Source organism: Streptomyces sp. NPDC001401 (genome assembly GCF_042895385.1).
In the GTDB taxonomy this organism is placed as follows: Bacteria; Actinomycetota; Actinomycetes; order Streptomycetales; family Streptomycetaceae; genus Streptomyces.
Genome location: NZ_JBIAWI010000021.1, coordinates 1 through 57,671 on the forward strand (window position 1 = coordinate 1; position 57,671 = coordinate 57,671).

The 57,671-nt window shown below is 66.4% G+C and carries 54 protein-coding genes and 6 pseudogenes (1 of these 60 running past the window's edge); 35 read left to right on the plus strand and 25 right to left on the minus strand.

Annotated elements, in window-relative coordinates; all coding sequences use genetic code 11:
- Positions 1-115 precede the first annotated feature (115 nt).
- Positions 116-2,821, minus strand: a complete 2,706-nt coding sequence (locus ACFY10_RS45020; RefSeq protein ID WP_390671177.1) for an NACHT and WD repeat domain-containing protein — start codon at positions 2,819-2,821, stop codon at positions 116-118.
- A 213-nt stretch (positions 2,822-3,034) separates the two neighbouring features.
- Complete coding sequence (locus ACFY10_RS45025) at positions 3,035-3,208, minus strand: hypothetical protein (RefSeq protein WP_390671178.1); 174 nt, start codon at positions 3,206-3,208, stop codon at positions 3,035-3,037.
- Positions 3,209-3,286: 78 nt separating this feature from the next.
- On the opposite strand from ACFY10_RS45025, the gene ACFY10_RS45030 reads away from it, so the two are divergent.
- The 3 genes from ACFY10_RS45030 to ACFY10_RS45040 all read left to right on the plus strand — a co-directional run bounded on the left by ACFY10_RS45030 (position 3,287) and on the right by ACFY10_RS45040 (position 5,056).
- Positions 3,287-3,733, plus strand: coding sequence for a hypothetical protein (locus tag ACFY10_RS45030; RefSeq protein WP_390671179.1), 447 nt, complete (start codon positions 3,287-3,289; stop codon positions 3,731-3,733).
- 397 nt (positions 3,734-4,130) lie between these two features.
- On the plus strand, positions 4,131-4,793 hold the full coding sequence (locus ACFY10_RS45035) for a DUF1524 domain-containing protein (RefSeq protein WP_390671180.1): 663 nt from the start codon (positions 4,131-4,133) through the stop codon (positions 4,791-4,793).
- A 20-nt stretch (positions 4,794-4,813) separates the two neighbouring features.
- Complete coding sequence (locus tag ACFY10_RS45040) at positions 4,814-5,056, plus strand: hypothetical protein (protein WP_390671181.1); 243 nt, start codon at positions 4,814-4,816, stop codon at positions 5,054-5,056.
- A gap of 138 nt (positions 5,057-5,194) precedes the next feature.
- Here ACFY10_RS45040 and ACFY10_RS45045 read toward each other — a convergent pair whose 3' ends face one another.
- Entirely contained in the window at positions 5,195-5,521 is a 327-nt protein-coding gene (locus ACFY10_RS45045) for a rodlin (protein WP_390671182.1), read from the minus strand.
- 131 nt (positions 5,522-5,652) lie between these two features.
- On the minus strand, positions 5,653-6,252 hold the full coding sequence (locus tag ACFY10_RS45050) for a hypothetical protein (RefSeq protein WP_390671183.1): 600 nt from the start codon (positions 6,250-6,252) through the stop codon (positions 5,653-5,655).
- A 651-nt stretch (positions 6,253-6,903) separates the two neighbouring features.
- Here ACFY10_RS45050 and ACFY10_RS45055 point away from each other — a divergent pair.
- From ACFY10_RS45055 to ACFY10_RS45065, 3 genes are read left to right on the plus strand one after another with little or no spacing between them, the layout of a single operon-like run.
- The gene (locus ACFY10_RS45055) at positions 6,904-7,104 is read left to right on the plus strand and encodes a hypothetical protein (RefSeq protein WP_390671184.1); all 201 of its coding nucleotides are present in this window, start codon (positions 6,904-6,906) and stop codon (positions 7,102-7,104) included.
- A gap of 38 nt (positions 7,105-7,142) precedes the next feature.
- A complete protein-coding gene (locus tag ACFY10_RS45060) occupies positions 7,143-7,688 on the plus strand; it encodes an RNA polymerase sigma factor (RefSeq protein WP_390671185.1) in 546 nt (181 codons plus the stop codon).
- A 6-nt stretch (positions 7,689-7,694) separates the two neighbouring features.
- Complete coding sequence (locus ACFY10_RS45065) at positions 7,695-8,435, plus strand: hypothetical protein (protein ID WP_390671186.1); 741 nt, start codon at positions 7,695-7,697, stop codon at positions 8,433-8,435.
- Positions 8,436-8,702: 267 nt separating this feature from the next.
- Here the strand turns inward: ACFY10_RS45065 and ACFY10_RS45070 are convergent, their stop codons facing one another.
- Genes ACFY10_RS45070 through ACFY10_RS45080 form a run of 3 tightly spaced genes read right to left on the minus strand, consistent with a single transcriptional unit; the run spans position 8,703 to position 10,312 of the window.
- Positions 8,703-9,230 (minus strand): hypothetical protein, encoded by a 528-nt coding sequence (locus ACFY10_RS45070; protein WP_390671187.1) that lies wholly within the window; start codon positions 9,228-9,230, stop codon positions 8,703-8,705.
- 13 nt (positions 9,231-9,243) lie between these two features.
- Positions 9,244-9,402 (minus strand): hypothetical protein, encoded by a 159-nt coding sequence (locus ACFY10_RS45075; protein WP_390671188.1) that lies wholly within the window; start codon positions 9,400-9,402, stop codon positions 9,244-9,246.
- A 19-nt stretch (positions 9,403-9,421) separates the two neighbouring features.
- Positions 9,422-10,312 (minus strand): ISAs1 family transposase, encoded by an 891-nt coding sequence (locus ACFY10_RS45080; protein WP_390671189.1) that lies wholly within the window; start codon positions 10,310-10,312, stop codon positions 9,422-9,424.
- A 428-nt stretch (positions 10,313-10,740) separates the two neighbouring features.
- Between ACFY10_RS45080 and ACFY10_RS45085 the strand changes: the two genes are divergently transcribed.
- Positions 10,741-11,085, plus strand: a complete 345-nt coding sequence (locus tag ACFY10_RS45085) for a hypothetical protein (protein WP_390671190.1) — start codon at positions 10,741-10,743, stop codon at positions 11,083-11,085.
- A gap of 204 nt (positions 11,086-11,289) precedes the next feature.
- On the opposite strand, the gene ACFY10_RS45090 is transcribed toward ACFY10_RS45085, so the two are convergent.
- Both ACFY10_RS45090 and ACFY10_RS45095 read right to left on the minus strand, forming a co-directional pair.
- A complete protein-coding gene (locus tag ACFY10_RS45090) occupies positions 11,290-11,688 on the minus strand; it encodes a hypothetical protein (RefSeq protein ID WP_390671191.1) in 399 nt (132 codons plus the stop codon).
- Positions 11,685-12,300: pseudogene (locus ACFY10_RS45095) on the minus strand (transposase); the annotation flags it as partial. The gene ACFY10_RS45090 and the pseudogene ACFY10_RS45095, both read right to left, overlap by 4 nt.
- A gap of 374 nt (positions 12,301-12,674) precedes the next feature.
- Here ACFY10_RS45095 and ACFY10_RS45100 point away from each other — a divergent pair.
- Positions 12,675-13,112 (plus strand): hypothetical protein, encoded by a 438-nt coding sequence (locus tag ACFY10_RS45100; protein ID WP_390671366.1) that lies wholly within the window; start codon positions 12,675-12,677, stop codon positions 13,110-13,112.
- A gap of 24 nt (positions 13,113-13,136) precedes the next feature.
- Here ACFY10_RS45100 and ACFY10_RS45105 read toward each other — a convergent pair.
- A pseudogene (locus ACFY10_RS45105) lies at positions 13,137-13,388 on the minus strand (transposase); the annotation flags it as partial.
- Positions 13,389-14,472: 1,084 nt separating this feature from the next.
- Between ACFY10_RS45105 and ACFY10_RS45110 the strand changes: the two are divergent.
- From ACFY10_RS45110 to ACFY10_RS45150, 9 genes are all read left to right on the plus strand, one after another.
- On the plus strand, positions 14,473-15,861 hold the full coding sequence (locus ACFY10_RS45110) for a hypothetical protein (RefSeq protein WP_390671192.1): 1,389 nt from the start codon (positions 14,473-14,475) through the stop codon (positions 15,859-15,861).
- A gap of 102 nt (positions 15,862-15,963) precedes the next feature.
- Entirely contained in the window at positions 15,964-16,731 is a 768-nt protein-coding gene (locus tag ACFY10_RS45115; protein ID WP_390671193.1) for a hypothetical protein, read from the plus strand.
- Between the two features lie 167 nt (positions 16,732-16,898).
- On the plus strand, positions 16,899-17,357 hold the full coding sequence (locus ACFY10_RS45120; protein ID WP_390671194.1) for a hypothetical protein: 459 nt from the start codon (positions 16,899-16,901) through the stop codon (positions 17,355-17,357).
- Positions 17,358-18,614: 1,257 nt separating this feature from the next.
- On the plus strand, positions 18,615-18,836 hold the full coding sequence (locus tag ACFY10_RS45125; RefSeq protein WP_390671195.1) for a hypothetical protein: 222 nt from the start codon (positions 18,615-18,617) through the stop codon (positions 18,834-18,836).
- Between the two features lie 95 nt (positions 18,837-18,931).
- Positions 18,932-19,300 (plus strand): hypothetical protein, encoded by a 369-nt coding sequence (locus ACFY10_RS45130; RefSeq protein WP_390671196.1) that lies wholly within the window; start codon positions 18,932-18,934, stop codon positions 19,298-19,300.
- Positions 19,293-19,715 carry a DUF6093 family protein gene (locus ACFY10_RS45135; RefSeq protein ID WP_390671197.1) on the plus strand — a complete coding sequence of 141 codons (423 nt, stop codon included), beginning with the start codon at positions 19,293-19,295 and terminating at the stop codon, positions 19,713-19,715. The genes ACFY10_RS45130 and ACFY10_RS45135 overlap by 8 nt, the downstream gene beginning before the upstream one ends.
- Positions 19,712-20,113: an HK97 gp10 family phage protein gene (locus ACFY10_RS45140; RefSeq protein WP_390671198.1), complete on the plus strand. Its 402-nt coding sequence runs from the start codon at positions 19,712-19,714 to the stop codon at positions 20,111-20,113. The genes ACFY10_RS45135 and ACFY10_RS45140 overlap by 4 nt, the downstream gene beginning before the upstream one ends.
- 5 nt (positions 20,114-20,118) lie before the next feature.
- Positions 20,119-20,349, plus strand: coding sequence for a hypothetical protein (locus ACFY10_RS45145; protein ID WP_390671199.1), 231 nt, complete (start codon positions 20,119-20,121; stop codon positions 20,347-20,349).
- Positions 20,346-20,774 (plus strand): hypothetical protein, encoded by a 429-nt coding sequence (locus ACFY10_RS45150; protein WP_390671200.1) that lies wholly within the window; start codon positions 20,346-20,348, stop codon positions 20,772-20,774. The genes ACFY10_RS45145 and ACFY10_RS45150 overlap by 4 nt, the downstream gene beginning before the upstream one ends.
- Positions 20,775-20,897: 123 nt before the next feature.
- On the opposite strand, the gene ACFY10_RS45155 is transcribed toward ACFY10_RS45150, so the two are convergent.
- Positions 20,898-21,527: a hypothetical protein gene (locus ACFY10_RS45155; RefSeq protein ID WP_390671201.1), complete on the minus strand. Its 630-nt coding sequence runs from the start codon at positions 21,525-21,527 to the stop codon at positions 20,898-20,900.
- 403 nt (positions 21,528-21,930) lie between these two features.
- Here ACFY10_RS45155 and ACFY10_RS45160 point away from each other — a divergent pair, with 403 nt between their 5' ends.
- From ACFY10_RS45160 to ACFY10_RS45200, 9 genes are all read left to right on the plus strand, one after another.
- Positions 21,931-22,428, plus strand: a complete 498-nt coding sequence (locus ACFY10_RS45160) for a hypothetical protein (protein ID WP_200682388.1) — start codon at positions 21,931-21,933, stop codon at positions 22,426-22,428.
- 5 nt (positions 22,429-22,433) lie between these two features.
- Positions 22,434-23,021, plus strand: coding sequence for a hypothetical protein (locus ACFY10_RS45165; protein ID WP_390671202.1), 588 nt, complete (start codon positions 22,434-22,436; stop codon positions 23,019-23,021).
- Positions 23,022-23,047: 26 nt separating this feature from the next.
- On the plus strand, positions 23,048-23,353 hold the full coding sequence (locus ACFY10_RS45170) for a hypothetical protein (protein ID WP_390671203.1): 306 nt from the start codon (positions 23,048-23,050) through the stop codon (positions 23,351-23,353).
- Positions 23,354-23,416: 63 nt separating this feature from the next.
- A complete protein-coding gene (locus ACFY10_RS45175) occupies positions 23,417-28,381 on the plus strand; it encodes a phage tail tape measure protein (RefSeq protein WP_390671204.1) in 4,965 nt (1,654 codons plus the stop codon).
- A complete protein-coding gene (locus ACFY10_RS45180; RefSeq protein ID WP_390671205.1) occupies positions 28,378-29,268 on the plus strand; it encodes a hypothetical protein in 891 nt (296 codons plus the stop codon). Before ACFY10_RS45175 ends, ACFY10_RS45180 begins: the two co-directional genes overlap by 4 nt.
- A 21-nt stretch (positions 29,269-29,289) precedes the next feature.
- Entirely contained in the window at positions 29,290-30,222 is a 933-nt protein-coding gene (locus tag ACFY10_RS45185; RefSeq protein WP_390671206.1) for a hypothetical protein, read from the plus strand.
- On the plus strand, positions 30,219-31,310 hold the full coding sequence (locus tag ACFY10_RS45190; protein WP_390671207.1) for a hypothetical protein: 1,092 nt from the start codon (positions 30,219-30,221) through the stop codon (positions 31,308-31,310). The genes ACFY10_RS45185 and ACFY10_RS45190 overlap by 4 nt, the downstream gene beginning before the upstream one ends.
- 20 nt (positions 31,311-31,330) lie before the next feature.
- Positions 31,331-33,619, plus strand: coding sequence for a hypothetical protein (locus ACFY10_RS45195; RefSeq protein WP_390671208.1), 2,289 nt, complete (start codon positions 31,331-31,333; stop codon positions 33,617-33,619).
- An 18-nt stretch (positions 33,620-33,637) separates the two neighbouring features.
- Complete coding sequence (locus tag ACFY10_RS45200) at positions 33,638-34,969, plus strand: glycoside hydrolase family 6 protein (protein WP_390671209.1); 1,332 nt, start codon at positions 33,638-33,640, stop codon at positions 34,967-34,969.
- A 220-nt stretch (positions 34,970-35,189) separates the two neighbouring features.
- Here ACFY10_RS45200 and ACFY10_RS45205 read toward each other — a convergent pair whose 3' ends face one another.
- Entirely contained in the window at positions 35,190-35,450 is a 261-nt protein-coding gene (locus ACFY10_RS45205) for a ComEA family DNA-binding protein (RefSeq protein WP_390671357.1), read from the minus strand.
- A 31-nt stretch (positions 35,451-35,481) separates the two neighbouring features.
- Positions 35,482-35,799: a hypothetical protein gene (locus ACFY10_RS45210; protein WP_390671210.1), complete on the minus strand. Its 318-nt coding sequence runs from the start codon at positions 35,797-35,799 to the stop codon at positions 35,482-35,484.
- Between the two features lie 315 nt (positions 35,800-36,114).
- Between ACFY10_RS45210 and ACFY10_RS45215 the strand changes: the two genes are divergently transcribed.
- Positions 36,115-37,572, plus strand: coding sequence for an aldehyde dehydrogenase (locus ACFY10_RS45215; protein WP_390671358.1), 1,458 nt, complete (start codon positions 36,115-36,117; stop codon positions 37,570-37,572).
- A 13-nt stretch (positions 37,573-37,585) separates the two neighbouring features.
- Here the strand turns inward: ACFY10_RS45215 and ACFY10_RS45220 are convergent.
- The 3 genes and pseudogenes from ACFY10_RS45220 to ACFY10_RS45230 all read right to left on the minus strand — a co-directional run bounded on the left by ACFY10_RS45220 (position 37,586) and on the right by ACFY10_RS45230 (position 40,921).
- A pseudogene (locus ACFY10_RS45220) lies at positions 37,586-38,819 on the minus strand (IS110 family transposase).
- 493 nt (positions 38,820-39,312) lie between these two features.
- Entirely contained in the window at positions 39,313-40,434 is a 1,122-nt protein-coding gene (locus ACFY10_RS45225) for an IS630 family transposase (protein ID WP_390671211.1), read from the minus strand.
- A 199-nt stretch (positions 40,435-40,633) separates the two neighbouring features.
- Positions 40,634-40,921 (minus strand): hypothetical protein, encoded by a 288-nt coding sequence (locus ACFY10_RS45230; RefSeq protein ID WP_390671212.1) that lies wholly within the window; start codon positions 40,919-40,921, stop codon positions 40,634-40,636.
- Positions 40,922-41,283: 362 nt separating this feature from the next.
- On the opposite strand from ACFY10_RS45230, the gene ACFY10_RS45235 reads away from it, so the two are divergent.
- Complete coding sequence (locus ACFY10_RS45235; RefSeq protein ID WP_390671213.1) at positions 41,284-41,526, plus strand: PASTA domain-containing protein; 243 nt, start codon at positions 41,284-41,286, stop codon at positions 41,524-41,526.
- Positions 41,527-41,871: 345 nt separating this feature from the next.
- On the opposite strand, the pseudogene ACFY10_RS45240 reads toward ACFY10_RS45235, so the two are convergent.
- Positions 41,872-43,322, minus strand: a pseudogene (locus ACFY10_RS45240) (NF041680 family putative transposase).
- Positions 43,323-43,874: 552 nt separating this feature from the next.
- Here ACFY10_RS45240 and ACFY10_RS45245 point away from each other — a divergent pair.
- A complete protein-coding gene (locus ACFY10_RS45245; RefSeq protein WP_390671214.1) occupies positions 43,875-44,219 on the plus strand; it encodes a hypothetical protein in 345 nt (114 codons plus the stop codon).
- A gap of 780 nt (positions 44,220-44,999) precedes the next feature.
- Here ACFY10_RS45245 and ACFY10_RS45250 read toward each other — a convergent pair.
- The 3 genes and pseudogenes from ACFY10_RS45250 to ACFY10_RS45260 form a co-directional block, all read right to left on the minus strand.
- Positions 45,000-45,854 (minus strand): annotated as a pseudogene (locus ACFY10_RS45250) (IS5 family transposase).
- A 56-nt stretch (positions 45,855-45,910) separates the two neighbouring features.
- Positions 45,911-46,345 (minus strand): RacP protein, encoded by a 435-nt coding sequence (locus ACFY10_RS45255; protein ID WP_390671215.1) that lies wholly within the window; start codon positions 46,343-46,345, stop codon positions 45,911-45,913.
- Between the two features lie 3 nt (positions 46,346-46,348).
- Positions 46,349-46,684 (minus strand): annotated as a pseudogene (locus ACFY10_RS45260) (DUF6192 family protein); the annotation flags it as partial.
- A 98-nt stretch (positions 46,685-46,782) separates the two neighbouring features.
- Between ACFY10_RS45260 and ACFY10_RS45265 the strand changes: the two are divergent.
- Positions 46,783-47,409 carry a hypothetical protein gene (locus ACFY10_RS45265; RefSeq protein WP_390671216.1) on the plus strand — a complete coding sequence of 209 codons (627 nt, stop codon included), beginning with the start codon at positions 46,783-46,785 and terminating at the stop codon, positions 47,407-47,409.
- A 39-nt stretch (positions 47,410-47,448) separates the two neighbouring features.
- Here the strand turns inward: ACFY10_RS45265 and ACFY10_RS45270 are convergent, their stop codons facing one another.
- The 3 genes from ACFY10_RS45270 to ACFY10_RS45280 all read right to left on the minus strand — a co-directional run bounded on the left by ACFY10_RS45270 (position 47,449) and on the right by ACFY10_RS45280 (position 50,499).
- A complete protein-coding gene (locus tag ACFY10_RS45270; protein ID WP_390671217.1) occupies positions 47,449-48,900 on the minus strand; it encodes an aspartate kinase in 1,452 nt (483 codons plus the stop codon).
- Positions 48,893-49,462 (minus strand): RNA polymerase sigma factor, encoded by a 570-nt coding sequence (locus ACFY10_RS45275; protein WP_390671218.1) that lies wholly within the window; start codon positions 49,460-49,462, stop codon positions 48,893-48,895. The genes ACFY10_RS45270 and ACFY10_RS45275 overlap by 8 nt, the downstream gene beginning before the upstream one ends.
- Positions 49,463-49,809: 347 nt before the next feature.
- Positions 49,810-50,499: a hypothetical protein gene (locus tag ACFY10_RS45280; protein ID WP_390671219.1), complete on the minus strand. Its 690-nt coding sequence runs from the start codon at positions 50,497-50,499 to the stop codon at positions 49,810-49,812.
- A gap of 77 nt (positions 50,500-50,576) precedes the next feature.
- On the opposite strand from ACFY10_RS45280, the gene ACFY10_RS45285 reads away from it, so the two are divergent.
- The 5 genes from ACFY10_RS45285 to ACFY10_RS45305 all read left to right on the plus strand — a co-directional run bounded on the left by ACFY10_RS45285 (position 50,577) and on the right by ACFY10_RS45305 (position 53,303).
- Positions 50,577-50,936, plus strand: coding sequence for a hypothetical protein (locus ACFY10_RS45285; RefSeq protein ID WP_390671220.1), 360 nt, complete (start codon positions 50,577-50,579; stop codon positions 50,934-50,936).
- Positions 50,937-50,996: 60 nt separating this feature from the next.
- Positions 50,997-52,055 carry an N-acetylmuramoyl-L-alanine amidase gene (locus ACFY10_RS45290; RefSeq protein ID WP_390671221.1) on the plus strand — a complete coding sequence of 353 codons (1,059 nt, stop codon included), beginning with the start codon at positions 50,997-50,999 and terminating at the stop codon, positions 52,053-52,055.
- A 5-nt stretch (positions 52,056-52,060) separates the two neighbouring features.
- Positions 52,061-52,276 (plus strand): hypothetical protein, encoded by a 216-nt coding sequence (locus ACFY10_RS45295; RefSeq protein WP_390671222.1) that lies wholly within the window; start codon positions 52,061-52,063, stop codon positions 52,274-52,276.
- Between the two features lie 106 nt (positions 52,277-52,382).
- On the plus strand, positions 52,383-52,724 hold the full coding sequence (locus ACFY10_RS45300; protein ID WP_390671223.1) for an Lsr2 family protein: 342 nt from the start codon (positions 52,383-52,385) through the stop codon (positions 52,722-52,724).
- A 405-nt stretch (positions 52,725-53,129) separates the two neighbouring features.
- Positions 53,130-53,303, plus strand: coding sequence for a hypothetical protein (locus ACFY10_RS45305; protein ID WP_390671224.1), 174 nt, complete (start codon positions 53,130-53,132; stop codon positions 53,301-53,303).
- A 32-nt stretch (positions 53,304-53,335) separates the two neighbouring features.
- Here the strand turns inward: ACFY10_RS45305 and ACFY10_RS45310 are convergent, their stop codons facing one another.
- Both ACFY10_RS45310 and ACFY10_RS45315 read right to left on the minus strand, forming a co-directional pair.
- Positions 53,336-53,896: a hypothetical protein gene (locus tag ACFY10_RS45310; protein ID WP_390671225.1), complete on the minus strand. Its 561-nt coding sequence runs from the start codon at positions 53,894-53,896 to the stop codon at positions 53,336-53,338.
- Positions 53,893-57,671: the 3' portion of an RHS repeat-associated core domain-containing protein gene (locus tag ACFY10_RS45315; protein WP_390671226.1), read on the minus strand. The gene runs 2,278 nt beyond the window's last position; 3,779 of the gene's 6,057 nt are visible here — the last part of the coding sequence; its start codon lies off the right edge, out of view — the gene reads right to left on this strand; its stop codon occupies positions 53,893-53,895. The genes ACFY10_RS45310 and ACFY10_RS45315 overlap by 4 nt, the downstream gene beginning before the upstream one ends.

Consider the following 57,671-nt stretch of genomic DNA (forward strand, 5'->3'; position numbering starts at 1 on the left):
ATCTGATCGCCCGAACTCTCCCGCAACGACGCCCGAACCATGTCTGAGCAGCGGAAACTCAACGATCACATCCGGAAAGACAACGGCTTCTGAGAGGGGTACCGGAACGTCTCTGTCAGGCTCCACAAACTCGGTGACGTGATTGGCCCGGCAGGTACTCGGAGAGTTCTTCTTGAACAAGATCCCGGTGAATGGTGCCGCATATCTGCTTAATTGCAGCATTTGCGCTGCGGGGTAAGGTCCATAGCAGCACCGTTCCGTCGGAGCTGCCGCTGGCCAGGGTGTGGCCGTCCGGGCTGAACGCCACCGCCTTCACAGCTCCGCCCTGCCCGGTGAAGGTGGCGCGGGTCTGATGGGTGGCCACGTCCCACACCCGTACCGTCCCGTCGCGGCTGCCGCTGGCCAACGTGCGGCCATCGGAGGTGACCCCCACCGACCAGACAATGCCGGTACGCCCGTAAAGGGTGGCGCGAATGCCCATGGAGTGTCTGGACACCTCGCACACCCACACTGCCCCGTCGGAACTGCCGATGACCAGGGTGCGGCCGTCCTGGCTGAATGCCAGCGATTCTACGGTTCCCGTCTGCCCGCTCACCGTCTGTCCGTTCATTGTGGCGAGGAGGTTTCCGGTGGCCGGGTCTGCAAGCCGCACCAAGTGACCGCTGCCGCTGGCCACCATGCCCCCGTCCGGGCTGAAGGCCATCGTGGCGACGCCGCCGTGGCCTTCAGACGCCCTACGGTTGCGAGGCTTATGCGTGTGCGCGTCCCACAGCCACACGCTGTTGTCGCGACCGCCACTGGCAACGGTGCGTCCGTCGGGACTGAACGCCACCGACGCGATTTCGGTCTGCCCGGTCAGGGTGGCGGTCCTCTTCCCTGTGACGGCATCCCACAGCTGCACTGTTCCATCGGCACGGCCGCTCGCCACCGTGCGCCCGTCGTGGCCGAATGCCACCGCCTTCACGGAGGTCTTCCGTCCATCGGTCAGGGTGGCAGTCTCCTTTCCAGTGGCGGCATCCCACAGCCGCACTACTCCATCGGCACCGCCACTGGCCACCGTGCGCCGATCCGGGCTGAACACCACCGACGCCACACTGCCGTGTGTGCTCAGTCGGCGCTGGTGGGTCAGGGCTGCGGCAGTGAAGAGGCTGGCGGTCGCCTCGGCTGTGCGGTGAATCTTGTATGCGTAGACGGCCAGGAGCGAGGCCAGTTCAGGGCTGTCGTTGACAAACGTCGTTGACTGGGCGGCGAGCTGCCGGGACAACGCAATCTGCTGTGCTGTGACGGCCCTGCGTCGCTGTTGCTCGGTGGCCCGGTATTGGTTCCATGCCGTCAGCCCGGCTACGAGGGCAAGGACGAGTAGGACGGACAAGGTGACGGTGAACTGTCGCAGGCGTCGGGTGGCACGAGCTGCTGCCTGCTGTTCGCGTCGGCGAGCAGTGAGGCTGGCGGTGAGGAAGTCCTGTTCCAGGGCGGTGAGGTCGTCGGTGACGTTGGGGGCGGGAAAGGCCTCTTCGGCTGCGGTGAGGCGCGTGCCGCGGTACAGGGCACCGGGATCGCGGCCGAGGTCGTTCCAGGCGTGAGCGGCTTCGGTCAGCTGGCGGTGGATGCGTAGCCGCTCGCGGGCGTCGTTGATCCAGTGCCGGAGCCGGGGCCAGGCAGCGATCAAAGCTTCATGGGCGATTTCGACCGCGTTCTCGTCGAGCGTGACCAGGCGAGCCCTGGCCAGACGCTCCAGGATGATCGCGGTGTCTGCGGGGTCGCCGAAGTCGAATTCCTTGCGTTGGGCGGGTCGGCGGGTGTGGTGGGTTCCCTCACCCGGGGTGATCAGGCGCAGCAGGACTGGGCGGACAAGGGCCGCCTGCGCTGACGTCAGGCCGGCGTGGACGTCCTCGGCGGAACGGGCGATCGAGCCGTGGAGACCACCGGCTGCCTCGTATGCGGCCTCGGTGAGAGCGCGACCTTTGCGGCGGTGCCAGGTTTCCAGCAGGGCATGGGACATCAACGGCAGCGGCCCCGGCTCACCTTCAACCTCCTCGAGGATGCGCGCGGTCAGCGTGCGTTCCACGATCAGCCCGGCGGCCTGAGCGGGTTTGACGATGGCTTGGCGCATCTCGTCGCGGCTCATCGGGCCAGCGAGCACGGTGCCGTCCTGCAGCGCGGCGGTCAGCCGGGGGTGTTCGGCGCAGCGGCCGAGGAAGTCCGCCCGTACGGCGATGACGACGCGCAGTCTGCTCCCGGGATCCGTGGCCGCCAGGAGCCGGTCGATGAACTGGTCACGCTCGTCCGGGTCGTGGCAGAGGGTGTAGAGCTCTTCGAACTGGTCCACGATCAGCCACGTGTCGCCATCGGCGTCCTTCGGGGTCAGCCGCTGCTTGTGGGTGCGCAAGGGGTGCTCGCCGGGGGTGAGGACGCGCAGCGCGGCGGGCTGTGGGGTGGCCTGGTCCGGGTTGCGGAGGTGGGGGATGAGGCCGGCGCGCAGCAGCGAGGACTTTCCGCTGCCTGAGGGGCCGAACACCGCGCTGAAGCGGCGGGAGTGGGTCAGCGCGAGCAGGCGGTCGGTGAGCTCATCGCGGCCGAAGAACAGGCCGGCGTCGCCGGGCTCGAAGCGGGCCAGCCCTCGATATGGCGGCGCGTCCTCGCCCTCGGTGCGCGGCTCGGTCGCCGCCTCCGCAGCCGCCTCATGCCACCACGCCTCCCACTCCTCCGGGTCGCCGCCGCAGACTTGGACGTAGGCCAGTACCACGGGCAGCGTCGGCAGCCGCTCACCCGCGGCCGCCTGCGACAGCGTGCTCGCCCCCTGATTCGTGCGGTCGGCCATCACCCGGTACGTCGGACTCCCGGCCTCCGCCCGCAGCTTGCGTAACTCGGCAGCAAACCGTGCCACCGGGCCCGCACTCGGATCCAGCGGGCTTTCCGGACGCCCCGCCATCGACAGTTCCCCTCCCCGCCCCCCGCTTCCCCCGTGGACGCGGCGTTGTGGCCCGAGAAGGTACGCGCGCCTGTGGCAGGAGAGCAAACAAGAGGCGCTGTCTTAGGTCAGCATCGCGACGCCGTGCTTGTGACCTGCGGTGCGGTCATTGATCAGGGTGGCGAAGGCGGCTGCCCATTCAATCCGCTGGCCGCTGAACTCGATGACGTGCCGCCCCGAGCGGCGCCGGCGGGTGCGGCCGTTGCCCAACGGGGGTGGGCGACGCCGCACCCGCATCGAAAGAACGCCGAGCCGGGTTGTTGGTCTCCGTGTTCGGTGTCGAGTCATCCACATCAACAACGAAAGGGATAAGACGTGAACACACGCAAGCGGGCCACTCTGTACGTCGTGGCCGCCGGGCTGGCCGGCAGTCTCGCGGTGGCGGCACCGGTCCAGGCGGCACCCATCGCCCACCCCACGGCCAGCACGACCGTGCAGCAGCACACCACCGTCCACCCCGATGGCTTCGAGCCCAGCTCCGTCGTCACCCGCGGCAACTGCAAGGCGTGGATGAACACCAAGAAGATCCACGGTCACTGGTACGCGCAGGGCCTCGTCCGCTCCTGGAACGGCACCGCCTGCTCCATGATGCTCCAGCGCAAGCACGGCGGAGGATGGGAACGGATCACCAGCTACCACATGGTGCGCAACGCGCAGGACCACACCGGCTACTACTGGGACGACCGCGGCTACAAGGCGCGGGTCTGCCTGCAGAACCTCGACTGGAACGACTCGAGTTGGCACTGCGGCAAGGGCATCTGAACGGTCCCATCCGGGCCTCCCCATGCGGTGAGCAGCGGATGGAGGCCGGTGCTCCCGCCCCTTGCAGGGCGGGAGCACCTCCTTCAAGGATGCTTCGCATGACCATCAGCGGCGGTTGGGAACGCATCGAAACGTGGTTGCGGGACAACGCCCCGGCAAGCCACGCCTGTCTGCCCGGACCGGCTCGCGTGGCCGATCTGCGCACGGCATAGGCGCAGATCGGCCGCTTCCTTCCGGACGAGTTGGCCGATTCCCTCCGGTGTTACAACGGCTCGGGGGATTTCGTACTGCCGGGGCGGCTGGAATACCGTTTCTGCGGTGATGACGTCCCGCCATCTGGGTGGGTTCGCTGCGTTCCGGGCCGCTGGGGTGCGGGCTGACGGATATGAACGCGGGCGTGATCAAGCACCTGTTGCGTAGTACGACCGCGCTTTCCCTCGCCGTCGTCGCTCTCGCCAGCCCCGCCTCTGCCTCGCCCACTGTCCTCAGCGCAGCGGCGGCGTCACTCCAGATGCCCGCGCCGCCGGCGGCAACGGTCGCGGTCGACGAGCTAGAGACCCTCACCGTCGAGGCCCCCCATTCGATGACCGGTTACAGCCGGGCCAAATTCCCACACTGGGCGGCGCAGTTCGGCAAGTGCGACACCCGCGAGGTCGTGCTGGCCCGCGATGGCGTCGACGTCAAGCAGGACGAGGAATGCCGTGCGGTCTCCGGGACCTGGTTGAGCCGGTACGACAACAAGACGGTCGCTTCCGCCAGTCAGATCGATATCGACCACATGGTGCCTTTGGCCAACGCGTGGCGTTCCGGGGCCGACACGTGGACCACGCCCAAGCGCAAGCAGTTCGCGAACGACCTGGAGCATTCGCAGCTCATCGCGGTCTCAGCGGCGTCGAACCGGTCGAAGGGCGACCAGTCTCCAGATCAGTGGGTGCCGGCGAATAGCGCCTACTGGTGCACCTACAGCCGGGCTTGGACACACGTGAAGTCGCTCTACGGTCTCTCCGTCACCGGCAAGGAGAAGTCCGCGCTGCAGAACATGCTGGGCACCTGTCCGTGAGCAAACGGCTGGAGTCCACCGTGACGGCAGGACCGGGCGGGGCGATGACGGACGAGGTCGGGATCATCACTGGTGACCTCACCATCGTCACCACCGCCCTACCGCAAGGCCGCGCAACCGTCGCGATCCAGTATCTGGACGCCGAGGAGTGGTACACACTCACCGGCAGCCCCACCTCCCTGCCGGACGGTGGGCTGGAGGCCCTGCACGCCGTAGTGCTGGACCAGGTACGCGGCAGTCAAAGCGCGGAAGTACCACGCTGAACTCGACAGCCACGGCCCCGGATCAGCAGGTTGGGATGCTGTTGGCGAAAGCGCAAGGCGGACGCCGACGTCTGACACGTGGCTGCGAAGCCCCGCCCTCCAGCGTGATCGGAGAGCAGGGCTTCGACGTGTTCGAGGTCAGCCGTTGTGCTCACCGTTGCCGGACAGGACGGGGATCTGGTCCAGGATGTGTGACAGTGGGTCGTCACCCTTGGCCTGTGTCGAGTTCTCGGTGCACTGCTGGTTCTGGGGAGCCGACAGGATGGGGACGTCCTGAAGGGAGGACAAGTGGACGAGTCCCACGATTGACGCCAGGTTCGCCTTGACGGGCACACCGAGGCACGGCTTTTTCAGCGTGCCGCTGACACTCGTCGTGCCGTCTTCGTCGCCGATGGCCATCGCATGAGGAGCCATGCCCAGGAAGCCGACTGCGAGCACTGCTGTGACCATCATCTTCTTCATCATGATCTGTTTAACGCCCTTCCGGGGCCTTGGTCACGGCGGGGCGCGCTGCCTGAACCGAAGGTCACGCGAGGCACCGAATTAACCAACAGCGTCTCAGCAGGTTGGTCCGGGGCCGTGTGCCTCCCGCCTCGTCACTTCCCGCTGTCATCCCCACAATCCGGCGCCGGGGTCTCCTCCGGCGCGCCAGTCAGGGTCACCTCTACGCCGTGGTACGGAGGTTTGTACTTGTCCGTCTCCCTTGCCGTGACCAATCGGCCGTTGAAGCGGGCCCAGATGCGGCCGTCGCGATCGCCGAACGCCAAGAACGGCTCCGTGACATACATGGGCCGACTGGGCAGCTTTGACGGCTCGTTTTGCGAATGGGTGCGTATCCGCAGTTGGCCGGTCTCGATGGTCTGGAGTGAGCACGGCGGCAGGGCGTCAAACCTGATGGCGACGCTTGCCATTGTGTCGTGCTGCGACTCTTCCTTCGCGAAGATGCGCAGTTGGAACCTGACTACGGCGCCATTAACCGGGTCGGGCGACCTGTTCATCACGTGCAGAACAGGTCTTGCGGTGCCTGCACCCTCGAACCAGAACGAGACCTGCATCGCCTGACTGCGCGCCTCCCTCTCGGAGTCCTCTCGTGACTGCTCGAGTTGATCCTGCGACGCCAGAGCGCCGTAGTACGTCGCGACGCCGGTGAATGCCAGGCTTCCGATACCGGCGACAACCGTTAGCACTGTCCCCATGGCCACCCAGGGAACCCGCTGCCACCACCGTCGCGGACGCCCTCTGCGGGCCCTGACGCGACTCAAGGTGGTTCGCTGCCTCGTGAGTCGTGACTGGACACGCCTCATTAAATGATCCGCCACAATGCTCCCTTGTCTCGGCAGGACCATAGACGCTCGGTTGGCTCAACTGCCCGTCAGGTATCACGTGCTGGTCCTCCGCCGGTACGCCGAGGCCACGCCGCCGGCCTGCAGGATGGCCTGCACGACCTACAGTCAGCCAGCGCCCCCTCTGTCCAAGGCTGGAGTGCGCTGTCGAGTTCATTGCCAAACTGAAGACCGCCGACCTGCAAGACCTGCCCGGTCGCGCTCGAATTGTGGGCTGCGTCATACCGATGAGCTCCGTGCGGTCGGGGCGTCTGCGAGGGAATCGCCAGACGCGAAGCAGGACCCTGCAGCTCAGCCGCCAGTCCCGAAGGGAAGGCGGTTCGCAGGCAGCCCGTCTCTCGAAATCGCCGTATGTCACCGGAAGTTGACTCTCCGACAGAATCTCGCGATGCCGTTGCACGATCGGGCTCGTCGATCGGTTTGCTGATCCCGAGAGCGACAGGGCTCTCCGGTGCCCCACGAGGGGACACGGCACCGCCCGCTGACGATAAGGACCTCATAGCCGTGAATGACGTAGCCGGCCTCTCGCTGGCCCTCTCGGTGGTCACCGCGCTGCGCGTGTTCGCCCCGGCCGCCCGGATGCTGGTGCGCCGCCTGCTCGGCGCGACGGTGCGGATCGGAGCCGAGTCCCTCGCCGAACGGCGCGCAGCTCGCATGACTCCAGTCACCCCGCAGCATGTCAACGAGAACGGGGACAGCCAGTGACCGGTCCGCAGCTCCCGCCGCAGCGCGTAGTCCGTGCGATGACGACCGAATTGCCCACGGCCTTCTGGGCGTTCCACAACCTCTACCACCGGCCTTATCTCGAATACGCACATATCCAGCTCGGCGATGAGCGTTCGGCCGGGGAGCTCGTCCATGCCACGTTCATGGACTTGGCCCTGAACTGGCCGGACATGATGGAGGACGCCAATCACGAGGCGTATGCGTGGGCGCTGTTGCGTGAGCGCATTGCTGACGAGCTTCGGCTTCAGGGCCGTGTCCCGGCCACGGTGGAAACCGCGGTGTTCGCCCGGGTCAACCGCGCGGCGTTGGAGTCCGTGCGCGATCAGCTCGCGGACATGGAGAGTGCCCTGGGCCTGTACGCGGCCATCTCGCGGCTGCCCGAGCGGCAATTCGACGTGATGGTACTTCTCCACGTGCTCGGCTATCCCACCGAGCAGACTGCCCACATTCTGGGGGTGACACCGGCGACCGTCCGCTCGCAGGCACGGCACGCCAAGAGGAAGCTGGCCAAGGACCTGGATCTGGCCGTCGATCTGACGGCGGACCGCGACGACGTGGAGTGACCACCCATGCGACTGAAGTCCCTTGAAGAGGCCCTTGCCGATGCTCGTGTCCTGGAGGGCGAGTACGACACCTACGATGCGGCAAGAGCGCGCCACCGTATCGCCAAAGAGGCTGTCCATTCGCGCTGGGAGAGGCTCTTTGAACTGAGGCTCCCGCGAGTCTTGGCTCAGCGCCGCTGCCGCGACAATCCCCTCGCCCCTCGCGTCGACGACGGGGCACGACGTCGCATCCCCCGCCATGCCGAGGCTGCTCAGGACCTGCGCGCGTTCTCCCAACTCGTCATCCATGACCAGGAGGCGTCGGCCTACGTCGCCCGCTTCGTGAACGACCGCCGCATCGAACCGGACGGAGCCTTGATCTTCGCTTGCCTTCTCGATCTCGCACAGCAAGAGGAGGGAGCGCAGTTCTGGTGGCAGTTCGCCGCGGGCGCCGGCAGCGCCACCTCCGCATACTGCCTGTACCTCATGCACCTTCGTCGGGGCGAACTGCGCGATGCCGAGCACTGGGCAGAGCAAGTCGAACAGCTCGACTCCGACGCGAGCCAGTACCGTCCTCGCGTACTTCAACTGACGACCTGGCACAGGGAGACGCCAGCCAGGGACCTCGCAGTGTCGGAACTGCCGAGTGCGGCGCTGCGGGACGCGATCGACCATCTCGGCAAGGGGTGCGACGAAGACTATGGCCTCGTGCCACAGCCTGATCCGGCACTCGCCGAACGGCTGGAGGAGTTCGCCGCGGCCAGCTGATCTGGACTCGGGAATGGATTCGGATGAGTGAGATCGCCCCGGATGCTCCGCCCCTTGTCGTACGCAGGGGCGGAGCATCGTCGAGCGATGCAGCCAGCAGCTCGGATGGGACTCGCCTCACGGTACGGCAGTGAGCGTTGGTGGCTCAGAACGCTGCTGCTGGCCAGAGGTCACCGTGGTGATCAGGGGTGTCCCCATCTGGCGGGTCGAGGACCGCGGCTGGCTGTGGCTCACGGTCTATAAAGTCCTGATGCGACGGCCATGTCCTCAGATGTCTTCGTCATCAACGGGTTCGGGTTCTCGACTGTAGGCGAGGTCGAGGACGTAGCGTTCGGTCACGGAGCAGTTGTTCCAGGCCTCGGTCAGCCAGCCGTCGGGGGATTCATCGGTGAGCTGGTCGAGCATGGTGTCGTAGTAGTCGGCGGCTGCCTGACGGTTGCTCCACCAGGCGTGGCCTTCGTAGACGCCGGGGCGGGGCAGAGCGATCTCGGCGTCGGGGCCGCGGTCGAGTTGGCCGATGACCAGGGTGCCCGTTTCGGACTCAAGGCTGACATCGACATGGCCTTCGCATTCCGTCGGCGGGGCGGGCGGTGTGTCCCAGATACGGATGGTCACCTGCACCTTCATGTCGGGTTGCAGGCTGAGGAGGTACAGGTGGTAGCCGTTGCCGGCTACCACCTGTGTCTCCGCGGCGTCGAGGGCGGCTTCGTCACCGAGGTAGGCGTCTGCGTCGTAGACCTCCACGACCCGGCGGCCGGGGGTGGCGGTGACGTTGTGTTCGGCGAGAAGCACCATGGGGGCCTTCCTACTAGTTGGTGATCTTCATGTAGAAGGGGTCGCCGTCCAGGATGCGGTTGAGGGTGTACATCTCAGCAAGGCGTTCTCCGCCCTTGCGGTTGTCGGTGCCGTCGATCAGTCGGACGGAGAAGCGGTTGTCGCCCTTGGTGGGCCCCAGGGTCCCTTGCATGATCGAGGTTTGTCCGGATTCATCCGGCGAGGCCGAGGGCGGCCAGGGGCCTTCGCCAGTCGCGAGCGGTGTGACGTAGGGCGGCGGCGATGTTGGTGTGGCCGTCCTGACGGTGGATGCCCATGGCGAGGTTGCGCAGGCCGGCCATGATGCGCGGGAGATGGCCGACATGAATCTTGGAGTCGTCCTCGCGGAACGTGCGGTCGCGGACGTGGTGAAGAAGATTTTCGATCTTCCAGTGCCCTCTGATCCAGTCGGCGAGCTGGGCGCCGGTAACCGCGTCGGGCGGCAGGCTGGTGATCAGGTAGACGCGCTCGATGGTGAGCTTCCCGCTCGTGAAGTCCTTCCTCCAGCGCACGACTTGGAGGGCCTGGCGGGCATCGGGGTATTCGAGGTGTGCGAAGGCGGCGACCTTCAGCCGCCGGATCTCCAGTCGGCGATGGGTCCGCGTGCGGTCGTAGTGGGCGAGCCTGATCTCACGCCAGGGCAGACGGCGGACCCTGTCGAACAGGCCGGGATGGCTGGCCTTGACCTGGGCGATGTAGTGGGCACCGCGCTCGCGGAGGTAGGTGCCGTGAGCGTGCTGGGTATTCAGCGCGTCGGCGATGATGACCGGGCCGGTCAGGTCGACGCTGTCCAGCGGGGGCCGGAAGGCGGATCTCGTTGCTCTTGTCGGTGACCTGGCGCTGGGCCAGGACGTAGCCGGTGCGATCGCGGCGAGCAGGGTGCCGTGGGTGCGCGAGCCGCGCAGGCCTATGCCGTCAGCGGCGATCGCCCGAAGTCCGGGACCAGCCGGTGTGGCGCGGGCGGTAAGGAAGGCGCCGATCGCCCGGTCCAGAGCATCGCCGTCGAACCGGGAGGTCCCCTCCGCGGACCGCGAGCACGGCACTCCAGACGAAAACGTGCTCATGCAACGACCCCTGGGGTACATGAGCTCGGTGACCTGGTCCATGTCGCGCTCGCCAGCGCGCCTGGCTGCCGCGGCGTACCTCGATGCGTTCCTTGTCGGCGCACATACCAGTTCTCGGGAAGGCGGAACCCGTGTTCGACTGATCACGCCTGTCGAGCGGTAAGCGGAAGGCGTCCTATCGGCAAGAAGCGATGGCTACGCTGGAAGAAGCGCGTCGTAATTGATCTTCGAGAGGAATATTCATGGCTCCGCTGCCCGAGTCTGATGCCCCCTGGCCACCTGCCGGAGGTGTCATACGGCAGGCCCCGGCTCGTCTTCTCGAGTGGTGGTCCAAGCATTCTCGGACCCTTCAGGTGGCGGCGGCGGTCACTGTCAGTGCTGCCTGTGGCTCTCTGGCATGGGTTGCCCTCTCGCCGTCCTTCGCTCATGTGATCAGCGAGACCCAGCTCGACTGGGCGTACGGCACCTATTCGGTCGTCCCCCATTGCATCCACGGCGGGGTAGCCGAAATGAAGATCGACAACACTACTTCTCAAAGCGTCATGGCCCAGGTGGAGTCTCCTGGCTATGCTCCAGGGCTGGGCTGGCATCCCCTCTACCTCGCTGAGAAGTCGAGCGACTCGCGTCGAATCGTCGCGGTACCCGCTCACGGCCATGTTCATGTCTATCTCAAACTCGGCGACACGTCTCAGGAGTGCGCCAACGATGCCACCAACCTCTTGCAGGTCATCCCCGCACGCCCTGGTGACCCTGGCCGTAATCCGAACCGCTGACGTATAGACGAGATGCTGAGCACGTGCTGGCGACGAAGCCGTAGTCGGCGTTGGACAGGCCCGGCGCGGTTGGCTTTGACGAAGCGGGGATGAGGGCCCCCGGCGGGTTGATCTGTGCGCGCGAAGGCAGGAAGCGAAGAGATCCAATTTCGCGACGATACACTCGCGCAAGCGGCCGTCGTGATGCGTGTTGCTGAGTGGACGTTAAGTCCGTTTGTGGTAGCGGCCTCGTCCGGGTTGGGTGAGGGAGCCTTGGCGGGTGAGGCGTCCGAGGCGGGCGCGGGTGACGTTGACCGACGCCTCGTCGGTGGGCATGCCGAGGAGCTCGTGCAGCTCGCGGGCTCGGAACTCCCGCTTGGGGTGCTGGTTGAAGGCGTTCACGATGGCCTGGTAGGCGGTGTTCGTCTCGGGCGGTTCGGGTTCGTCCTGGGTCGGTGCGAGCTCGGCGATGACCTTGTGTGCGGTGGCCAGGTCCGCGAGTCGTACTTCGGTCTCGGCCAGGGCGGCGGTCAAGTGCTCGATCTGGTCGCGTAGTTCACCGGCCCGAGCCATGGTCTCGTCGTGCTGGGCCTGGAGGCCGGCCAGAAGGTCGGCGATGTTCACATGGCCAGCCCGAGGGTGTCTCGCCAGGCCAGTGCGGGTGTGGTGAGGCGGCGGGCCATGTTCGCGATCGAGGCCCAGTAGACGCGCGAGGCGGAGGACTCGGGGCAGTGGTCGTACTCGCGGGCCAGGCGCCGGTTCAGCATCAACGTGCCGTTGACCTGCTCCACGATCCACCATTTCGGTTGCGGGACGAAGCCTTGCCCTGGTCGTCGGGGTTGCGGCGGACGACCTCGACGTCGATGTCCAACAGGGCGCCGTGGATGAGAACTTCGTCCTTGAAGCCCTGGTCCACCAGGGCCTTCTCCAGCCGGTTCCCGCAGCGGGCGGCGGCCTGGTCGAGCAGGGCGGTGCCGGCGGTGTGTCGTGGGCGGATGCGGCCAGCACCACGACGCCGATGACCAGCCCCAGAACGTCGACGGCCAGTCCCCGCTTGCGCCCCGACACCTTCTTGTTGGCGTCCAGCCCCGTCGTGGTCTTGGGGACACCCGCGGCCGCGCGGACGGACTGGGTGTCGAGGATCACCAGGGACGGGTCCTCTAATCGCCGGGCTCTCTCCCGCACCTGGCAGCGCAGGAGTTCCTGGATCCGCTGGTCCAGCCCGTCCTCGCGCCATGTCGACGGTCAAGCAATTCCCCACGATCTGCATGATCGGCGTCAGCCAATTCCCCACCCCTGTGGTCACGACTCCCCATGGGGACGCTGACCGGCGATGGTGCCGCTTAACACTCTCGAACTAGCATGATGTTTCCTGTTTCAGGTGGTTTGCGAAGATTTCAGGTCTTCCTTGCGAATCGGTCGGGTTCCCCATGGGCATGCCGGTGCCCGGGTTGAGGGTCCTGGCCCCTCGGCCCCAGTTACCGGCCCAACAAGCGACCCAAGGGACCCACCGAGAAGCCGGGCACACCCTCGAACGCCTGACGCGATGCCCCTCCGCCGCTGTCACAGGTCCTCGCTACTCTCACGGCGTCGAGATCAAGGAGGACCAAGTGCTTGAAGGCGTGCTGATCGCGGAAAGTCTGCGGCCCGGAGCGGAGTTGACCGGAGTCCCGCTGCACATCACCAAGATCGCAAGAGTGGAGGTGAACAACGCGGCGGCCGAGCAGCCGCAGCAGTGGACTCTCCTGGACTTCGCTGCCGAGGAGACCGACGCCGAGCGTCTGGCCGGGCAGCTGGCTGCCTGCCTGGCCCCGACCGGGGGCTGGTATGTCAACTACAACACCACCGCGGAGGCGTTCGTGGTCTTCGCCGACAAGATCTTCCGCTATCCGCGCAAGCAGGCGGAAGGCCGCCGGCAGGCGCAGAACTACGCGCGCTCCATCGGTATCCCCGAGCCACAGCTGGACTGGCAGGACTGGCCTGTCGGGCCCTGCCTCACCAGCGGGGCCCGACCGGCTGCTACGGCCACCGCCTGGGGAATTACGTGACCACCGGGGGTGGGGAATCGGCTGACCGTCGACACGCCATAAGCCGAAGTAGTAGAACACCGCCGACCAGGACGGCAGATCATGGGGGAGGTAGCGCCACTGGCAGCCCGTCCGGTTCTGATAGAAGATCGCGTTCACGACCTCCCGAAGGTCACAGGACCCGGGATCTCCGGTCGCCGACCGAGCCACCCGGTCCTGCTTCTAGGCCGTGATCATCGGCTCGATCAACGCCCACTGCTCGTCCGATAAGTCGCTGGGGTACGGCTCTCTCTTCACGTCCCGCATCTCAACATGGACATGCTCAGCGGGCGGCCTGTACAGCGATCAGTCCCACGATCGAGCGATCACGAACCTAGGAAGATCGGACTTAACGTCCACTGAGAGGTATCCGCCACCACATTGCGCGCAACGGCTTCGAGTCGTCCATCCGGTCCGACCGTCGCTGCTGGGTGGTGAGAGGACCGTGTTCTGGCACGGCTGCCACCACCGCCGCTACAAGCGGAAGCCGGAACACTTCTTCGTCTTCGCCGGCCCGGCAGCGTTTCTGATCGGGTACCGCGGCCTGACCAACACCGTCAGGGGCCTGAGCCGGATTCTGCTGAGGATCGACGGATGGTGTCCCGCCACGTGGTGTAGCCGATCAAGCAGGTGGAACGCCCAGGTCGCGGTCCTGATCGCCTTTGCCTGACAGCCTGTTGGGGCTCACGCCGCCGCGACCGGCGACAACTGCCGGGCCCATGGCGGGATGTGCCTGTCGGACCCAGGACCGGAGTCGACCGGTCATGATCGGCTACACCACGACCGGGGACGTGGCCGATCGACGCACACCAAGTCCCATCGTCGCCGAGACAAGGGTCACCGGATAGGCAGAGACCTCCTCAGCCGTGCTCCAACTCATTGGGTAGTAGACAAAGTTACAGCCGACTCCGCCGATCAACAGCCCTGCGGCCCAGGCGAAAGTTCTCCACACCATCAGTCACGTCACCCCACCGCTCCACAAGCGCGGCAACGTAAGCCGCACTTTTTAGCCACTTCCTGATGGCCCTCCGGCGTGGGGCGGGGTCCGTCGCCCCACTCGTGCCTGGCCCACGCGAGTCTCTGGGGCGACTTCAAGATCACTCGCGCCAGGGAATGGCATGTTCCGTTCAATGAAAGGATCATCCTTGGATCAAGAACCCGAAAAGTTGGCGAGCTCCCCTTCCGTTGCCGGGCGTCCCCGCCGTAGTGGCGCGTCAGCGACTCAAAGGATGGCCGATCCACCCGTTTTCGATCCCTACTCGAACAGCAAGCATGGCCACGTCAAAACTGGTGATCGTCAGGAAGGCATCGTGTGAAGAGCCTCAGTGGCAGACGAGGTTGGGTGGCCGCAGCTCTGCCCGCAGCCGCGCTGCTAGTCGCTGTTCCGTTCGTCGCGTCTGCTTCGGCTGGTGCGTCAGTTCCTTCACCGGCTCTCGAAGCCAAAATCGCGGCCGGTGCCAGGGCTCACAACATTACCGACCCGCACTTGATCCAGGTGCAGCAGCAGCAGGACACTCTGGACAAGATCGCAGACAAACTCACCGAGGGGCTCTCGGAATCCGAGCGTGCGAGGATTCCCGGATTCACGGACATCGCGATCGACCCGGATCATAACCACATGCGTCTGTACTGGCGCGGCACCGCGCCCGCGCGAGTGCGGAACATACTTGCCCACCTGCCTGCTGGTGTGACCGCTGACGTCCGGTCGGCCAAGTATTCGAAGGCAGAACTCCACGCAGCCCGGAAGAAGCTCTTGCAGGGCAGCAAATTCAAAGAAATTCATCTGGCTTCCACCGGCGACGCCATCCGCATCACCAGCGTCGGCCCTGCCGTGGACGGCAGCGGCCTGGAGATCGGTTATGACGAGGACCGCGGGATAGAGAAGCGCGACCTCATCGACCCGTTGGCCCGGAAGCCGCGGGCTGAGCGTTCACTCGAGGTCAAAGCAGTCACGGATCACCTGACCGGCATCAACACCTCGACGGTCTACAAGCCGCTGGTGACGGACGCGTCCCGTGCCCATGACCAATCGCCCTGGTTCGGCGGAGACGCACTGCGCAACCCCACTGGCGGTATCTGCTCCAGCGGGTTCGCCATCAAGACGCAGCAGGGCACCCCCATGCTCACCTCTGCCCGGCACTGCGACGGCGGCAATGGTCAATGGAAGACCTATGTCGGTGGTGACCTCGTTGGCGTCAGTGACCCATTGCGCAGCGACGTGGGTGATGACGTGGTTGCCATCAGCCTCTACTCGAAGCAGGCTGGCGGGTTCCTGTTTGACGGAGCGGCCAACCGAACCGACGGTTACTCCAAATCCGTGACCGGCTGGGGCCACAACAATGTCGGCGACTATGTGTGCACTGATGGCGCCAACGGCGGCGTCCACTGCAACGTGCAGATCGCCAAGACGGACATCAGCGTCACCGGCGCTGACGGCCACCTGCGCCCCGTCACCGACCTGGGCTTTGCGACCCAGTCCACACCAGATGGCGTCGCCGCAGTCAATGGTGACAGTGGCGGCCCGGTCTTCGCCGGGGTGAACAACTACACAGCGGACCAGGCACGCGGCACGATCACCGCCCTGGACACGACTGTTACTTGCCCCTCCAGCCTCAATCAGAACACCGTCCTTGACGGGCACGTCCGAACTCCGTGGTGCCTCAAGGGCGCCTACTGGGTGCCGATCTACCAGACCTTGCACGACATGGGCTGGTCACTCATCACCAACTAGCCAGTCCGGCAGGAGGCGGGGGCTGACACCGCTGAGTGTCAGCCCCCAAGATTCTCTTGGGAATCCGGCTCCCCCTGCTGCCGGCGACCATGGAGTGTGCGCGTGACTTCAAAACGCATCCGCTGGGCTGTAGCTGCCTGCACAGCAGTGGCGGCCCTCACCGCGGGACTAGTCCTCTGGCTGACCCGCGATACACATCCTCAGCGGGCCGCAGTGCTGGGCGAGGTGCTCGTCAGTACGGATGGCCGAACGATCACCACGGCCGTCAGGTGGACCCCGTGCCAGGAGGTCAAGCCCCGCCTCGCTGCCAGCGAGTCCAGCGGCTCCGTCACGGTGGCCTTGCACGAGGGCCCGGCCGACCTACGGCACCAGTGCACCAGCACTCCCCAGCTGATCAGCACAACCCTGGACTCGCCCCTGGCGTCACGGAAGATCACAGACTCAGGCACGGGCCAGACCATCACGCCCTTCCGTGCCGCCCAACTCGCAATTCCGCACTATCTCCCCAATGGCTACCGGATGACGAACAACGTCTACCCCGACGACGCAGGCCAGCGCCCGGGCCCGTCGCCCTTCGAGCGGACTGCGACGCAAGGCCCGGCATGGACGCGCTTCTACAGCACCACTTCGGGGCCGCCCTCCTTGAGCATCACCCAGATCACCGGCACGGGCCCTCATGGCTCGGTCCCGGGGAAATACGTCTCTGGCAAAAAAGCAGCCATTGGCCACCAGCTCGGCTATTTGAATGAGAAAGGCTCCGACGATCGTTCGATAACCTGGTCTGATGGCACCTACACCTTCATCGTAAACTCGGCCAGTCCTCGCATCGCCAATGCACAGCTCCTCGAAATAGCCAGCCACTTGGGCTGATGGAACTCCGGACGAAATAAGCCGGTATCCATACAGTGGTAATGGCGGGGTCTAAATCAACTTTCAGAAGTCCAATTTAATGCTCCAGCGAGAGGTGCTCCTGACGCCTTCGGCGGCGGGCGGCCCTCAAGAGTGAATCCGACACTCCTCCAAGGGAAGAGGGAAACGTGAAAGCATCTTTCAAGGCATTGCTGGTAACTCAGGCGGCTGCACTTTCCGTCGTACTTGGCGTCTCCAATGCATCTGCTGTGACGTGGAACAACTCTTATTACGGCAGAAACAACAGTGACGCCTATCTGTCGGAAAGCTATGGGGCCGGTGGGATCCAGTTGGGTGCATCCGGATTGCCCAATATGGAGTGGAAAGACACCAAATACTCCGACGGTGCCTGGACTGAAATAAACAAGTGGAGCGGGCACTGCCTGGACAGCAACTCCAGTGGCAGCGTCTACCCTCATAGCTGCATTCGCGGCGACCTTTACCAGCGATGGTACGAGATATCCACGCCTACTGGCTGGGCGCTTGAAGACGAAGCGACCGGCCGGTTCCTCGACGTCGACGACTCTCACGGCGTCTATACCAACACCAACCACGGAGATGGCGACTCTCACCAACGTTGGCGCTGAGTCTCCCGGCCCCGGCACTAGCTGACGTTCTGCTGCCGGGGCCCCGGCCCCGCCCTCTAGCCTGAAATCGCGATGAGACCTTTCCGTACTCTTTTCTTGCCTCTGTGTGCACTGGTGTGCGCTGTGCTGGTTGTGGCTTGCGGCTCGCCCAACGGTAGCGAGCCGACTCTCCACGTAGCCCCGCCACCTGCGCCTGGCAACCCTAACGAGCCTGTCAACTTTCGAGGTGGCGGAGTAGTAATTAACAATGACGATTCCATTACTCTGCCTCTCGACGCATACGATTCCCCCCGCCGCTGGAAAATAGCCGATGCCGCTCTCAATGCGGCAGCGCGGGACTGCATGAAGCGCAAGGGATTCAAAATTCCATCGAGTCATTTGACGACCGGGCACCCCTATGTTGCCGTCTCAACACTGTATGGCGTTGTTAACCTGGTGAGGGCAGCCAAATACGGATACCGCAGTTTCGCTCAGTCGACGGCTGACTCCGGGCAGCTAAGCCGGCCACCCAGGGGTGTCTCCACAGCCGAAGAAAAGGCGCTATGGGGAGACCCAAGACATGGTCGAGGAGGATGCCAGGAGGAAGCCACAAAACGGCTTGGAATACAGAAAGCGTACGTTTCCTTCGAACTAATTCAAAGGCTTCGAATTGAAGCGAGGGTCGCCGCATCGCGCGATAGCAGAGTGCAAGAGGTCAACCACAGTTGGAGCTCATGCATGAAAAGAGCCGGTTACTTCTATCCCGACCCAACTCTTCCTCCTCATGATAGAACTTTGCTCGGGCGCGGCCTTCCCAAGCCGCCAGGCGTGGCCCTGCCCCCTCCATCCCCGGCGGAGAAAACTGCAGCAGTCGCAGATGTCAGGTGCAAACGCCGCGTGAATTACCTGCAGACGGTGACGTTGGTGACCGCCGCCTACCAAAGACTCATCATCGCGCAGAACGCCGGACCTCTGAGAGAGGAAGATGCGGCATGGCAGGCGGTTCTACGGGCCGCAGCCAAGGAAATACCCGCGTCGGACCGGGCGTCTGCGCAGAATTCCTTGACTACTCGGCCATAGCACGCCATGCACCCAAGGGCGGCACGTGCTGCGCCGTGATGCGGACCGGGTCGCATACAAGACCCGCTGGGCTATTTGAGCGCGATGTCGTGCAACAGGCGGCGCTCGCGGGTGCGCTCAGCAGCCGCCCGGACTGGCGTAACAGAGCTTGGACTCAATTCAACATTGGTATCGGATCCTATTCTTCCGCGCACGTGAATGTCTGGATCGACCAACTCTCGTAGCCACGTCCGCGACCACACGTGCCACGAGGACGACTCCAAGATTCATGTCGGCCATCTCCCGCGCATCATGGCCGGCCTGCGCAACCTCGCCATGGGCATCCACCGTCAGGACGGCCACACCAACATCGCCGCCGCCCTACGTCAGACCCCTCGCGACTGGCGAAGGCCCCTGGCCGCCCTCGGCCTCGCCGGATGAATCCGGACAAACCTCGATCATGCAAGGGACCCTGAGTAGTATCTGCCCGTCAATGGTGCAGGGAGGCTGCTCTTGGCACGCCTAGGGTCGAGATCATGAGCGTGAACCAGGACTCCCACCGCGTACGGATAGCCGCTGCCCCGGGAGAGGGGGCGGTCATCGAGATCGACGGCCACGACGTGGCCCATGCGGTGGAGGCGTACCGGATCACGCAGACCGTCGACGAGGGCCCCGAGGTCACGCTGTATGTACAGCAGGGTTGGCGCGGCCTGGAGTTCGACGGGTTGGCCGAGGTCGTGGTGGAGCCTGCTGACGTCCGGCAGGTGGTGATTGGATTCCTGGATGCCGTCGACTGGCGGAGACTCGACGAGGCGGTGCTGGATCGAGTCGACCTCGACGGCAAGCCGGGTGAGTTGACCCGCGGAATGCTCGCGCAGCTCAGGGAGTGGGCTGCGAGTGCTTGACCAGTCGGCGATAGCCCGATTCGCCGAGCGTCATCTGATGCTCGACAGAGTCCAGGTCAGTCGTGGCAACGGCGAGGACATGCTGGACCCGGAGACCGGCGACCTGGTGCCGGCGCCACCGCTGATCGTCTATGAGGACAAGGGGGGCCTGTACGCGCATCAGGAGCGGATCCGCAGCAAGGGCTCGGGGCAGGACGGCGCGTACGTCCAGGAGGTGCGTGCTGGCTACCGGCTGCTGCTTCCTGTTGAGGCTCCGGAGGTGTGGGAGAACGACACCGTTCTGATCGTTGAGGCCCGTGACGAGCAGGCCGTCGGCCGTTCGTACCGGGTGTCGGCGTTGGGTGAGGTGTCGTCGTTCCCGGTGCTGCGCACCGTGTGGCTGGAGGAGCACAACCGGAATCCGGTGGCGCAGTGAGCGGCGGAGTCTTTGAGGATCCGTCGCAGCTGGCCGCGGTGTTGGAACGCGGTGGGAAGGCGGCTGTCTCCGCGGCGGAGGTCGCGATGCGGCACGGTGCGAAGGCCCTGGTGGTGGAGGTGCAGCGCAATGCGTCCGGTCGGCCGGGCCCGCGGGTGATCTCTGGCAGGTACCGGGCATCGTGGCAGTCCGACGTACATCGGGCCGGGCCTGTGATCGTGGGCGAGGTCGGCACGAACGCCCCGCAGGGCCGCCGCTTGGAGTTCGGATTCGTCGGCGTCGACAGCCTTGGCCGCCACTACAACCAGCCGCCGTTCCCTCACCTCGGTCTGGCCGTCAACGCCTTCGGGCCGCTCCTTGTACGGGAGTTGCACGGCGCGGTGTCGAGGGCGCTGTGAGCGACATGAGCAACAGCCTGGAGGACACCTTGTCGGGCGTACTCGCTGAACATGAGCGGGGATTGCTTGCCCGCGCCGTCGTGGTCGCTGAGGTCCTCGATGAGGACGGGGCGCGGAGCCTGTCGATCCTGACCACGCCTGGGGTGATGGAGTGGGATGCGCTCGGCCTGTGCCGGTACGGGGTGCTCAGCATCGAAGGGCCTGCGGCCGCGTACTTCGCTGGAGGCGAGCCGTGATCGACCGTGCGCCGGCGAGTACGGCCCTGCGTTCCATGCTCTCCTCAGCAACTGGGAAGCCCTGCGGTCTCGGCAAACTCCCTCTCCTCGATGGAAAACCCGCACCACTGCCGTACCTGGTGTTGTATCCGCAAGGCGGCCCCGTCGATGGCGCCCCGCTCGCCGACAGAGCGGAGGATGCACACCTGAGGTACCAGGTAACGGTGGTCGCGGCTCGTACGGATCAGGCTGAGTGGCTCGCGGACCGTGTCCGGTGCGCGGTACTCGATCGTCGACCCACGGGCGAGTGGGAGCAGCCGATCACTCCGGTCGACATGGACGTGTGGGCACGGGAGTTGCTGGTCGATGAGGGTATCGACCCGGCTGATTCCGCTAACGGCGTGGTGACCTGTGTGCAGCGGTACAAGCTCTCCGTTACGGCCTAGCTTCTGCATCGTTAGGCGCCAGGTATGAAACGGGCGCTGGTCCTGCGGATCAGCTGTCGCCTCTCCGCAGCGGGACGGGGGCGACGTCACCGACGCCGCCCCCACATCCATCCGCAGGCTTTCCTAAGCAGCAGGGGCAGTGTCCGCTCCACGCCCGGCAAGGTGCTGCACGACTCCCCATGCTGCCCAGTCAGCAGGACTGTCGTCCTCCCAGGCGCCAGCGTGCGTGCTGTTGACGGGCGCGCCGGTGTCACCGAAGTGGATTGCGATGCGGATGGCGAGGTGCTCGACAGCCTTGATGAGGAGGGACGGGCTGTCTTTGATCTCTTCCAGCCAGTGCAGTGCGATGGCTGCACCCTCCGGCTTAATGTCGAACGCTGGCGAGGTGAGCCACCCGAGGTCTGTCTCCTGCACCGTCACCGGTGCCGCTATGGGGACAGCTGCTCGGCGGTGCACGGTTATCCCATGCGCATGGGTGGCATTCGGGCCCACAAAGCCGATCTCGCGGCGCACGCGTTCGACGGCTCCCCCTGCGCCGGTCCCAATGCCCCAGTACAGCACTCCGCGATCGACAAGGTCGACGGCAAGCTCGTCCACGAGTCCGTCTACCCAGGCATAGAGCCCCGCTTGTCTATCGTTGTTCGCCACGTCGAGCGGAATTGGTTCCCATCCGAGGCCCAGCTCGGCCAAGGCGAGCGTGACGGCTCTCGGCGTGGTCAGGTTGAGTGCCACGGGCGCGGTGAACGTTGCCAATATGCCACCTCCGCAAGGAGTTTGAGTCGATCTGGTGGTTATAGCAGGGGGCACTGACAAAGAGGGACACTGCGCTCGCTCATCGCTCAGCCCTTCCCACGAGACGAACTACACCATTACGTCTTCCCGCGGTTACTTACCTTCCAAGCGGCAGTCATGGCTGCCAGCCGTTTCCCTGCAGACTCGGAGGCCCGGGAGCAAGTACCTCGGGCGCAGTATGGTGATCTACGTGCAGGTATCCGAGCTCGCTACTTGAGTGAGCACGCCTGCATCCTCACCGCGGAGGCCCCGCGCGGACGCCCACCCGAGACCGGGATGGGCCGGTTCCCCGACACGTCGTCGAGGGACGGGGCCACCCCAACTCGCGTGATCTGGCTGCCGTCCCGGAATCGGACAGCAGACCTTGCAGGTAAAGAAGTTCTCCCGGCGCGGAGTGACCCGCGTCCTGTGGCTCAAGACCGTCGCCGACACCGGCCACGTCCCCACCCGCGCCGAGCTCACGGCCGGCACCGACCTGACGGATGCGATCGCGGCGATCGACGGCTGGACACTCCAGAACCAGGCCATCGAAACCCCCGACCTCGGCTCGACGTTCGAGTCGAAGATCCCCGGCACCGATCAGGCCGACGACTCCTCCCTCGGCTTCTACGAGGACAAGGTGTCCGACGAGATCGAGCAGCTGCTGAAGAAGGACGACACCGGCTGGGTCGTCTTCCTCCGCAAGGGCGACGTCGCCGGCTCCCGGTCCATGGACGTGTTCCCGGTCCGTATCGGCTCACGGTCGCCGAACTATTCGACGGACAACGAGGCCGCCAAGTTCACCGTGAACTTCTCGATCACGGAGAAGCCAACCCAAGACGCCGCTGTCCCGGCCGCCACGGCGCCGAAGGTCGAGAAGTGATGCCGGTGGCCACGGAAACCAAGACCGCGCCTGCCCCGCCGGCCAAGGCTGTTGCACGAGATGCGCACTGGGCGGCCAAGCTGGCCCGGCTCCGTGCCCGGCAGATGCCCGAGTACACGCTGGTGATCTGCGACGACCAGGACGCCAAGCGGCACCTGGACGAGACGCTGCGAGATCTTGCCCGTTGCCGCATGGCGGATGCAGAAAACGGCCGGGAGTACAGCGATGCGACGGCGAATGCCGAGGCGGAGGTCGAGACCGCACAGGAGATGTTCGACTGCGTCGCGGTGGAGTTGACGTTCAGGGCGCTGCCGCGGCCGATCTTGGACGGGCTGATCAAGAGGTTCCCTCCGACCGAGGCGCAGGCTGAGGACGGGGACGCGTGGAATCCGGAGACGTTCCCCGCTGCTCTGATCGCTGCCGCGCACATTGAGCGGGACGACGAGCACAACGCCGTGGAGGGCATGAGCGAGGAGGATGCGCAGGATCTCCTCAACTCGTGGCCGGTTGCAGAGTCGAACGCGCTGTTCGCGGCGGCGTGGCAGGCCCAGCAGATCGTGCGCACCAGCACCGTGGAGCTGGGAAAAGGCTGATCACGGACGCACAGCTTCGTGCCGAGTTGGAGCTGTGCGACCGCTGGGGCATTCCGCATTCGCAGTTCCTTGGTGCGGGTGATGGCCGCTGGACGGAGCTGGACCGGGCGAAGGCCCTGTCGTTCGTGGCGTATCAGCGGACGGTGTGCGATCAGTGCGGGACTCGGGCCGCGGAGTGGGACGAGGAGCAGGGTGGTGACCGGTTCGCGTACGTCACCACGAGCGTGCGCTGCACCGGCTGTGAGCTGATCGCGCACGAGCAGGACCAGGTGCCCGACGGCCCGGATGGATACGGGGTGCGGATCGGCCTGGTGCCACGCGACGTGCCGTAGCGGGTGGTTGAGGGTGACAGGGGGCTAGGAGGAAGGGGCGCGGGGAGGTAGGGGCACCGGCAGGTGTCGTCGTACACGCTCAGCGTTCAGGCGCGAGCGGACTTCTCCCATCTCCTGTCGGAGATCCGGCAGGCCTCCCGGGCCATGCGCGGCCTGGGCCGCGACACCGCCACCCTCAACCGGCATCTCACCCAGATCGGGGCCGGTGCCCGCGGATCGTCTACCGGTCTGCGCGCGCTGACCCGTGATTCCGATCGTGCCCGTGCCGGGCTGCGCCGTATCGGCGCGGACGGGCACGCATCGATGCGGCAGCTCCGCCACGGACTGCTCGGCGCCCGGCAAGAAGCGCATCACCTGCGCGGCCTCCTGGTCGGCGGCGGCATCGTCGCCGGACTCGCGGAGATCGCGAAGGAAGGCAACGAGTACCAGCGGGCCATCAACAAGTGGGGCGCGGTCACCAATGCCAACGGCCAGGAGATGGTCCAGGCCGCGGCCAAGGCCCGTGAGCTCGGCGCCGATCTGAAGATTCCCGGCACGTCCGCTGCGAAGGCTGCGGACGCGATGCTGGAGCTGGCGAAGGCGGGCCAGACCTCCACGTCGTCGATCGCGAATGCGCGGGCGGCGATGCAGCTCGCCGCCGCCGACAACCTCTCGGCAGCGGACGCGAGCCGGTACCTCGGCGACGTGATGGACCAGTTCGGTCTGTCGTCGAACAACGCAGGTCGGGCAGCGGACGTCCTTGCCGCCTCGGCGAACGCTGCGTCCGGCGGGTTGCAGGACATCTACTACGCGATGTCCTACACGGGCCCGGTCGCGGCGCAGTTGGGCATCTCGATCGAGGACACTTCGGCTGCGGTGGCGATGCTGGCCCGTTCCGGCATCCTCGGCTCGAAGGCAGGAACGTCGCTGCGCGGCATGCTGACGAACCTGGCCAAGCCGACCGCGAACATGCGCAAGGGCCTGGCAGAGCTCGGCATCGAAGCCTGGGACACGCAGGGCAACTTCAAGGGCCTGCGGACGGTCATCGAGGGCTTCGAGCAGGCCCAGCACCGGATGTCGCAGAAGGATTTCCTGGGGGCGCTCGCAAACGTCGTCGGCAAGCCCGCCCTCGCCGGGGCTTCAGCCCTCGCACATCAGGGTGTCGAGGCGTACGACCAGATGCACACGGCGATCGCCCGCACTGGGGCGGCGGAGGAAATCGCCGCCTCCCAGACCAAGGGGCTGTCGGGCGCGGTCACCCAGCTCAAGACGCAGTGGAAGAACACCGGCCAGGTCCTCTATACGGCTGCCGCTCCGGCGCTGGAGAAGGTGACGCGGCTGGCGACGTCCGGCCTGCAGGCCGCGACACCGCCGCTCGCGAAGGCGATGGACTACGCCCGCGACCTGTACACGCTGGCCAGGCCTGGGCTTTCGTCGGCGGCAGCATCCGGTGTCGACGAGCTGACCGACGCGTTCAGCGGGATGGCGAAGCCGCTGAAGGAGCTGACGTTCGACGCCGCAGCGGCGGGTTTGAACGTCCTGGTCAACGGCGGCCGCGCGCTGATCGAGATCCTGCGGAACGTCGGCTCCGCCGTCTCCCCCGTCGCCGAGGCGATCGGAGACCTGGGAGACGAGTCGGACGTCGGGTCGACCGGGCTCGACATGGTCGTCGCGGCCCTGAATCTGGTCTCTTCTGCGGCCGGCACGGTCTCCGGGGTGCTCGTGCCGATCGGGCACACGGTCGCCTGGCTCGTTCAGGGGTTTGCTGCTCTGCCCGGGCCCGTACAGACGGCGATCATGGCGATGCTGCTGGCCCGCCGAGTCACCCCCACGTTCGTGAACCTGGGCCGCACCGTGTCCGGCCCTGTGACGGGAGCCTTCCGGTCCTTCGGCGACCAGATGCGGGTCCAGCAGCAACTCGCCGCCGCATCCGGCCAGTCCATCGGCCGCGTGGGGCAGGCCTTGGCTGTCCTACAGATGCGGATCCCCGTTGTCGGGCAGATGGCGGCCGCGTTCCGGAGCGCCTCCGGGCCGGTCGCCGGTCTGACGCGGGCCATCGGTACCGGGCTCGGTGGCGCTGCCCGCGGGCTGATGGGCGCGCTCGGCGGGCCGTGGGGTGTCGCGATCGCGGCCGCCGGTGTTGGCCTGTCGATGCTCGCCTCCCACCAGCAGAAGGCAGCCCAGGCGGCGGCCGAGCACCAGTCTCGGATCAACACCCTCACCCAGGCGCTGCGGGACTCCAACGGGGCGGTCAACGACAGCGTCCGTGCCGCGGCCGCGCAGTCGATCATGGACACGAAGGTCTTCGACGGGAAGAACCGGCTCGTCGAGGTCATGTCGAAGGCCGGAGTCTCCGTCAGGGATCTCACGGAGGCCTATCTCGGGCAGGACGGCGGTCTCAACGCGCTCCAGAAGCGAATGAACGAGACGGCCGAGGCCAACGTCGAGTGGCTCGCCACTCAAGGTGGTGCGGCGAAGGCGTACAACGACCAGGGCCTGGCCGCAGCGCGGGCCGCGGATGCGCTTGGGTCGGTCAAGGGCGAGATGTCGCAGGCTGTCAAAGACGCCAAGGATCTCGCCGATGCCACCGGATCCGGAGGTCGCTCCGCAGCAGACGCTGTCGGCCCGTTCGGGAAGTTCTCCGACGCGATGCGTCGCCTGTCCGTCAACACGGCCGACGCCGACACCCGGGCCCGCGCCCTCCACGATGCCTTGAACGTCCTGGCTGGCGGCTCGGTGAACCTGTCCGCGGCGGAAGCCCGGCTGAACCGGTCCGTGTCGGATGCTGCGGAGTCGTTGAAGGGCGGCGTCGACCAGGCACAGGGGTACAGCAAGTCCCTGCTGAACATGGACGGTTCACTCTCGACCGTCACCCGCAACGGGCAGAAGCTCTACGACCTGCTCCAGGGCCTGTCAACGAACTCCGCGGACGCCGCGTTGGCGGCCTACCAGTACGCGGAGGCGAACGGGAAGTCCGTTCCGGAGGCATTGAAGGCCGCACAGGCGCAGATGGCCACCGCCCGCGAGTCCGCGATCGCCACCGCGCAGGGCTACGGGCTCACCGCGGAGCAGGCCGGGAGGCTCGCCGACGCTGCCGGGCTGGTGCCGGAGCAGGTCTCCATTCTGCTGCAGACGGCCGGCATGGACGAGGCGATGGCGGAACTCATCGCTGTCCAGCAGGCGTTGAAGGCCACCCCTGACAACAAGACCGTCACCATCGCGACCCTCTCCAACGAGGCCCGCGAGGACTTGGAGAAGCTCGGCTTCAAGATCAAGGATCTCAAGGACCGGCGTGTGCAGATCACCGCCCCGACCGACATGGCACGTACGGATCTGGACGCGCTGATCGCGAAGATCGCTCAGACCCCTGGCGGTAAGCACGTCAAGGTCACGTCCGCGGCACAGGAGACGATCGCCAGTCTGGAGGCGGTCAAGCAGAAGATCGCCGGAGTACCCAGCGGCAAGACCGTCACAGTCAGCGCGCCCACTGGCGAGGCACGGCAGCAGCTCGAAGCCCTGGGCATCAAGGTCACCGACATCCCGGGCAGCAAGAACGTCACTATCACGGTGCCCACCAGCGGGCCCGTCTCGGCGGCAGGGAGCATCCAGAGCGCAATCAACGGAATCACGGGCCGGACCATCGGTGTCGGCGTGTCCCTCAGAGCCACGAGCTGGGACCGGGACGCCAACGGTGTCCCGGACATGATCCAGGCACCGCAGGCCCGTGGCTCTGTCCTTGAGTTTTACGCGAACGGTGGCGTTCGCGAGAACCACGTCGCGCAGATCGCTCCGGCCGGAGCGATGCGCGTCTGGGCGGAGCGGGAGACTCAGGGCGAGGCCTATGTGCCTTTGGCGTCGAGTAAGCGGCCCCGCAGCAAGGCGATTGTCGAGGAGGTCGTCCGGCGTTTCGACGGGGAGGTCACCTGGTACGCCGATGGCGGCCTGTCGAACTGGTCGTACCAGCCCCTAGGGGGCTCGGGCTTCTCTGTCTCGGACGTGGTCTCGAAGTCGCAGCGCAAGGGCAAGGGCGGCAAGGAGCACTTCGACCTCGGCATGTTCGAGCGGAACCTCCGTAAGTCCGTTCGTACCGCCTCGGCCTGGCACAACGACCTGGCGACCGTGTCCCGTCGCGCGGGAACGGATGTGGCCAAGGCCCTGGAGGAGATGGGCGAAGAGGGCGTCGCGCTCACCCGGAAGATGGCCCGCGGGTCCACCAAGTACGTGAAGTCGATGGCCGCCCAGCTCACCAAGCTCGCAGGCACCGCCAAGGCAACGTTGGGCGACTACACCGGGCAGCTCCAGAACGCGGTCAAGGACTCCACCGCCTTCCAGAACAACCTCGCCAAGCTGGCCTCCAGCGGCTACGGCGCGCTCGCTTCTCGGCTGGCGGAGCAGGGCGATGAGAACGCTGAGGCGCTCGCCGCCCAGGCCGTGCGCGACAAGAAGAAGGCGAAGCAGGCCAACAGCGCGGCCCAAGGCGCGGGCAAGACCCTCGACTCAGATCAGCTCGGCGACTTCGTAAAGCTCATCGGCGCCCTGGCCAAGGGCCGCGGCATCCATGCCGTTGCCGAGTCGACGGGGATCGACGAAGACCGGCTCATCGAGATCGCCAACCGCTCCAACGGTCAGATAAGGAAAACGGGCAAGGCGGACCGGTTCCTCGCCGACCTGGTGAAGGCCAACGCTGGGAAGGCGTACGCGAATGGCGGCCTGTGGGAGCCCGGCGTCTATCCGCCGTCGGGGAATGGGCTGATCAAGTTCGCCGAACGCTCGACGGGCGGGGAGGCGTATCTGCCTCTCGGCACTGCCAAACGTGGCCGGGCGACGGCCGTGCTGGGGCAGGTCGCTGACCGGTTCGGCTACGGACTCGCGCCGAAGAAGCTGATCGACGCGGCAGGCGGGAGAGCTCGGGTCGTAGTCATCCACCAGGCGCCGGCCATCGGCAGCCAGACCATCCACGTCGCCCAGACCGGCGCGACCGCGCGCGACATCGCATCCACGGTCGCCTACCAGATGCGGCGGGCGAAGCGCGGAGGCGTCTTGCGATGAGTACCGCTGAACTGAAGGATTTCCAGCTGGACTTCGGTGGCATCGTCCTCGGCCACGACACCGCCATCCCGATCGCGGAGATCGAAGGCCTCGGCCGTCCGGGTACGCGCGGCGAGCTGGTCGAGCAGCCCGGCGCGGACGGCGCATGGGCGGCACCGGACTGGTACGAGGCCCGCACCTTGCGCATCGATTGCGCGATCAAGACCCCTGGCGATCCGGCCGCTGCCCGGCAGGCCCTCGCCGACCTGGAGACGGTCGCCGACGACAGGAAGATCCGCACGGTCGGCGGGGCGGTGATGCCGCTTCGCATCAAGTGGCCCGGCTCTCCGGTGCGGGTCCTGTACGGGCGGCTGAGCAAGCTCGAACCGTCATGGGAGAAGGCCGCCTTCGGCTGGGTACCTCTCGATGTTGAGTTCGTGGCCCCGGATCCTCGTTACTACGCCGACTTCGAGCAGGGAGCGCAGCTGCGGCTCGGGTGGCTGTCCGGCGGCGGGTTCACCGCGCCGGTGCAGGCGCCGATCCGGGTCACCAGCGGCAGCCCGAACGGCCAGAGCCGCCCAGGTTGGGTGACCAACGGCGGTGCCATCGACGCGCATCCGGTGATCACTGTGCACGGGCCGTGTGCGAACCCCGTCATCACGCACGTCGGCACCGGCCGTTGCGTTGATCTGCCGGTCACGCTCGCCGCCGGCCAGTGGGTTCGCGTCGATACCCGGCCCGGCCGGATCCGCGTGACCCGTGAGAACGGTGGTACTGCGCCGACCACATCTCGCCTGGACACGTTCGTGCTCCCGCCGGGGCGCAGCGAGATCCGCTGGACCGCTTCCGATCCCACCGCCACCGCGCGCCTCACCGTGGCGTGGCGCGACGCCTACATAGCCCTCTGAACCGAAGGAATCCGTACACCGATGACGCTCGCGCAAGCTCCCCTGCTCGTCGACGGAGCCACCCACTCCGCGCAGACGTTCCGCATGATGATCAAGGACTTGAGCCGGGGTGGTGAAGGCATCACCGAGGCTGCCGATCTGAAGGTGACGCCGCTTCCCGTGCCCGGTGCGGGCGTGCAGGTCGCGGACGGGTCGGCGGTGATCCGCGGCAAGGCGAACATGTGGCAGGGCTCGTACACCGCGTACAACATCGGTGTCGCGTCGGTGCCGGTCGCACCGACTGGTGCAACGCCGCGCTCGGATTTGATCGTGCTGCGGATCACGGACCCGGAGTTCGAAGGTGGTCTCGATCCGGCGAAGGACCAGATCAACGTCTTCGACGTCATCCCCAATGTCGCTGGCACCGCCACCGCCGTTCCTGAGGGCGTCACGGGGATCGCGATCGCGCGCCTCGACATCCCGGCGAACACTGGCACCATCACGGCGGCGATGATCCGCGACCTTCGCAAGGTTGCCAATCCCCGCCGCGAACGCACCCTCTACACCGCGTATCCGAGCAAGCTGACCAAGGCATACAAGGACGATGACAAGTGGCATAACTGGCCGCCCGAGGCACGCTGGACGATCCCGGTCCCGGACTGGGCCACCAAGCTGATCCTCACCGTGACGATTGCCGGGCTCCGTATGGACTTCGACAGCCTCTACGGGTATCTCCAGCCGGTCTTCGGCACCATCGAGGGCCAGGACACCATCGTGGACGACAATCAGGGCAAAGTCGTTCGCCGGGGCACAGCTGTCGTTGCCGACACCATCACCCTGCCCGCCTCTTACCGGGGCACCAGCCAGGCTCTGTACCTCCAGGCCAAGATGTCGAAGGACTGGAAGGGCGACCTCGGCGCGGACTCCGGCACCAGCATCATCGCGGACGTGGAGTTCACCGAGGGCCCGGTGTGACCTACCGCTACCTCACCCAGAACGCTCTGACCGGCGAGTGGCTGTCGCCCCACCTGCCGCTACATGGCGTCGAGTTCGGACCTGAACTCAACGGGCCTGGCCATCTGCAAGGGACGCTCTCGCCACGGTTGGCGTGGCTGCACCCTGAGCTCGCGGATCCGGGTAACACGCTCATCTACGCCGAGCGGAACGGGCATCTGCGGTGGGGCGGGCTCATCTGGCAGGCGGAGCCCGACGGTAACGCGCTCAAGGTCGAAGCAGCAGGCTGGTCCTCGTACTTGCACAGCCGGCACGACCTGGACGGCGAGCTCGGCGGGCGCGGCCCGTACATTCGAGCCGATCCGTGCAAGGTTGCCCGGGACATCGTGGCCTACGCCCAGTCCATCCCCGATGGGAACCTCGGCCTGACCGTCGACCCCACGGTGTCGAAAGCGACGGTCGGCACCCCGGCCGAGCCGTGGCACTCCCGATGGTGGGAGACCCCGGTCTTGGGCGAGCAGCTCGATGACCTGGTGAAGGGGCCGGACTCCCCCGACTACACCTGCACGACCTGGTGGGACAGCAGCCGTCGGCCGGTGCGACGCATTCAGCTCGGCTATCCGCGTCTCGGGGCCCGGCGTACGGACATTGCGTTCTCGAGCGGCATCAACATCATCGACAGCCCTCCGGTCACCTACAGCGCGGACGAGTACGCGCAGGTCGTTATTGCCACCGGCACCGGCGAGGGCCGCTCCCAGCAGCGTGCCATCGAGGCCGTCCGCAACCGCAGGCTGCGCCTGGAGCGCGTCCTGGAGCTCCCCGAGGTACGCGGCCGCGACGTCCTCGCCCAGCGCGCGAAGGCGGAACGGGCATGGCGGCAGGTCCTCGGTCAGGTCGAGGAGATCACCGTCCGCGACCACCCCTCCGCGCCCATCGGCTCCTGGCAGATCGGCGATGACGTCCGGGTCACCGTCCGCGACCCGTGGACGAACTGGTCCGGCTGGTGCCGCATCACGGGCTTCACCATCCGCCCCGATACCCAGGCCGGCGAGACGGCCACGCTCCAGCTCGACCCGGCGGGCGCCCACCAGTACGGCACCGCCGCATGATCACCCTCAAGGAACATCGCTTGCCCACCGACATAGGTACCCGTCTCGCCCGTCTGGAGAAGCTCCTGCGGAGCGCCGTCCGCGCTCCCAAGCTGGTCAACGCCAGCATCGAGAGCGGCGCGGTCGACGTGTACGACGAGAGCGGCTCGCTGCGCGCGGTCATCGGCCAGCAGCCGGACGGCACCAGCGGCGTGGTCGCCGTGAACGGGCCGCGCCCGCCGACCCCGTCCGTGCCAGAGGTGGAGTCGGTCCTCGGTGGGCTGCGCATCACCTGGGACGGCGGCTTCGCCGACGCCGAGGCTGCGCCGCTGGATCTGTCTCGTGTGCAGGTTCATGTCCTGACGTCGGCGAGCGCGGTGCCGGATGCACGATGGCCCTCGGCGACGATCGAGGCCGCGTCGGGTGCCTCGGTCACTGTCGCCGTCAATCACTACGGCCCTGTGTGGGTGCGGCTGGTCGCGGTCAACACCTCCGGCATCCCCAGCCTCACCTCGGATGCCGTCCGCACGATGGCCCGCCGCGCCGTCTCGGGCGACCTGGGCAACGGAGTGATCCAGCAGGGCCACATCGCGGTCGGCGCGATCGCCACCCCGCATCTGGCGGTCGGCTCCGTCACCCCCGACCAGCTCGCGGTGGGCCAGGGCACCAATCTGATCCCGGATCCCGGGTTCGAAGGGGCGGCCACCGCCAACACCGTCGCGGCCGGCGGGGCCGCGTGGTCGCTCGCCCCCGGAAACCGTACGGGCGTGGGCATCCGGCTCGACTGCACGGCGGACACCCCCACCTACTTCACGCTGCCGCTGGCGACCGTTCCGGTGCTGGCGGCCTCGCAGCTCTTCCTCGGCGTCGATGTCCTGGCCTCCGAAGGCCATGCCGCTCAAGGCGTGAAGATCCTGGCCCGGTGGGAGACCACGGCGGGCGAGGTGCTCGGCTACGGCGTCGCCGAACAGGCCGCCCCTGAGGCGGGTGTGTGGCGGCGCGTGACAGGGCAGGTCGCCGCCCCGCAAGGCACGACTCGCGCTGTCTTGTGTCTGGAGGCCTCCGCAGCCACGGCCGGATGGTGCGTGTTCGACAACGCCGAGGCGCACACGATCTTCGGTGATGCCACGGGAGGTGCCCGCGCCGAGATCGGCCCACGCGGTCTTCGCCTGTATGACGAAGACGGCGAGGAGGTCGTGTCGTTGGTCTCCGGTCAGGCCAACTACCTGACCTTGCATAACGGTACGACGCGGGTCGCCGCGATCGGCTCCACCGGCGACGCCTCGTTCCAGAACCTCAACGTCGCCGGAACGGTCACCATCGGCGGCGACGACCTCGCCACCCTCAACAACGGGCCACGCGGCCTCGTCGCCATTGACTGGATGGCAGCGTCGGTCAAGACCACCACCGGCACCGAGATGGGCTACGTCGAGCTGGCCTTCGACGCCGAGGCCGGTCGCATGTACCGCATCGCCTACGACGGGTCCGCGGAGTGCTCTGCCGCAGGGGGTTCCTTGGTGCTGCGGCTGCGCTCCGGCTTCGCCGCCGCTCCTCTGGTCAAGTCCACCCAGCTGCAAGAGGCGCGCTTCCCTCTTTCACAGACCGCCCGCCGTCATGTCCGACTGGAGTTCACGGGCATGTGCGCGCCTGACGATCTGATCCGCCCCGGACGCAACCGGCTGCTGCTCTCGTTCACCAGCGACAGCGGCGCTCCCGCCGGCCAGCAGGTGACGTTGACCGGGGCCAAGGGACGCCTGGGACAGATGACGGTGGAAGACGTCGGCGAACAGGTCGCCGAGACCGGCGTCTACAACACAGGCGGGGCGGTGGTCCCTGACCCGCCCGTCAAGGTCACCCGCACGTACAAGGCCGCCTGGTCCGGTAGTTACGCGAACCGGTCCGGCTACAACAGCTACTACGGCAGCCAGATGGTCGGCGGCTACTTCTCGTCCAACAACGGCGTCCAGGCCGCGTTGGTGGGTTTCGGTGGCAGCCTCGCCTCCGACCTGTCCGGCGCGAAGCTGCTCAAGGTCGAGGTGTACCTGTACGCCAACCACTGGTACTTGGCCTCCGGTGGCACCGCCGTCCTCAAGGCGCACGGTCACGCCTCCCGGCCGGGCAAGTTCTCCGCCGATCAGAGCGACTCGAAGACCATCACCGGCTGGGCCCGTGCCAGCGGCCGGTGGGTCGACATCACGTCGATCTTCGACTCGACGACGTTCCGCGGTATCGCGGTCGACCCGAACACCACCAGCACCATCAGCTACGGGAAGTTCGACGGCGTGGGCAGTTCGCACCCTCCGCAGCTTCGCGTCACCTACATCAAGTAACCGGAGGAACAAGCACCTGTGGCCGCCCAGTACGGAGACCTCGTCACCAACGGCACCTTCACCACCGGCACCACCGGCTGGTGGTCCGGCGACCCCGCCATGGTCACCCTCAACGCGCCCGGCACGGGCCTGGAGGCAACCGCCACCACCGACGCCGCCAATCTGTGGGATGCCCCGTTCGGGCAGGACAACATCACCCTGCGCCCCGGCTGCACCTACACGCTCACCTTCACCGCCCGGGCCAGCCAGCCCGGCACCACGCTCCGCGCGCAGGTAGGCCTCGGCGCAGCCCCATGGACAGCCGGAGTGGACCGTACGGTGACGCTGTCGGCGGTGGACACGCATTTCGTCCTCACCTTCACCTCGCCCCTCGACACCGCAATGGGGCAGGTGAGTTTCCAGTTCGGGCAGGGAACAGCGGTCACCGTCTACCTGACCGAGGTCCGCCTGACCTGCTCCACCGTCCGCGAAGGCTTCTACGCCGACCCGGATTCCAACGCCGCGAAGTGGGTCGCCGCGAACCCCGCCGATCCCCGGGCCGCGAAGATTGCCCGCTCACTGGTACGGCGTCCGACCGCGAAGTGGTTCGGTGACTGGAACAAGGACATCCACGCCGACGTGGACGCCTATGTGACGGCTGCGGCAGCGGCCGGTCGGCTGCCGATCCTGGCGGCCTACAACATGTTCAACCGGGACAACGGCGGCCAGTCCAGCGGCGGGGCCAAGTCGCCCGAGGAGTACCGCACATGGATCGACGCCTTCGCTGCGGGCATCGGCGACCGCCCGGCCCTGGTCATCGTCGAACCGGACTCCCTCAGCCAACTCGGCAGTCTCCCCACAGAAGCGGCGCGAGCAGAACGGACCGGCCTCGTCACGTACGCGGCCAACGCGCTCGCCGCGTGCCCTCTCGTCCGCTCCTACCTCGACGGGGGCAACGCCACCTGGATCAGGCCTGACGACATGGCCGCCCGGCTCGCGGCAGCCGGGGCAGCCAGCGCAAGGGGTTTCGCGATCGGTGTGGCGAACTACGACTCCACCGACGTCTCCTGCATCTACGGGCACCAGGTCGCCCAGGCCCTGGCCGCACTCGGCGTGCCCGGTGCACGGTTCGTCATCGACACCTCCCGCAACGGCAACGGCGCCATGGACGAGAACGGACAGCACGTCGACTACTGCAACCCGGCAGGCCGCCGCCTCGGCGTCCCCTCCTCGATCGGCGTCGGCGGCGCCGAGTATCTGCTGTGGATCAAGGTCCCCGGAGACTCCGACGGCATGTGCGGCACAACGCCCACTACTCCAGCTGGTTCGTTCTCCCCGCTTCTCGCCGAGCGCCTCGTTGAAGGCCACTGAGCAGCGCAGGCACAGTTCAGGTCTCCGGTGTTCGACGAGTGTGAGGCTTCGAGTGTCGCGGTGGATATCGCTTGGGACGGCGCCGGGGGGGCGAACAAAACGCTGTAGCTGTGTCACTGAGGCTGGCCCGGCGACGCACTCCCGAGGCGATCACGTCAGGCAAAACCGTGCCGTCCCAAGTGATCACGATGGCGCGGGGCCCTGAGTCAGTGGAGGAAGATCAACCGTTCGGCGAGTTCGTCGACAGGCCCCCGGGGATGTTGGCGTAGACCTTCAGATCCTGGACGAACGCGAAGCCATGGTGCTCGTCGCGGGACCGGGCGACCTGTTCAGCCAGCTCCGGTGAGAAGCCGGGCAGAGTGGCGAGAATCGCGACCGGTACGTGATTGATGTCGATGAGGCCGCCATCATCGAACTGCTGTGGGAGATCCGGCCGGCCGATCCGCAGCTCTCGTGCGAGGGCGGGATCACGTTCGAGGATGCTTCGTGCTTCGGCCCGCTGCTGCCGACGCTCAAGGGCTGCCCCAACAACCGGATCCGCACCCCCAGACGCAGTGCGGCTGGCCCCACAGCCGGCGGTTCGACGAGCCGTCGCGAATCATGAACGTCGCCGTGAGGCCGTCGCCGATCAGCAGGGTGATCAATACCGCGCCGGTTGCGCCCCTGCCTGAATCATTCGGCGCACCGCTGAGGGGCAAGGCGACAACCGTCATGATCAGCGTCACGACGGCACTGACGTTGAGAGGGCGTGACCGGAGTCGGTGCGCCGCCCACGCGAGGACGAACATCATTCCCAGCCCGAGCGTGAACAGCGGGATCAGCGCCCACAAGACGCTTCCCCTGGGGCTCATCCTCCCGGCCGGGAGATCAGCGTCGCTCATCCTCGGACCTGCTTCCGAGGCCACCAAGGAACGTGCCACCAAGATCGCAGCCGTCGGTCACAAGGTTTCCCTGACGAACGGCTGCTAGTGCCGTGACCGGGAAGGTTCACCGGGTTGCTGCTCGCGGGGGTCGCCACGGCATCAGTCCTCCGTCTGGTGGAGGCCCGCACGCGGCCGAGGCCCGGACGTGGTCGGCTAGAGGCAGCATCATGCGGTGACGGCTCGGCTTCGCTCACCGACGGCAGCACGGCGAAAGGAGCGGCCATGACCAGCCGCACAGTGCAGGACCGCCTGTTCATTGGCGGGGACATGGTCACGCCCGCCTCGAAAGACGTGATCGAGGTCATCTCCCCGGTCACGGAGGAGCGGATCGGTACCGCTCCCTCATCGACGCCTGCCGATATCGACCGAGCAGTCCGCGCGGCACGCGCCGCCTTCGACGATGGCCCCTGGCCCCGCATGTCTCCACAGGAGCGCGCGGACGCGCTGGGCCCGTTCGGCGAGTACCTGCGCGCACGTGTCCCCGAGATCGCTCAGCTGATCACCACGGAGATGGGCTCACCGATCAGCTTCTCAAATCAGCTCCAGGCACCGATTCCCGTGATGGTTTTGGACTACTACCGGGAACTTGCCGCGACGTTCCCCTTCGAGCAGGATCGGGCAGGTCTCAGCGGTCCCGCGCGGATCCTTCGGGAGCCGGTGGGCGTCGTGGGGCAGATCGTGCCGTGGAACGCGCCGCTCATCCTGACGATGGTGAATCTTGCTCCCGCCCTGATCGCCGGCTGCACCGTCGTGCTGAAGCCCGCGCCGGAGACCCCGCTGCATCCGTACCTGCTCGCCGACGCTGCCATGGAGGCCGGTCTGCCCCCGGGGGTGCTCAACATCGTGCCCGCCGACCGGGACAACAGTGAATCGCTCGTGCGGCACCCGCTGGTAGACAAGATCAGCTTCACGGGCAGCTCCGCCGTAGGGCGGCGGATCGGCGCGCTGTGCGGCGAGCAGTTCAAGCGCGTCACCCTCGAGTGCGGCGGGAAGTCGCCCGCCATCATCCTGGAGGATGCCGACATCGACAGCGTTGTGCCCGCCCTGATGCCGTACGCGATCATGATGTCCGGCCAGCACTGCCTGGCACAGACCCGGATCCTCGCTCATCGCAGCCGCTATCAGCAGGTGGTGGATGCGATCTCGCAATCGGCTGCTGCGCTGCGGGTCGGCGATCCGGATGACCCCTCGACCGAGGTCGGCCCCCTGGTGGCCGAGCGCCAGCGGCGGCGGGTCGAGGACTACATCGCCGGCGGGCGGAAGGACGGCGCGACGATCACCGTCGGCGGCGGCAGGCCCGCGAGCCAGTCGACGGGCTGGTACGTCGAACCGACGATCTTCGCTGACGTCGACAGTTCCATGCGCATCGCGCAGGAGGAGATCTTTGGCCCGGTGCTCGTCGTGATCCCCTTCGACGACGACAACGACGCGGTCCGTATCGCGAACGACTCGAAGTACGGCCTGTCGGGGAGCGTCTGGACAGGCGACCTGGACCGGGCCATGCGCATCGCTCGCCGGGTACGGACGGGGACCCTGACGCTGAACGGGTACCGGATCGAGTTCGCTGCCCCCTTCGGCGGATACAAGGAATCCGGGATCGGCCGCGAGTTCGGGCCCGAGGGTCTCAGCTCGTTCCTGGAGTACAAGACGATCAACTTGCCGGGCGACCTGCTGCTGTGACCGCGTAGACACCTCAGGCGATTAGCAGGTCAAGCGGCGACCGGGAGTTCGGTGGGAAGGCCCTGCTCTCATCGAACGGTGTGTGGTTCTGGAGGCAGTGGTAGAGCTGGCCGATCATGCGGTTGAAAAGGTTGCGCTGGGCGGCGGCATGCCAGTCTCCGTGGTCGTCGCGCCGCCTGCGGTAGTGGGCCTTGGCGCCGGGTGAGGCAGTGATCGCGGAAAAGGCCCAGAGGTAGCCGGCGTGGTTGAGTCGGTCGTTCTTCACCCACCGGCGGGTGATGGACGACTTCTTGCCGGAGGCGCGGGTGATGGGTGAGGAGCCGGCGTACGCCTTCAGACCGCGGGCGTCGGCGAACCGCTGCCGGTCGTCTCCGATCTCGGCCAGCACCCGGGCGCCGAGCTGGACGCCGAGACCAGGGAAGCTGAGGATCACGTCAGCGTCCGGGTGCCTACTCGACCGCCTCTGCGAGGTCGTCGGCTGCGGTGCAGGCAGCCTCCAGTTGGACCAGCAGGGCCAGCATCTGCTTGCCGAGCGCGTCCTCGACGAGCGGCGGCTGGTGGGCCCACTCGGCGCGGAAGACCTCGCGGAGCCGTTCGGCCTCGGCTTCGATGCCTCGCTTGCGGCCGGCGCGTTTGAGCGCGGCCTGGATCTGCGTGCGGGTCAGCCGAGCGGCCCTGGTGGGGGTGGGGGCGGTCTTGAGGAGTTCGCGGGCCTCGGACCGGCACAGGCCGTTGTTCCACTTGGCGAAGGCGTCCAGAGCGGCCGGGTAGTACTCACGGAGCAAGGACCGGAGCTGGTTGGCGCACTGTTGCTTGTTCCACGTCGCGTCCTGCTGGGCGCGGGCGAGGACGGCGAGGGCCTTGGCCAGGTCGCTGTCCTGGGGCAGGGGGCGGTGGGCGTGCATGTCGGTGCGGAGGATGTTCGCCAGCACCAGGGCGTCGCCGGGGTCCGACTTCTTGCGGGAGACGCTGTGACGGTCGCGGTAGCGGGCGGCGGCCATCGGGTTGATCGCGAAGACCTGCCGCTTGCCGGTCCGCAGCACCACCACCAGCAGGCCCCGGGAGGTCTCGATCGCCACCGGAATTGGGTTGTCCTCGGTGTCGCCGTATTCGGCGAGCAGGTCCAACAGGATCCGATAGCCGTCCGTGTCATCGGCGATGTGCCTCTTGGCCAGCAGCTGGCCGGAGTCGTCGACGAGGGCGACGTCGTGAGTTCGTTCGGCCCAGTCGATTCCGCAGTAGATCAAGTTACTCCCCCTCTGAGCGTTGACTGTTTGCGCTGATCACGAGCGCATGCGGGCCACGCAGCGACCTAATTCAAGGACTCGGCCCGATGGCCGGTCCGCCACCTCAGCAGCCGTTCGTGGCGCCAGCTCATCCCACGGGCCTCGGTCTAAGCCGGAGCTCGAACGGCTCGGGCGTATCAAGAGGTCACCGTGCGACGGGCTCGCACCACAAACACCAACGAGTGATCAGGTGACGGGTGTTGACGTGGTGGCGGCCGCGAAGGCACCGAGCGTCACCGCTCTATGCGGAGGCATCAACGCCGTGTTCGCCGAAGGCATCCGCCCGGTGCCCACGCGACCGCCATCACGAGATCCGCCGGACCGTCCGCCGCTCTGATGCGAGGCGTCAGTCGCCAGGCAACGTTTAGACATCACGGTCCAGTTCGAACAGCACCGCAAGGCTCACAGCTCCTCGTGGCACCGTTAACAAGGAATTAGGTTCGCCGGGTTGGGATCAGGCTGCGGCTATGAGGGGGCGTCCGCCCCAGCGGATGCCCTTCTCGCTGCGGATGCGTGCGCGTTCCTTGCGTTCGGCGGCCAGGACGTCGCGGTGGCGGGCGTTGGCGTTGCGCCAGCGCAGGTAGGCGTGCAGGGCCCGGGTCTGGACGGGGTGGTTGGGGTGGTTGGAGTTGGCGAGGGTGAACTGCCTCAGCGGTCCGAAGTGGGCTTCGATGGGGTTCGCCCACGAGGCGTAGGTCGGGGTGAAGCACAACTCGACCTTGTGCTTCTTCGCCCAGCGGCGGATGTCGGTGCCCCTGTGGGCGGACAGGTTGTCCAGGATGACGTAGATGGGTGCGCCGTCGGGCCGTGCGGTGCGGATCGACTTGAGCGCGGCCAGCGTGTTCGCGGCACCTTTCTTGCAGCGGTTGACGCCCCACAGGCGGTCGTCGCCAACCGAGTAGCAGCCGTGGAAGTAGCGCACTCCGTGGGTGCGGTGGTAGGTGGCCGGAACCCGGTCGGGATGCTTCCGTTGGGCCCAGCCCGAGCCCGCGGTGGGCCGGATTCCGAGCGGGCTGAACTCGTCGAAGGCGAACACCCGGTCCGGGAAGCGGTCCAGGACCTCCTCGATCCGGTCCAGTTTCGCTTCGCGGTCCGGGTCGGGGGATTCCTTCCATGTCTTGGTGCGCTGGAAGGTGACGCCCCGGCGGGCGAGCAGGCAGCGTAACGCCTCGCGGCCGATGCGGATCACCCGGCCGTGGACCTTGCGCAGGTAGGCGGCGAGCTTGCGCAGTGACCAGCGGGTGAAAGGCTGACCGAGCTTGGTGGGGCGGGTGGTGGCCGTCTGCACGACGAAGTCCTCGTCGTCAGTGCTGAGCAGGCGGGGCCGGCCTCCCGCCCACTTAGGGTCCAGGCAGGCCAGGCCGATCTCGTTGAAGCGGTGGATGACATCGCGGACGGTATCCTCGTCGGCCTGGACCAGCTGGGCGATCACTGGCACCCGGTTCCCGCCGGCTGAGGCCAGCAGCATCATCGCCCGCCGGTAGCGCACCGAGTTGGTGCTGCCCCGGCGCACGATCTGCTGCAGCTTCTGCCCCTCCTGGTCGGTCAGTCTGCGCACACGGACAGGCTCGGCCACCGCGCCTCCAGCGGTCGGATTGGACGTCACCGCACATCCAACCGCCACGACCACCAGCCCGGCGAACCTACGCGATCAGAGCACTAGCTGGAACGGTTCGTCAGCCGGGGCCCCTGCTCAAGCAGCTCAAGATCACGCGGGCCGTCGCGGCGGAACTCGGTCGTTTGCCGGGCCCGTTGCCTTGCCGTCGCGCTACTGCCTACCGCTTGGATGGGTCCGACGAGGGCAGGCGTTTGAGCCACCGCGTGGCGAGCGGATAGGCAGCCGCCGCGGCAAGGAGGCCCGTCAGTCCGGTGACTGTGTGCTCGTACATGGGAAACAACTGGCTGACGTGTCCGAAGACCAGCACCTGAGCGCCCCAGAAAGCCGCGAAACCCGCGAACATGCCTCCGGCCGACTCCTTCGTCCACCGCCTCCTGCCCGCCGGGACGGGCGCGGGCGGCTGCACGAAATGGCCGTCCGGGGATGGCGCGAAAGGGTCGGTCACGCTCCTGTTGTACCGGTCGTCGATCAACGCCACAAGAGGGCGCCCCGCCCCGTGGACAGGCCCGCAACCGACGCCCCTCCCGGGGCAGCGTTCGCCCGTCAAGGAACGAGCGACGGCGTCCTGGGTGGTGTCGGCCCTAGAACGCCGGACTGAGGACCCTCCCAGCGGTAGCCAGGGGCGCCCGGCCCGTAGGCCCAACCGGCCCGACGCGGCCTGGTGCTGCGGCCGCAAATCCTCAACCGTGACCCGGCGAACCAATCCGGTCACAGCACTACAGGGTGCCGGTGCAGGTATGGGGGACGTCGTTTCGTCGTGCCGCGGGAGCCTCGCCGCTGCGGCGCGGTCGGCCGTATGGTGCGGGGATGGGTGACAGTCCGGCACGTATCGAAGTCCCTGACGTGGTCGGGATGACGGGGCGAGAAGCCCACGCTCTTTGCCATGGTTTGGGGCTCTTCCTGGGCTACTACAACATGGATCAACAACTGCCAGAGAGCATGGTGATCGCTTATCAAGAGCCCCCGCCCGGAACCATGGCAGAACCTGCCGCGGCAGTCAGGATCTGGACGACGTTGGATCCACTGCCCGACGATCGGCGACCGCAATAGCCGGGGCTGGGCACGCCGGGGTTAAGCTTGTGGTTTAACCAACGGTCACACTCCCTGCCCGCCTCGGGCCGTTCGGCCCCGTTCCGCCGGAGGGTAAGTTCGCTTCTGTCAGCGACTGGCTGACCGAATCAGTAGCGCGAAGGGCCCGATGTGACGTACGAGATGGACATTCAGGTCGGGACTGACGTGCGGATTATTGGGGGACCGTTCACGGACTTCACGAGCCCCGTCGTGGCTGTCGACCATGTTCGGGGCCGTGTCGAGTTGACGGTGGACATCTTCGGCGACGCCACCAGGATCGATATCCCTTTGTCGGATGTCGTGAGAGTTGTCTGAGCTTTTCTCTTATGGTCTGATCCGGTCGCGTTCGGCGATGGTCTCGGGGCGCCGGACGGTTTTGCCCACGTCGTAGCGGGTGGCGGGTTGCTGGTTCTTCGAGCCGAGCGGTCTGCCGGGGCCAGGTCGGGTCGGTTTGGGAACCCGGGCCGGGCAGGGCAGCGTCGGGCGGAGGTTCCTGAACCCCCGGCGGACCCGGGCCGGGGTGAGCCTGTTCGGTTGGACCGGTCTCTCCCAGGGGCGGCGGACGTCCTCGGCGAGTGGCCGGGCAAGACGGAGCTGGGTGTGGGCGACGATGATCAGCCACGTCCACCGGTCCGCCGCTTCTGGTGTGCGGAGCTTGGGGCGGGTCCAGCCGAGGGTTTGCTTGATCATCCGGAACGTGTGCTCCAGGTCGAACCTTCGCAGGAACGCCTGCCAGCGAAGATCGACATCGGTGCCGGTCATGCCGGTGGCAGAGGACCACAGCCACAGCGGCAGCGGCTCCCCGCCGCCGGGCAGCTTGTCGACCTGCAGGCGGATCAGCGTCCCCTCGATGATGGGCAGTTCGCCGTCGTGGTCGATCCACGCGGAGCGGGTGGTGAGGCGGGGGTGGAGACGGTCCCAGGCCATCGCCCGTGCGGCACCGTAGCGGTCGGTGACCTGGACGGTCGCCGTGTCTGGTTCGCCCCAGGTCTCGGACCTGGCGAAGCGGAACTCCTTGCCGTGCTTCGGCGGCCGCCCTCCCTGGGGATAGGCCAGGGCGTACTCCAGCGGTGTGGGTGTCGGCCGGCGCATGACACGGTCCGAGCGCATCCGGCCCAGGATCTCGACGGGCAGCCCGCCGAGAAGGTGGGCCATGCGCGGGGCGTCGTAGCCGGCGTCGAAGATGACCAGGATGTCCTGACTGCCCTCGCGCCAGCGTCCGCCGGCGATGAGGTCCTCGACCACGCGGCGGACCTGGCGGGCGGTGACCTCGGCGACGTCGTCCTGGGGCCGAGCCGGACGGCGTCCAGCAGCTGGCACCAAGACGTGCGGCCCGCCTCCAGCGCAGCGACGAACGAGTACGGCCAGCCCGGGATCATCAGGTGCTGGTCCCGGCCGCGGCCGAAGGTGTGGCAGAAGAGCCTGTCCGCGCTGCACTCGGCGTCCGGCCGCAGCCAGTTGCTCACGTCCACAGCCAGGACGAGCCGGTTGTCGGCCGCCTTCGGCTGGGGCAGCGCGGCCAACGACAGCCGCAACCTGTCGGCGTCGAGACGGCCCCGGTTGAGCGCGTCGTACAGCGCACCGTGCCCACGCCGGTGCTCGGCCAGAAGCGTCAGATCCACCGGCGACGTCACCGGCCCGTCCGCACACAGCAGCGCGTCCGCGAGCTCGAACAGTTCGTCACGCCGCGCGGTCAGAGAGGCGAAGAAGTCCTCCCGGAAGCGTGACGCTTCCGCGAACGGCTCCGGCCGGACATCGTGGTGCAGCAGGCTCATTCCCCCACGGCCTTCGTCGAGTTCAAGTGCGTCCTTGGTCGGGGCACATGATCAGATGAAGGCCGTGTTCACCTCCGGCAAACTCCCGAACGAGTGATCCCGTTCGAGGCGCCGTTCTGGCCCAGTGGATAAAGCACAAGGTTAGTACCTGTTCCTGAACCTGCTGAGGTCCGTGCCAAGGGATGGCACTTCTCAGGCAAGTGAGGCAGAAGAGGAGGCATTGGCTGGTATGCCACTGCTGCACCCCGTGTTCCGCATCGACGGTCTCGTTTCGTTCAAGAACGTCCGACTGATGGTCAGTTGGGCTGTACAGCGGAGGAGACTGTTTCGTGCGATTAAAGGCAGCCACTTTGGCGCGAGCCTCGAAGATCATGGCCCCAACGTCGTGCTTTAACGGGCAGGTCAACAGACTGCCCGAAGCGCCAGAGCCTTACGGAGCCATGATCACTCGTGCCAAAGCAGCTCCAACGCAAAGCCGTTCCACCGAACTCGTTGAGGCGCCTGACGCGATATCGTCGAGACAGGTAGCCGGTTGATGCATAGGCTCTCGGTATGTCACAAAACCTGACAGGGTCCAGTCTAGACAGCCTCGTACGCGAATGGGCCAGAAAATGGGGCGAGGATAACCCAAGTGAAATTCTATGGGTGACTACAACTCGAAATGAAGCAATACAATTGCTTCATGACAATGTAACCTCGACCAATGATGCTGCTTACTTGGTCACCCTCCGAGGTGATTTCAGCATGCTGGTCGATACCGGGAAGTCTTTGCATGGAGTGTGGGCGGCGCTTCTCGTGGATCCGGTGCACATGGAAGTGCGCACATACACGGTGCGTCCGGCGGGCTTTATTCCCGATATTGACCTATCCGCACTTGGGGAAGTGAGCAGCATCTGAGCTGCACGGGCCATGCTGCGGTCCATGCAGCTCAGCTCACCACGGGGGCAGGCATGCCGTTGAGACCCACAGATCGGTCTGTTACGGGCACATGGCGATTGCTCCGACCTCCACGATGGACGGTTGGTCGTACTCTGCGGGGATGCTCTTTGTGTTCCCGGGGCTAATGCAGATAGAGTGCCCCTTTTTGTCTACTTGGTTGTAGAGCCAGACCCTCCGGTTACAATTGATGTCGTTCATGAACCGGATCGACCAGCTGGGGAACGGCCACTCATGGGAATTGTCGCAGGGGAAGTACCCGTTGACCTGCCACCCCGCAGCGTCCGAGTAGGAGACGGCACGGTTAGATGCGTCGGATTCCCCAGCTTCGGCGGACGATAGTGTCAGTAGCGATACTGCGGCGACGGCGAGGGGAATACTTAAGATGCGCGATCTTCGCACATTTCCTCCAAGGTTGTCGTGGTCATGCCAGGATCTGTACTGAATGCGAGACGAGAAAGGCAGGTATCAGCCATTCCGGTAAGCGAAAGTTTCAGTCGCTCCATATTGGTGATCCAGATCTGCGATCGTGAATCATTCGCGGACAGGGCTGCACTTGGTCATTCGCAGCTCTCAGGTGACCAGCGATCGCGACCCCAGCTGAGAGCGCCGACCGCGGTCTGGAAGTCGATCCTGGACGTCGTCACTCAGCTGGTGGAGGGCCTGTCGCAGGCCGGCCAGGGCCGCGATCCGGGCCCGGTGACCTCTTGGTGGCACTGCTGTCCGTCAGTGCCGAGACGATCAGTCGCGTTGAGCCTCGCGGGAGGCCGGCTGATTGCTTCTGCGGGAGCTTCGGCGGGTGATGCGCCAGGTCATAAGGGTGATCGCGGCCCAGGTGATGAGCGATTCCGAGTGCTGGATGAGCCGTTCATAGTCGCGCGCGTGCCGACGGGCGTGCATAACCCAGGCGTGTGAGCGTTCGACGACCCAGCGCCGGGGCAGAACGACGAACCCATCGACGTTCTTCGGGCGGCTGACGGTCTTGATCGTCAGGTTCAGGAAGGCCTTCGCTCAGGTCACGAGCTGTCCGGCATAGGCGGAGTCGGCCCAGACGATGGTGATTTCGGGGTGCATCAGCCGCAGCCGGAACAGCACTTCCTTGGCCGCGTTGCGGTCGGTCATGTCGGCCGGGGTGACCATGACGAACAGCGGCAGGCCCTTGGTGTCCACGACCAGGTGCCGCTTGCGGCCATTGATTTTCTTGCCCGCGTCGTAGCCGCGGGAGTCCTTACCGACGGTCTCGGCGGCCTTGATCGACTGGGAGTCGATGACGGTGGCGACCGCTCCGGGCGCCTTGCCCATCTCGCGGCGGATCCGCTTGCGGAGCTGGTCACGGATCTGCCCGATGACGCCGGCGGCGGCCCAGCGGGCCATGAAGCCGTAACACGTGCGCCAGGGCGGGAAGTCCCTGGGCAGAGCCCGCCACTTGCAGCCGGTATCGACCACGTAGCGGATCGCGTCCACGATCTCCCGGCGGGGGTGCTTTACGGGACGGCCGCCCGTCTTCGTTTCGCAGGCCGGTGTCGGCAGCAGCGGTTCGATCAGGGCCCATTCGTCGTCCCAGGTGTCGGAGGGGTAGCAGCGCCTGCGCGGCATCGTTCCCTCCCTGGAAGAGGGGGCGGGTCCGGCCGCTTCGCGGCCGGACCCGCCGTTCAGGCGTCGGCGTCGGTGTAGTCGGCGATGACGTCGAGCGTGGACTCGACCGAGTTGAGCTGAGTGTTGAGGTGTTTGATCCACCGGCCCTTGGGTTGGAGAGCGGCGTGCGGGGCGACGGTTCCGGTGATGAAGCGGCGGATCTCGGTGAGCTTGCCGCGGATGATCGCGACCTCGTATGCCTGGAGTTCAGCGGGGTCGGCGCAGAACTTGTAGCCGTCCGGCCTCGTCCAGATCAGCGGCGGCCAGCCGCGTTCGGTGATGGTGTCCCGCAGGCAGGCCAGGCCCGAGCGGGTCTGATGGGGCGACAGCTCGCTGGATCTGACCAGCTGGACGAAGGTCAGACCGGCCGGACGGGCCTCGAAGAGCGCGAACCGGACGGTGTCGGCGTGTCGCTGGGCTGCTGCCGATCTGCGCTCGGAAGCGCGCGGCATCGCCTACTCGCCTTGCAGGAGCTTGGCCAGTTCGCCGTCGACGTCCACCTTGCCGGTGTCCACGGCGGTCTCGATCCAGTCGAGGGTCGCGCGAACACGTGCGACGTTCTCATGGGCGATGACGCGTTCGTCGTCGCCGAGCTGGCGGTCGCGCAGGCCCGGGACGACGCGGCCGGACGCCGCGACGAACGCGTGGCAGGCGGTGACCAAGTCCAGGAACTCCACCGACCGGTCGATGTTGCGGATCGCCGGGGCGACGGGGCTGGCCTCCTCGAAGTGCTCGCGGGCCTGTCGCCCGCGTTCGACTTGGGCGTGGTTGACCTGGTGGCGGGCGGTGTCTCTGTTGACCGGACTACCGGACGACACTCCGAGGCGTTGGAGGGGTCGGGCAGGGGCTGACCGGTGGATCTCAGGCAGCGAATAGTAAGGAGGGCTGCGTGAGGTCGTTGGATGAGGTGGAACGGGATCTCGGTTCGATCCGTCTGCCGCGGTGGGGCAAGGTCGTGCCGTCGGAAGGTGTGGTGCCCTGGCTCGTGGTCGATCCGGATGGGGTGCCGGTCGATCCTGTTCGGCGGTACCTGCGGGACTTTGTCGCCCGGAACCGGCCCGGCTCTGTACGCAGTTACGCGTACGCGTTGCTGCGGTGGTGGCGGTGGCTGCGCGTTGTTCAGGTCGAGTGGGACAGGGCCACGTCGGCGGAAGTGCGGGATCTGGTGCTCTGGCTGAAGCAGACGACCAAGCCCCGTATCTCGCCACGGACGAAGTCAGTGTCCACCGCGGGGATGGTCAACCCGATCACGCGCAAGCGGAACCCCGGAGATCAGTACCAGCCCCGGACGATCCGGCACAGCAACGCGGTCGTCCGCAGCTTCTACGAGTTCTGGATCGAGACCGGGCACGGCCCGCTGGTCAACCCGGTGCCGCTCGATCGTAGGGGCAGCCGCCCGCACGCTCACCACAATCCGCTGGACCCCTTCGGGCCCGAAGGCCGGATTCGCTACAACCCCAAGATTCCCAAGGCCAGACCGCGCGAGATCCCCGACGAGCGGTGGAACGACCTCTAAGCGACGCGGAGAGCGTCGGCGAGCTGACCATGGTCGTGGTCATCGCCCGGTGCCTCCGTAAACGACCGCTTCATCGCTCGCGCTGTCGAAACCGAACGCGGTGTGCACCGCCCGCACGGCCTCCGGCACGTCGTCGGCGCGGGTGACGACCGAGATGCGGATCTCGGAGGTCGAGATCAGCTCGATGTTCACGCCGGCGTCGGACAGCGTCTCGAAGAAGGAGGCCGTGACACCCGGGTTGGTCTTCATGCCGGCGCCGACGAGGGAGATCTTGCCGATCTGGTCGTCGTAGCGCAGCGAGTCGAAGCCGATGGCGGTCTTCGCCCGCTCCAGGGCGTCGATGGCCTTGCGGCCCTCGGTCTTGGGGAGGGTGAAGGAGATGTCCGTCAGCCCGGTGGAGGCGGCGGACACGTTCTGCACGACCATGTCGATGTTGATCTCCGCGTCCGCGATGGCTCGAAAGGTGGCTGCAGCCTCGCCTGGCCTGTCCGGTACGCCGACGACCGTGATCTTTGCCTCAGACGTGTCGTGTGCAACACCGGAGATGATCGCCTGCTCCATCGGCTTGTCCCCTTGCGGTGACTCGCTTCCACGCGGTCGTTCGTTGCTGACCCAGGTGCCCTGCAGCCCCGAGAAGGACGAGCGCACATGGATCGGGATGTTGTAGCGGCGGGCGTACTCCACACAACGGTGCGACAGCACTTTGGAGCCGGAGGCGGCGAGCTCCAGCATGTCCTCGAAGGAGATCCAGTCGATCTTCTTCGCCTTCTTCACCACGCGCGGGTCGGCGGTGAACACGCCGTCGACGTCGGTGTAGATCTCGCACACCTCGGCGTCGAGGGCGGCGGCCAGCGCGACGGCGGTCGTGTCGCTGCCGCCGCGGCCGAGCGTGGTGATGTCCTTCTTGTCCTGGCTGACGCCCTGGAACCCGGCGACGATGGCAATGTTGCCCTCGTCGAGGGCCGTGCGGATACCGCCGGGCGTGACGTCGATGATCCGGGCTTTGTTGTGGACCGAGTCGGTGATGACGCCCGCCTGGCTGCCGGTGAACGACTGGGCCTCGTGGCCCAGGTTTTTGATCGCCATGGCCAGCAGCGCCATGGAGATCCGCTCTCCGGCGGTCAGCAGCATGTCGAACTCACGCCCGGCCGGCATCGGAGATACCTGCTCGGCGAGATCGATCAGCTCCTCCGTCGTGTCGCCCATCACGGAAACGACAACGACCACCTGGTGGCCGTTCTTCTTCGCTTCCACGATCCGCTTGGCGACGCGCTTAATGCCCTCGGCATCGGCTACGGAAGAGCCTCCGTACGCCTGGACCACAATGCGGGGCGACGACGCCACCAGGCTCTGCAACTGGCGCCAACTAGCCCGCTCGTCGAAGGCATCGTCGAGGACGTCACCGAGCGCGTGCTCGACGCGGTCGAGGATCCCTCCGATGGGGCTGTCGTCCGGTTCGAGGCCGCCGGACGCGGCCGGGTTGTCAGTCATCGTTAGCCTCCCCCGCTGCCTCGCGGATGTGGGAACGCGCCTGGTCGATCAGATTGCGTACGGTCCCTTCGGTCACGCCCATGATCTCTGCGGTCTCCGCAGTGGTGTATCCCGCGATGTCGCGCAGCCCCAGGGCCTGCCGACGACGTGGTGACAGTCCGCTGATTGACTCCAGGATGCCCTGGTACTGCTCTTTCAGCACCACATGGCCCGCGATGTCGAGAACGGGATCCGGCAGGTCGACTCCGTCCAGCTGGACGGTCTGCCGTCGGCTTTCCCCGTCCTTCAGCACATGCCGGACTGCGGTTCGACGCAACCAGCCTCCCCAGTCCTGTACGGCAGGTCCGGTAGGCGAGTTGAGACGCCGCCAGGCTTGCAGGAAGGCGAACTGCATGCCGTCGAGACCGTCGGCGGACGACGTCCCAGCCGCGAGCGTGGCGGCCCGCAATACCGCCCGCGCATGGGTGTGGTGGAGGAACTCCAAGATGGCCTCGGGATCCTGACAGGCAGACGCCTCCGGCGGGCGTCCTAGGTCTTCGCTGCTCTCAGCGCCCGCGCTCATGGCTTGCTCCCGGCACTCGCGGCGGAACGGTAACTTCCCACTCCGCCGTCGCCCTCCCCGCCATGTCCACCGCCCGGAACCGGACCTGCACACCTCGCTCGCCCCGGCGCAAAACGGCCATCACCCCCGCCCAGCGGGCCTGTTCACGAATCCGATAGGCCCATGCGCTCACCATCGTGCCGAGCATTAACGTCAGTGGGAAGACCGCCCACCACACCGCGTTATTCCCCAAGCAGCTCACCACGTCCCCTTCCGGTTGGCCTTGCCTACCAACCAGAGGGCGATGCGACGGGATTCGTCTAACGGAGCCTTCCTGCATCACCCGCTGAGGATCAGGTGACAGTGGTTCAGCCCGGCCAGTCCAAGCTCAGGGGATGGCGGCCAGCCCGGAAATCCGCGCGAATCCGAGTCATCCACTGCTCCAGTTCGGCGACGCAGTCCTGTCGGTCGCGGTCGGTGGTGTCGAGGATGTGGGTCTGCCACCGCGGGTCGTTGGCCGTCCACGACGTCCACCGATGCCAAGCCATATTGGGTGCGCCCGTGTCCATAATGACTTCGGGGCGGTGCTCGGGATCTTGTGCGTGCTCCCTATGCCAGGCCGCCCAGTTGATGTACGCATCGATGGCGGCTTCCGACCAGCGTCCCGGATCACGATCATCCAGACGCCTACGCCGTTCAGCATCGGCCACGTCAACCAGGCACATCGCGATCCCGTCCAGCAGAGGCGCAGACGGCGCGGCCAGGACCTCGCCGAGCGGAGTCTGGGCAGTCAGCAAAAGGTCAATGCCGTCGGCCTGGTACTCGAGCGCGCGCTGAATCCACTCCTCGGTGATGTGGTTTCGCCAGAACCGAGGAGGGTTCTGCGGGACGCCACTCTCGTCCATCTCGTGCACAGCGAGCCGGTCAAAGCGTTCCCCGGCGGGGAAGGCGAGCGTGGACTTACCCGAGCAGCTCGATCCCGTGAGTATCAGCAGCATCCATACAAGCTGGCAGGAAGACGGCGCGCGCTGCCACCGGATTCCCTTGCTGGCGATCACATCGGCGTAGGATTCACCGGCTCCCTTGGGCCCCGTACGATCGAAGGCAGGGCACGGGGCCGCTGGGAGTGATTGCGGTGTCCGTGCCGCCGAGTGCCGAGCCCACGCTGTGGGAGCTGCACCGTGCCGTCTCGCAGTTGCGTGAGGATCTTCGCGGCGACCTTGCACAGCTCGCCGCGCGGCTCGATCAGGTTGTCACCCAAGACGTGTACCGGGCAGACCAGCGGGCGGTCGATCAGCGCATCAGCCAGGTCGAAGCAGGTCTGGCCGGTCTGCGCAGTGAACATGACCAGAGCCTGGAGCGTGCGGAGCAGCAGCGGCGCGAGGACCAGACGCAGGTCGCCGCGACGAGGCGGCTGGTGATCTCGTCCTTCGTAGCCCCGCTGCTCCTCATGGCCCTGCAGCTGTGGATCGTCTCGCGCGGGACACCGCCGTAAGCAGAGGGTCGAGCAGTCTCATTTTCAAGATCGGGCGCGGGGAGACATCGAGCGCCGACGTTGGCAACACCCCTGAATCCTGACCGGCTAGTCGCGGCACTGCGCGCAGAAGGCGTGCGGGTCGTCGAGCGTTCCGGCTGGCGAACCCACAACCGAAACCACAAGGGCCCGTGGGGCCCTGTCCGCGGCGTGATGATCCACCACACGGTGACGTCCGGTACGAGCAACACCGTCAGCATCTGCGAGCGCGGGTACGAGGGCCTGCCGGGTCCGCTGTGCCATGGCGTGATCGCGAAGGACGGCACGGTCCATCTGGTCGGGAACGGCCGCGCCAACCATGCCGGCCGTGGAGACGGGGACGTGCTCCGTGCGGTCACCGCAGAGCGACCACCCCTTCCTTCGCCGAACCAGGCCGACACCGACGGCAACACGTCGTTCTACGGCTTCGAGTGCGAGAACCTCGGCGACGGTCATGACCCTTGGCCTACAGCACAGTTGGAGGCGATCGAGCGAGTCTCGGCCGCACTGTGTCGCGCGCATGGCTGGGGCTCGGCGAGCGTGATCGGGCACAAGGAATGGCAGCCCGGAAAGGTCGACCCCAAGGGCTTCACCATGGGCTGGCTCCGCGGCCGGGTCGCCGTGCGCCTGAAGTCGAAGCCCTCCGGCGGCAGTTCAGGTACGGGATCGAAGGATGGCGGTGCAGCAACGTACGCCGTCAAGAGCGGCGACACGCTCTCCAGCATCGGGAAGAAGCTCGGTGTTAGCTGGGAGCGCCTTGCTCAGGTCAACAAGATCACGGCCCCGTACGTCATCAAGGCTGGGCAGAGGCTCACGATCCCCGGGAAACCCGCAGGTGGGACGTACACGCCGCCTCCGTTTCCGAACGGTTTTGCTCCGGGCCGCTCGTCACCGTCTGCGAAGGGCCTTCAGCAGGCGCTGAAGGACACCGGCTGGCTCGACCGCTCGGTACCGCTCTCCGACAACTACGGTCCGCAGACCCAGAAGGCTGTGGCCGGCTTCAACCGCAAGCACAACCTCTTCACCACCGGCCGCCCCAACGATCCTTCGATCGGACACCGCGGCTGGGACCTCCTGCACCAACTCGCCTACGGGAACTGATCACCTTGATCGACTTCATTCACGCCCACAGCACCCGCCTGTACGCCATCGCCGCCGCGACGCTGTCCCTGATCGCCTACTACGTTCAGGACCTGCCGACCGGACTGATCCTCGCCCTGGTCGCCGCGGTCCTTGGCACCGGCGAAGCCATTCAGCGCGTCGAGGATCGAAAGACCCACCAAGCTCTACTGCTCGACCCTCCTTACGCCGACAGGAGCTGAAGCCTGAGCGCCTCGATGCCTTGGTGACGGGACGGAGAGATAGCAGCGCCGGAGCCCAGCTGCTTGCGATTGCGGGATGTGCCTCTGCGTGTCCTACGATCCCCTCATGGCCCAGAAGGTAGTCACAACATATGTCGACGATTTGACTGGCGAGGAATCGTCGGAAATCGCCACGCACAGCATCCTCATCGACGGAGCTGGGGTCGAGATCGACCTCACGGATGAGAACTACGAGAAGCTCCTTGAGATTTTGAACCCCTATCTCCATGCTGACGGCGCTCGCAGGATTCGTGGTACCGCGAAGGCGAAGGGGACGTCCAAGGCGTCGGCTGGCGGCAGGGAGGACTCGTCGGCGATCCGGGCTTGGGCGAAGGCAAACGGCTTCGAGGTCAGCGATCGCGGTCGTGTTCCGGCCGCCGTCCGCGAGGCCTACGAAAAGGCTCGCTGATACTCGTCGAAAGATGGTGGCCCCTGCTGTTGCGGGGGTCACCGCGCATTCCGGGGTCAACGACAGCACCCGGTATGCACGGCCTGGCGACGCCAATGCCAGGCTTGCACTCAGTCCGCGTGCGGGTAGTTATCACTAATCATCGACGCCTCCGGCATTCCGCAGACAACCGCCGGTGTCGCGGTCGCAATCGCCGCCGCGGGCGGCATCACCCGAGTGATGGCCCTGCCAGCGGTGCACAACCTGCTGCCGGACTGGCTGTACCGCAGCAAACCCGAGCCATGGCCCTCTCCGGGGGAAGCCACACTGCCCAGCGACGCTTAAGCATCCGCCGCTGGCTCCCGCGCCCGACTTGGGGTGGGGGCCTGTTGTTCGTTTCGGCCACGATGGGCAGGAGGCTGATCTTTGTCGCCTTCGACCTGCTCCGGGCGGGCGCCGATCGGCCTGCTGCTCCCACAGCTGCCCCTGGTCGTCGTCGACTTGGTCGCTGTGCTCGACGAGATGGTCGTCATCACCGCACGTACGCGCGACGACTCGACTGGATCGGTGTCCACCGCACCATCGTCCGTTCGCCCTTGAGCCGTCTCCCGCTCAAGGGCGAACGGATTTACTCAGGCTCTCCGCGACAGGTTGCTCTGGATGTCGGAGATCAATGAAGCGATCTTCTTCATCCGGGGCGGGCTGCCCGGGAAGAGCAGCGCATGCCGTGGTGCGGCCTCGAGAACGATCGATTCCCGGGCGACGCTGACGGTGATGCGCGCGAACCATCGGACGCTTGCACCCATGTCGATTTCCCAGGAATCCGAGCGGTAGGGCGTCACCCCTCTTACCCCCGGCATGGACCGGATGGATTCCAAGGCATGATCACCGTGTTCGGCGGCATCGGCTGAGCTGAACGTGACGCGGTGGACCGACCGCAGCGAGGCTGCTGTGATCCGCTGCGTTCTGTGTACTCGTACGAAGTGCGCTCCGGTGATCACTGCTGAGATCGCGGCGGCCATGATCGGAGCCCTCTCCAGAGCGTGTACCCCAGCCTGGGGAACGGGGTAGTAGAACACCCCCTCCAGGAACAGAAGGACAGTCAGGCAGAGGAAGAGGAACGAGAACTGCGCGGCCAGCATGGCGATTCCGAACATCACCATGCTCCTCACTCCCGCGTCTTCCCTGGTCACCAGCAATTCCTTCCTCCCACCGATTCGGGATAGAGGGGGTAGAACATGATTCCGATCCCTGTCCACGTGGGGAACGAGGTCTTCATCGCGAAACATATGTGGTGATTGTGGGCGCGGTCCGCCGCATCGATGATGGCCGACGTCATCCAGCCGAAGTAGCCGGCGATGAGCGCCGCACAGTACCCATTCCCCTCACACATAGCCAGCCCCAGCAGGGCACCGACTGCCGCGCCTACGGCTGCGGTGCTCCAGCCCCAGTCCGCCATCAGGTTGTACAGATGGTTGCTTCCCCAGTGGCTCAGGTAGAAGGTGCAGGTGGTGTACCCGCATGTGGCGTGGCCGTGAGGGAAGGTCCAGCGCCCGGAAGTGTCGCTGTTGTTGACGGGGTTCTGGTCAGCGAAGTCGTAGGCGTTGGCGCTGCCTCCGGGAACGGGGTCGCGTTGGTCGAAGCGGCCCAGGTAGGGGTTGTAGCCTCGCACGCCCATGAGTATCTGCCCGGCTTGGCCGGTGCTCTCGCGCTGGGCGCCTGCCGCCCATCCGTACGAGGCCGCCGGGCCTGCTTCCACCAGTCCGAACTCGGTGTACGTGTTGGTGGAAGTGACGGAGTTGCTTGCGAGATCCTCCGTGGCCATGAGGTCGCCGTGCAGATCCATCAGCTGCAGCGAGACACCTGATGCCGTGACGGTGGCGGCCAGGTGGTCGTCCGGCCCCAGCACGTTCCGCGTCCATGCGCCGTTGGACGCGGTGATCAGATCCGGTTTGTCGGATTGGTTGGCGTAGTCGTTGGTGAAGGTGATGCCGCTGCTCGCGACGGTAGTGGTGGACACGCGAGTGCCCGTCGGGTCCAGCGTCCAGCTGCTGGTGTTGCCGGCCTGCGTCTGGCTCGCGAGCATTCCGTTGGCGTAGTAGCCGGCGGTCAGGTCGCCAGAACCTCCGGCATCGGCGGACGGGGTGGTCGTGATGTCACCGAGCGTGTCATAGGTGTATCCCGCGTCGGTGATCCGGTCCGCTGCGTCGTACGCGTGGTTCTCAATGGAGCTGGTACTGGTCTGGCACGTGCCGTCGGCCTTCGGGGCGCTCGTCGTCAGCTTCGTACGGTTGGAGTCAGCCTCGTAGCCGTAGGCGCGTGTGGTGCACTGGCCTGACTGCGTGTCGGCTACGGCGGTCAGCCGGTCCGCTGCGTCGTAACTGTACGTCTTGGTGGTGGACATCTCCGAGCGGTTGGTCCAATCTCCGGCGTCGTTGGTCTGGACGGAGTCCGTCAGCGAACCGGACCAGTTGCTGTTCGTGTAGGTCAACGAGGTTGCGGTGCCCGTCGCGTCGAATGTGTAGGTCGCTGTGGTGCCGCCGGGGTAGGTCTCGGTGACGAGGTTGCCGTCCGGGCCATAGCCGGCGCCGAAGGTCCCGGCTTGTGCGTCCGTCTCGCTCGTGAGACTGCCGTCGTGCACGCTCCCGCCGTTGTAGGTGTATGTCGTGGTGTCGCCGCTGTTGCTGCGGCTGATGACGCGTTCGGCAAGGTCGTAGGTGTAGTTGGTGACCCTTCCGGTGGCGTCCGTGTAGCTGCTGGGGTCGCCGAAATCGTCGTAGGAGGTGGCCAGGTCCGCCGTCGCGTTCCCCGAGGAGTCCAGGCTCTGCAGATCGGTGGGCAGACCCGTCGTGGAGCTGTAAACGGTCTTGGCCGGAGCCACCGCGGATCCCATACCGGTACCGGTCGTGGAGACGGCGCTGCGCGTCGTACGCCCGGCCGCATCGTACGTAGTGGTCGTGATGCGGGTGGCGGTAGTGCCGTCAGCTGCGGTGTACGTCTCGGTCTTGGTCAGTGGTTGCAGGTAAACGTTGTAGGTGTAGGTGGTGACCTGAAGGCTCGCGAGGCCGGATGTGTTCGGCTGGGCGGCGGGTTTGGTCTTGCAGATGAGGTCGGCCCAGACAGGCTGGTTGCCGCAGGCCCCGTCGACACTGTTCGTGCCGGCGGTGTAGTAGATGGTCTTGGTGGTGCCGGCGCCGGTCTGGGCGGTGTCGCTGGGCTGGCTGCTGGCGACCTGCAGCGGCTCGCCGCCGTACAGGCTGCTGTCCTCGTTGAAGGCCACGGTTTTGGTGATGTTGAGGTGGCCGGTCCCTGGGTCGGTCACGGTTTGCAGCGGGGTTCGCAGCGTCCAGCCTTCGTTGCCGCTGCCGTTGTCGTACTTGTACCGGGTGGTACGTCCGTCAACGTCGCCGTTCCCGGGAACCGCCGCGCCGAGGCTGGCACTGACGGCCTGGGTGGTCACCAGGCCATACGGGTTGCCGTTGGCGTCCTGGTCGTTGTTGGGAGCGCCTTCGTCGTAGACCTGGTGCGTGTGGGTGCGGATGAGCTGGCGATCTCCTGCCGCGTTGGCCTGGTGGGCGGGCCCGTAGCTGTCGAGCGGTTGCGTACCGTCCGCGGAGTAGACGGTTTCGGTGTCGAGTTGGCGAGCGACGCCAGCGGAGTTGGCGCCCGCGGCGAGAGCCGTTGCACGGTTGGCCGCGCTGAGTTCGCGGACGTCGTTGCCGTAGGAGTCGTATTCGGTGGTGTTGATCTTCCAGCCGCCGGTGTAGCTGGCGGTATTCACCTCGCGGCCGTCGGCGTCGTAGTAGTGGATCTGGGCGTAGGTCCAGTCGGAGGGCGGGGCGCTGGTCGGGGCGTGGTCGGGTGGGAAGACGGCGACCGCGGAGGTGGGGACGTCACTCTGGCCCCATGTGGCCACGGTGGCGGCGTCCATGTCAGCCGGTCCGCCTGCGGAGACGGTGAGCGGGACGCTGTAGGCGATGACGCTCTTGGCGGTGAGGCCACCGTTGGCGGTGTTGTGGGTGCGGCTGACGTAGGCGAGTTTGCCGTAGTCGCTACTGCTGGCGGTGTCGTTGTAGGCAAGCACCCAGGGTGCGAGGGAACCGGGGGTGGACTGGGCGGGGCTGATCTGGGTCAGTCGGCCGAGGTCTGCGTCTCCGGTGGTCTCGTCGTAGGCGTAGGTGGTCTTGAGGTCTGGGCTGGTCCGCGGGTCCCATTCGGCGACCAGGCGGCCGCTGCTGTCGTAGCTGTACTTGGCGACCGGTGTGCTGGTCAGGTCGGTGCCGTCAGAAGTGAGGAAGTCGATCTCTGAGACGTTCCCGGTGGTGCTGTCGTAGTTCAGTTTCAGCCCGCGGCAGCCGGTGCTCCAGCTGCTGCTGGTGGCCGGGTAGGGGCAGGCGGTGGTGCTGGACTGGCTGACCGCCGCATCGGGAGCCACCACGAGCATCAACTTGCCGTAGGTGGAGCTGCTGCTGGAGGAGTCGTACGTGTAGCCGGTAGAACGGCTGCTGCCCGGCTGGGTGACGGTGGAGGGCAGGTACTGGCCGCTGCTGCCGCCGGCGGGGGTTTTGAACACCACCTGGGTGCCGGTGCTGTCGGACAGGTTGAAGCCGGCCGAGCTCTTGGTCAGCGTGAACCCGTTGGCTGCGGCCGAGCCCAGCGGCGTGTAGGAGGTGACGCCGCCGGTGGTCGTGCCGGCGTCGAAGGCGAGAGTAGAGCCGTCGCTACCGGTCAGAAGCGCGTAGCTGCCGTTGTCGGTGATCGACGACCAGGAGGCGGAGGTGCCAGCCACGGGCAGGCTGGAGGTCCAGCCGGGGCCGAAAATGCTGTTTGTGTGGGGGTTGAGGGAGTTGAAGGTGCGTGAGACGCCCAGCCCGCTGCCGTAGTTGGCGATCGACACGTCGGTTGCGGACACGGCCCCGTTGCCGGACTGCAGGCCCACTGTCACGGGTCCGACAGTGGTGGTCCCGA

Bases quoted from the DNA above. Each gene is read 5' to 3' on its own strand.
- ACFY10_RS45045 (WP_390671182.1), bottom strand. From the start codon at position 5,521: ATGATGAAGAAGATGATGGTCACAGCAGTGCTCGCAGTCGGCTTCCTG.
- ACFY10_RS45245 (WP_390671214.1), top strand. From the start codon at position 43,875: ATGTCACAAAACCTGACAGGGTCCAGTCTAGACAGCCTCGTACGCGAA.
- ACFY10_RS45020 (WP_390671177.1), bottom strand. From the start codon at position 2,821: ATGGCCGACCGCACGAATCAGGGGGCGAGCACGCTGTCGCAGGCGGCC.
- ACFY10_RS45025 (WP_390671178.1), bottom strand. From the start codon at position 3,208: ATGCGGGTGCGGCGTCGCCCACCCCCGTTGGGCAACGGCCGCACCCGC.
- ACFY10_RS45185 (WP_390671206.1), top strand. From the start codon at position 29,290: ATGACGCTCGCGCAAGCTCCCCTGCTCGTCGACGGAGCCACCCACTCC.
- ACFY10_RS45130 (WP_390671196.1), top strand. From the start codon at position 18,932: ATGAGCGTGAACCAGGACTCCCACCGCGTACGGATAGCCGCTGCCCCG.
- ACFY10_RS45270 (WP_390671217.1), bottom strand. From the start codon at position 48,900: ATGACTGACAACCCGGCCGCGTCCGGCGGCCTCGAACCGGACGACAGC.
- ACFY10_RS45215 (WP_390671358.1), top strand. From the start codon at position 36,115: ATGACCAGCCGCACAGTGCAGGACCGCCTGTTCATTGGCGGGGACATG.
- ACFY10_RS45060 (WP_390671185.1), top strand. From the start codon at position 7,143: ATGACGACCGAATTGCCCACGGCCTTCTGGGCGTTCCACAACCTCTAC.
- ACFY10_RS45255 (WP_390671215.1), bottom strand. From the start codon at position 46,345: ATGCCGCGCGCTTCCGAGCGCAGATCGGCAGCAGCCCAGCGACACGCC.
- ACFY10_RS45300 (WP_390671223.1), top strand. From the start codon at position 52,383: ATGGCCCAGAAGGTAGTCACAACATATGTCGACGATTTGACTGGCGAG.
- ACFY10_RS45075 (WP_390671188.1), bottom strand. From the start codon at position 9,402: ATGCAAGGGACCCTGGGGCCCACCAAGGGCGACAACCGCTTCTCCGTC.
- ACFY10_RS45125 (WP_390671195.1), top strand. From the start codon at position 18,615: ATGTCTGGATCGACCAACTCTCGTAGCCACGTCCGCGACCACACGTGC.
- ACFY10_RS45235 (WP_390671213.1), top strand. From the start codon at position 41,284: ATGGGTGACAGTCCGGCACGTATCGAAGTCCCTGACGTGGTCGGGATG.
- ACFY10_RS45180 (WP_390671205.1), top strand. From the start codon at position 28,378: ATGAGTACCGCTGAACTGAAGGATTTCCAGCTGGACTTCGGTGGCATC.
- ACFY10_RS45275 (WP_390671218.1), bottom strand. From the start codon at position 49,462: ATGAGCGCGGGCGCTGAGAGCAGCGAAGACCTAGGACGCCCGCCGGAG.
- ACFY10_RS45145 (WP_390671199.1), top strand. From the start codon at position 20,119: ATGAGCAACAGCCTGGAGGACACCTTGTCGGGCGTACTCGCTGAACAT.
- ACFY10_RS45080 (WP_390671189.1), bottom strand. From the start codon at position 10,312: ATGAGCACGTTTTCGTCTGGAGTGCCGTGCTCGCGGTCCGCGGAGGGG.
- ACFY10_RS45065 (WP_390671186.1), top strand. From the start codon at position 7,695: ATGCGACTGAAGTCCCTTGAAGAGGCCCTTGCCGATGCTCGTGTCCTG.
- ACFY10_RS45070 (WP_390671187.1), bottom strand. From the start codon at position 9,230: ATGGTGCTTCTCGCCGAACACAACGTCACCGCCACCCCCGGCCGCCGG.
- ACFY10_RS45050 (WP_390671183.1), bottom strand. From the start codon at position 6,252: ATGGGGACAGTGCTAACGGTTGTCGCCGGTATCGGAAGCCTGGCATTC.